The organism is Saccharopolyspora mangrovi (genome assembly GCF_035320975.1).
Taxonomy (GTDB): Bacteria; Actinomycetota; Actinomycetes; order Mycobacteriales; family Pseudonocardiaceae; genus Saccharopolyspora; species Saccharopolyspora mangrovi.
In genome coordinates, this window is record NZ_JAWLNX010000026.1 from 55,738 (window position 1) to 101,178 (window position 45,441).

The 45,441-nt window shown below is 66.4% G+C and carries 45 protein-coding genes and 1 tRNA gene (1 of these 46 only partly in view); 20 read left to right on the forward strand and 26 right to left on the reverse strand.

Going from position 1 to position 45,441, the window contains the following annotated elements; translation table 11 throughout:
* Positions 1-1,125 carry the 3' portion of an apolipoprotein N-acyltransferase gene (lnt, locus tag R4I43_RS27995; RefSeq protein ID WP_324268691.1) on the forward strand. 432 nt of this gene lie to the left of the window's left edge, so the window shows 1,125 of its 1,557 coding nt (coding positions 433-1,557); its start codon lies off the left edge, out of view; its stop codon occupies positions 1,123-1,125.
* A gap of 50 nt (positions 1,126-1,175) precedes the next feature.
* Positions 1,176-1,949 (forward strand): polyprenol monophosphomannose synthase, encoded by a 774-nt coding sequence (locus tag R4I43_RS28000; RefSeq protein WP_324268692.1) that lies wholly within the window; start codon positions 1,176-1,178, stop codon positions 1,947-1,949.
* Positions 1,950-2,233: 284 nt separating this feature from the next.
* Here the strand turns inward: R4I43_RS28000 and R4I43_RS28005 are convergent, their stop codons facing one another.
* The 3 genes from R4I43_RS28005 to R4I43_RS28015 form a co-directional block, all read right to left on the reverse strand.
* Entirely contained in the window at positions 2,234-2,572 is a 339-nt protein-coding gene (locus R4I43_RS28005) for an RNA polymerase-binding protein RbpA (protein ID WP_324268693.1), read from the reverse strand.
* A 479-nt stretch (positions 2,573-3,051) separates the two neighbouring features.
* Positions 3,052-4,458, reverse strand: a complete 1,407-nt coding sequence (locus tag R4I43_RS28010) for an MFS transporter (RefSeq protein ID WP_324268694.1) — start codon at positions 4,456-4,458, stop codon at positions 3,052-3,054.
* Between the two features lie 105 nt (positions 4,459-4,563).
* The gene (locus R4I43_RS28015) at positions 4,564-5,343 is read right to left on the reverse strand and encodes a glycerophosphodiester phosphodiesterase (protein WP_324268695.1); all 780 of its coding nucleotides are present in this window, start codon (positions 5,341-5,343) and stop codon (positions 4,564-4,566) included.
* A gap of 108 nt (positions 5,344-5,451) precedes the next feature.
* On the opposite strand from R4I43_RS28015, the gene R4I43_RS28020 reads away from it, so the two are divergent.
* Together R4I43_RS28020 and R4I43_RS28025 are read left to right on the forward strand one after the other, a co-directional pair.
* On the forward strand, positions 5,452-5,805 hold the full coding sequence (locus tag R4I43_RS28020; RefSeq protein ID WP_324268696.1) for a hypothetical protein: 354 nt from the start codon (positions 5,452-5,454) through the stop codon (positions 5,803-5,805).
* A 71-nt stretch (positions 5,806-5,876) separates the two neighbouring features.
* Positions 5,877-6,557: a VOC family protein gene (locus R4I43_RS28025; RefSeq protein ID WP_324268697.1), complete on the forward strand. Its 681-nt coding sequence runs from the start codon at positions 5,877-5,879 to the stop codon at positions 6,555-6,557.
* Here R4I43_RS28025 and R4I43_RS28030 read toward each other — a convergent pair.
* Together R4I43_RS28030 and R4I43_RS28035 are read right to left on the reverse strand one after the other, a co-directional pair.
* Positions 6,554-7,513, reverse strand: coding sequence for a tyrosine-type recombinase/integrase (locus tag R4I43_RS28030; RefSeq protein WP_324268698.1), 960 nt, complete (start codon positions 7,511-7,513; stop codon positions 6,554-6,556). The genes R4I43_RS28025 and R4I43_RS28030 overlap by 4 nt on opposite strands.
* A 58-nt stretch (positions 7,514-7,571) precedes the next feature.
* A complete protein-coding gene (locus tag R4I43_RS28035; RefSeq protein ID WP_324268699.1) occupies positions 7,572-8,924 on the reverse strand; it encodes a M20/M25/M40 family metallo-hydrolase in 1,353 nt (450 codons plus the stop codon).
* Between the two features lie 120 nt (positions 8,925-9,044).
* Here R4I43_RS28035 and R4I43_RS28040 point away from each other — a divergent pair.
* From R4I43_RS28040 to R4I43_RS28050, 3 genes are all read left to right on the forward strand, one after another.
* Positions 9,045-9,130: transfer RNA gene (locus R4I43_RS28040), tRNA-Leu, on the forward strand.
* A gap of 113 nt (positions 9,131-9,243) precedes the next feature.
* Positions 9,244-9,723, forward strand: a complete 480-nt coding sequence (locus R4I43_RS28045) for a hypothetical protein (protein ID WP_324268700.1) — start codon at positions 9,244-9,246, stop codon at positions 9,721-9,723.
* Positions 9,720-10,766: a tyrosine-type recombinase/integrase gene (locus R4I43_RS28050; RefSeq protein ID WP_324268701.1), complete on the forward strand. Its 1,047-nt coding sequence runs from the start codon at positions 9,720-9,722 to the stop codon at positions 10,764-10,766. Before R4I43_RS28045 ends, R4I43_RS28050 begins: the two co-directional genes overlap by 4 nt.
* Positions 10,767-11,108: 342 nt before the next feature.
* On the opposite strand, the gene R4I43_RS28055 is transcribed toward R4I43_RS28050, so the two are convergent.
* The 8 genes from R4I43_RS28055 to R4I43_RS28090 all read right to left on the reverse strand — a co-directional run bounded on the left by R4I43_RS28055 (position 11,109) and on the right by R4I43_RS28090 (position 18,921).
* Complete coding sequence (locus R4I43_RS28055) at positions 11,109-11,390, reverse strand: hypothetical protein (RefSeq protein WP_324268702.1); 282 nt, start codon at positions 11,388-11,390, stop codon at positions 11,109-11,111.
* A gap of 11 nt (positions 11,391-11,401) precedes the next feature.
* Positions 11,402-13,048, reverse strand: a complete 1,647-nt coding sequence (locus tag R4I43_RS28060) for a sodium:solute symporter family protein (protein WP_407691327.1) — start codon at positions 13,046-13,048, stop codon at positions 11,402-11,404.
* Between the two features lie 386 nt (positions 13,049-13,434).
* Complete coding sequence (locus R4I43_RS28065) at positions 13,435-14,286, reverse strand: sugar phosphate isomerase/epimerase family protein (RefSeq protein WP_324268704.1); 852 nt, start codon at positions 14,284-14,286, stop codon at positions 13,435-13,437.
* A gap of 23 nt (positions 14,287-14,309) precedes the next feature.
* Entirely contained in the window at positions 14,310-14,687 is a 378-nt protein-coding gene (locus R4I43_RS28070) for a nuclear transport factor 2 family protein (protein ID WP_324268705.1), read from the reverse strand.
* A 29-nt stretch (positions 14,688-14,716) separates the two neighbouring features.
* Positions 14,717-15,790 carry a maleylacetate reductase gene (locus R4I43_RS28075; RefSeq protein WP_324268706.1) on the reverse strand — a complete coding sequence of 358 codons (1,074 nt, stop codon included), beginning with the start codon at positions 15,788-15,790 and terminating at the stop codon, positions 14,717-14,719.
* Positions 15,787-16,680 (reverse strand): intradiol ring-cleavage dioxygenase, encoded by an 894-nt coding sequence (locus R4I43_RS28080; RefSeq protein ID WP_324268707.1) that lies wholly within the window; start codon positions 16,678-16,680, stop codon positions 15,787-15,789. Before R4I43_RS28080 ends, R4I43_RS28075 begins: the two co-directional genes overlap by 4 nt.
* Before the next feature lie 52 nt (positions 16,681-16,732).
* Positions 16,733-17,455, reverse strand: coding sequence for an SDR family NAD(P)-dependent oxidoreductase (locus R4I43_RS28085; RefSeq protein WP_324268708.1), 723 nt, complete (start codon positions 17,453-17,455; stop codon positions 16,733-16,735).
* A 50-nt stretch (positions 17,456-17,505) separates the two neighbouring features.
* Positions 17,506-18,921 (reverse strand): iron-containing alcohol dehydrogenase, encoded by a 1,416-nt coding sequence (locus R4I43_RS28090; RefSeq protein ID WP_324268709.1) that lies wholly within the window; start codon positions 18,919-18,921, stop codon positions 17,506-17,508.
* Between the two features lie 251 nt (positions 18,922-19,172).
* On the opposite strand from R4I43_RS28090, the gene R4I43_RS28095 reads away from it, so the two are divergent.
* From R4I43_RS28095 to R4I43_RS28120, 6 genes are all read left to right on the forward strand, one after another.
* Positions 19,173-20,096 carry a LysR family transcriptional regulator gene (locus tag R4I43_RS28095; protein WP_324268710.1) on the forward strand — a complete coding sequence of 308 codons (924 nt, stop codon included), beginning with the start codon at positions 19,173-19,175 and terminating at the stop codon, positions 20,094-20,096.
* A 456-nt stretch (positions 20,097-20,552) separates the two neighbouring features.
* Positions 20,553-21,341, forward strand: a complete 789-nt coding sequence (locus tag R4I43_RS28100; protein ID WP_324268711.1) for an SDR family NAD(P)-dependent oxidoreductase — start codon at positions 20,553-20,555, stop codon at positions 21,339-21,341.
* 41 nt (positions 21,342-21,382) lie between these two features.
* Complete coding sequence (locus tag R4I43_RS28105; protein WP_324268712.1) at positions 21,383-22,405, forward strand: zinc-dependent alcohol dehydrogenase; 1,023 nt, start codon at positions 21,383-21,385, stop codon at positions 22,403-22,405.
* Positions 22,406-22,615: 210 nt separating this feature from the next.
* Positions 22,616-23,413, forward strand: coding sequence for an SDR family NAD(P)-dependent oxidoreductase (locus R4I43_RS28110; protein WP_324268713.1), 798 nt, complete (start codon positions 22,616-22,618; stop codon positions 23,411-23,413).
* Positions 23,414-23,509: 96 nt separating this feature from the next.
* Positions 23,510-24,592, forward strand: a complete 1,083-nt coding sequence (locus R4I43_RS28115; RefSeq protein WP_324268714.1) for a Gfo/Idh/MocA family protein — start codon at positions 23,510-23,512, stop codon at positions 24,590-24,592.
* 71 nt (positions 24,593-24,663) lie between these two features.
* The gene (locus tag R4I43_RS28120; RefSeq protein ID WP_324268715.1) at positions 24,664-25,017 is read left to right on the forward strand and encodes a GNAT family N-acetyltransferase; all 354 of its coding nucleotides are present in this window, start codon (positions 24,664-24,666) and stop codon (positions 25,015-25,017) included.
* 229 nt (positions 25,018-25,246) lie between these two features.
* On the opposite strand, the gene R4I43_RS28125 is transcribed toward R4I43_RS28120, so the two are convergent.
* On the reverse strand, positions 25,247-25,561 hold the full coding sequence (locus R4I43_RS28125) for a hypothetical protein (protein WP_324268716.1): 315 nt from the start codon (positions 25,559-25,561) through the stop codon (positions 25,247-25,249).
* Between the two features lie 133 nt (positions 25,562-25,694).
* Between R4I43_RS28125 and R4I43_RS28130 the strand changes: the two genes are divergently transcribed.
* Positions 25,695-26,711 carry a hypothetical protein gene (locus R4I43_RS28130; RefSeq protein WP_324268717.1) on the forward strand — a complete coding sequence of 339 codons (1,017 nt, stop codon included), beginning with the start codon at positions 25,695-25,697 and terminating at the stop codon, positions 26,709-26,711.
* 123 nt (positions 26,712-26,834) lie between these two features.
* On the opposite strand, the gene R4I43_RS28135 is transcribed toward R4I43_RS28130, so the two are convergent.
* Positions 26,835-27,197, reverse strand: a complete 363-nt coding sequence (locus tag R4I43_RS28135; RefSeq protein ID WP_324268718.1) for a radical SAM family protein — start codon at positions 27,195-27,197, stop codon at positions 26,835-26,837.
* On the opposite strand from R4I43_RS28135, the gene R4I43_RS28140 reads away from it, so the two are divergent.
* Positions 27,196-27,351 carry a hypothetical protein gene (locus R4I43_RS28140; RefSeq protein WP_324268719.1) on the forward strand — a complete coding sequence of 52 codons (156 nt, stop codon included), beginning with the start codon at positions 27,196-27,198 and terminating at the stop codon, positions 27,349-27,351. The genes R4I43_RS28135 and R4I43_RS28140 overlap by 2 nt on opposite strands.
* A 298-nt stretch (positions 27,352-27,649) precedes the next feature.
* Here the strand turns inward: R4I43_RS28140 and R4I43_RS28145 are convergent, their stop codons facing one another.
* The 4 genes from R4I43_RS28145 to R4I43_RS28160 all read right to left on the reverse strand — a co-directional run bounded on the left by R4I43_RS28145 (position 27,650) and on the right by R4I43_RS28160 (position 30,054).
* Positions 27,650-27,982, reverse strand: coding sequence for a hypothetical protein (locus R4I43_RS28145; protein ID WP_324268720.1), 333 nt, complete (start codon positions 27,980-27,982; stop codon positions 27,650-27,652).
* A 134-nt stretch (positions 27,983-28,116) separates the two neighbouring features.
* Positions 28,117-28,563 carry a hypothetical protein gene (locus R4I43_RS28150; RefSeq protein WP_324268721.1) on the reverse strand — a complete coding sequence of 149 codons (447 nt, stop codon included), beginning with the start codon at positions 28,561-28,563 and terminating at the stop codon, positions 28,117-28,119.
* 6 nt (positions 28,564-28,569) lie between these two features.
* A complete protein-coding gene (locus R4I43_RS28155) occupies positions 28,570-29,712 on the reverse strand; it encodes a putative T7SS-secreted protein (protein WP_324268722.1) in 1,143 nt (380 codons plus the stop codon).
* Positions 29,713-29,721: 9 nt separating this feature from the next.
* A complete protein-coding gene (locus R4I43_RS28160; protein ID WP_324268723.1) occupies positions 29,722-30,054 on the reverse strand; it encodes a hypothetical protein in 333 nt (110 codons plus the stop codon).
* A gap of 1,398 nt (positions 30,055-31,452) precedes the next feature.
* Here R4I43_RS28160 and R4I43_RS28165 point away from each other — a divergent pair.
* Both R4I43_RS28165 and R4I43_RS28170 read left to right on the forward strand, forming a co-directional pair.
* Positions 31,453-32,133, forward strand: coding sequence for a ribonuclease HI (locus tag R4I43_RS28165; RefSeq protein ID WP_324268724.1), 681 nt, complete (start codon positions 31,453-31,455; stop codon positions 32,131-32,133).
* Between the two features lie 1,329 nt (positions 32,134-33,462).
* A complete protein-coding gene (locus tag R4I43_RS28170) occupies positions 33,463-34,935 on the forward strand; it encodes a helix-turn-helix transcriptional regulator (RefSeq protein ID WP_324268725.1) in 1,473 nt (490 codons plus the stop codon).
* Positions 34,936-35,955: 1,020 nt separating this feature from the next.
* Here R4I43_RS28170 and R4I43_RS28175 read toward each other — a convergent pair.
* The 4 genes from R4I43_RS28175 to R4I43_RS28190 form a co-directional block, all read right to left on the reverse strand.
* On the reverse strand, positions 35,956-36,807 hold the full coding sequence (locus R4I43_RS28175; RefSeq protein WP_324268726.1) for an aminoglycoside phosphotransferase: 852 nt from the start codon (positions 36,805-36,807) through the stop codon (positions 35,956-35,958).
* Positions 36,807-37,553, reverse strand: a complete 747-nt coding sequence (locus R4I43_RS28180) for an AAA family ATPase (protein ID WP_324268727.1) — start codon at positions 37,551-37,553, stop codon at positions 36,807-36,809. The genes R4I43_RS28175 and R4I43_RS28180 overlap by 1 nt, the downstream gene beginning before the upstream one ends.
* Positions 37,554-37,560: 7 nt before the next feature.
* A complete protein-coding gene (locus tag R4I43_RS28185) occupies positions 37,561-38,448 on the reverse strand; it encodes a radical SAM protein (protein WP_324268738.1) in 888 nt (295 codons plus the stop codon).
* Positions 38,449-38,853: 405 nt separating this feature from the next.
* Complete coding sequence (locus R4I43_RS28190) at positions 38,854-39,261, reverse strand: zinc finger protein (protein WP_324268728.1); 408 nt, start codon at positions 39,259-39,261, stop codon at positions 38,854-38,856.
* Between the two features lie 173 nt (positions 39,262-39,434).
* Between R4I43_RS28190 and R4I43_RS28195 the strand changes: the two genes are divergently transcribed.
* Positions 39,435-40,673, forward strand: a complete 1,239-nt coding sequence (locus R4I43_RS28195) for a helix-turn-helix transcriptional regulator (protein WP_324268729.1) — start codon at positions 39,435-39,437, stop codon at positions 40,671-40,673.
* Here the strand turns inward: R4I43_RS28195 and R4I43_RS28200 are convergent.
* Positions 40,645-41,256: an NUDIX hydrolase gene (locus R4I43_RS28200; RefSeq protein WP_324268730.1), complete on the reverse strand. Its 612-nt coding sequence runs from the start codon at positions 41,254-41,256 to the stop codon at positions 40,645-40,647. The two genes, R4I43_RS28195 and R4I43_RS28200, sit on opposite strands and share 29 nt — an antisense overlap.
* A 590-nt stretch (positions 41,257-41,846) precedes the next feature.
* Positions 41,847-42,332 carry a DUF6624 domain-containing protein gene (locus R4I43_RS28205; RefSeq protein WP_324268731.1) on the reverse strand — a complete coding sequence of 162 codons (486 nt, stop codon included), beginning with the start codon at positions 42,330-42,332 and terminating at the stop codon, positions 41,847-41,849.
* A 418-nt stretch (positions 42,333-42,750) separates the two neighbouring features.
* On the opposite strand from R4I43_RS28205, the gene R4I43_RS28210 reads away from it, so the two are divergent.
* Positions 42,751-43,221 (forward strand): hypothetical protein, encoded by a 471-nt coding sequence (locus R4I43_RS28210; protein WP_324268732.1) that lies wholly within the window; start codon positions 42,751-42,753, stop codon positions 43,219-43,221.
* A 124-nt stretch (positions 43,222-43,345) separates the two neighbouring features.
* A complete protein-coding gene (locus tag R4I43_RS28215; RefSeq protein WP_324268733.1) occupies positions 43,346-44,737 on the forward strand; it encodes a ParB/RepB/Spo0J family partition protein in 1,392 nt (463 codons plus the stop codon).
* Between the two features lie 120 nt (positions 44,738-44,857).
* Here the strand turns inward: R4I43_RS28215 and R4I43_RS28220 are convergent.
* Positions 44,858-45,441: transposase family protein (locus R4I43_RS28220; protein WP_324268734.1), on the reverse strand; the 584-nt coding region annotated here is incomplete at its 5' end.

Below are 45,441 nucleotides of genomic sequence, written 5' to 3' on the forward strand. Positions count from 1 at the left end.
CGCTCGGCGTTCCCGTTCGGCGGCTTCCCGTGGGGCCGGCTGGCCTTCACCCAGGACACCGGGCCGTTGCTGTCGCTGGCCGCGATCGGCGGCGCCGTGCTGGTGTCCTTCGCCGTGGCCCTGGCCGGTTCGGGCCTGGGCGCGCTGATCCGCGCTCCGCGCCGCTGGGCGGTGCCGGTGGCCGCGATCGCCGTGCCGCTGCTGGGCGGGCTGGCGTGCTGGCCGCTGGTGGGCACCGACGCCAACGCCGGCACGGCGCGGGTGGCGATCGTGCAGGGCAACGCCCCCAACGTCGGCCTGGGCCTGCTCTACGAGGACGACGTGCTGCACGACAACCACGTGCGCGCTGCCCAGAAGCTCGTCGACGACGTGCGCGCGGGGCGCGTGGCCGCACCCGACTTCGTGCTGCTGCCCGAGCAGATCGGCAGCTGGGGCCCGTCCCGCACCGATCCGGAACTGTCGGCGATCGCCTCCCAGCTCGGGGTGCCGCTGATCGTCGGCGGTCTCGGTCAGGACCGCGACGGGCAGCTGCACAACCAGATCGTGCGCTGGGACCCCGGCACCGGCTTCGGCGACCTCTACATCAAGCAGCACCTGGTGCCCTTCGCCGAGACGATCCCGATGCGGGAGGTCGCGCGGCTGGTCAGCCCCTTCGTGGACCGCTTCCAGTCCGACATGGTCCCGGGCGAGCAGCCCGGCGTGATCGACGTGGCGGGCCTGAAGCTGGGGGTGGGCGTCTGCTACGACGTCGCCTACGACGACGTCTTCGGCCCAGCCGCCGCCCAAGGCGCCACGCTGCTGGCGGTGCCCACCAACAACGCGTGGTACGGGCACTCGGAGATGAGCTACCAGCAGCTGGCGATGTCGCGGCTGCGCGCGGTGGAGACCGGCCGCTCGGTGCTGGTCGGAGCCACCAGCGGGGTCAGCGCGGTGGTGGCTCCCGACGGGTCGGTGACCGCGCGGACCGAGCTGTTCACCGAGCAGAACCTGAACGCCGAGGTTGCGCTGCGAGCGAACCGGACCCTGGCCACCGAGCTCGGCTCGGTTCCGATGTGGACACTGGCGGTGCTGGGGGTGGGCGCGGTCGCGGCCGCCGGGTGGCGGTCGCGCAAGTCCGGCGCCTGATCGACGAACGAGTGCACGGCCGGTCATGCGGACCGGCTAGGAGGATGTGAATGGCGAGGCAAGCGCCGGCCGAGAAGGTGCTGGTGGTGATCCCGACCTACAACGAGCGGGAGAACCTGGAGCCGATCGTGCGGCGGCTGTTCGACGCGCTGCCGGCGGCGAACGTGCTGGTGGTCGACGACGGCAGCCCGGACGGCACCGGCGAGGTCGCCGACCGGCTGGCCGGGCAGGACGACCGGGTGCACGTCCTGCACCGCACCGAGAAGGCCGGTCTGGGGGCCGCCTACGTCGCCGGTTTCGAGTGGGCGCTGGCCCGCCACTACACGGCGATCATGGAGATGGACGCCGACGGCTCGCACGCCCCGGAAGACCTGCCGCGCCTGGTCGGCATGCTCGGGGACAACGGAACCGGCGCCGACGTGGTGCTGGGTTCGCGCTACGTCACCGGCGGCAGCACGGTGAACTGGCCCTGGTACCGGGAGTTCCTGTCCCGGGGCGCCAACATCTACTCGAAGCTGGCCCTGGGCGTCCCGATCAACGACATCACCTCCGGCTACCGGGTCTACCGGCGGGAGGTCCTGGAGACGGTCCAGCTGCACAACATCGCCTCGCAGGGCTACTGCTTCCAGGTCGACCTGGCCCTGCGCGCGGTGGAGGCGGGCTTCACGGTCCTGGAAGCCCCGATCACCTTCGTCGAACGCGAACTCGGCGCCTCCAAGATGGACGCGGAGATCGTCCGAGAAGCCCTCATCAGGGTCACCAAGTGGGGCCTGCGCCGCAGGAGCACCCAAGCAACAGGAACCCTGAAGTCCCTCCTGCCCTGACCAACCCCACCCACGTCAGGCAACCGGCGAAGCCGGTTTCGCAGTACCCCACCCGAGCAACCGGCACCGCTGCGGGTTCTGACACGTCTTCTGGTGAGGACAGCCGCAGCGCCGCGTATTCGACATACTCAAGTCGCGGATCCCGGAGCCAGGAGGTGTGTCAGGTTCCGCTACCCGCACCGCCACGCAAAACGACCACGGAGCAGTTGATCCGTGGACCCGACCGGAAACACACGTAAGCGCCCGAGCAGTCCGCCCGGGCGCTTGCCATGTGTTGAGGAGATTTACCGCCCGCGCCGGGTGCGCAGCAGTTCGAGCCGCTCGTTGAGCAGCTCTTCCAGTTCCGGGATCGTGCGCCGTTCGAGCAGCATGTCCCAGTGGGTGCGCGGCGGCTTGACCTTCTTCTGCTCCGGCTCGTTGCCGTCGATGATCTTCGACTCGGTGCCGTGCAGGCGGCATTCCCAAGTCGGCGGGACCTCGGCGTCGTCGGAGAAGGGCACCTCGAACTCGTGGCTCTTGGGGCAGGCGTAGCGCACCGTCCGGCGCGGTGCGAGGTCGTGGTTACGGTCGGTCTCGTAGCTGACAGCTCCGAGCCGGCTGCCACGCAGAACGCGGTCGGCCATGACGGTTCCTTTCCCTTCGGCCCGGGCGCGGAGCCCGAGCGGTTGTGCTCACCGTGTGCAACGACGGAGTACCCGCCGTCTGTTCCCGGTGTCGTGCTGCTGGTCGCCGTCGGTGACATTGTTCACCCGTCAACGACGGCTGTCCTCCTAGGGACGCGGTCGAGCCACGTTCGTGACGCGTTCTCCCGACAGCAATCCATAGGTGGGTTCGAACGGGTGATAGTGCCAGATGTCCAGTCACCATCGCCAAGCAGGACCCGGGATTCTTGCTCATTGTGGGATGCAGATCACGACCAATACGGTCGATCAACCCGTTCGCTAAGTGACTGCTCGTAGTGCCATGATCCTCCCCGTGATCACAACGCAGCGTACTGGCATATTCCGTTTTCGCTGATTCCCAGGTCTACCTAGATCACCAGCATGGAGCAATGCCCGCTCGATCGCGAGACGAACACACCCGATTACTCTGCGCACGCACCTCAGAGCAGCTCCGGCGGGCGGTTGCCCACCGCCTCGATGGCCCGGCGCACCGGCACCAGCGCGACCAGCACCAAGCCGACCGCGAAGAAGATCACCAGCGAGACGATGGCCAGCCGGAACGAACCGGTCGCCTGACCGACCCCGGCGAACACCAGCGGACCCAGCCACGACGTCGAGCGCTCCCCCACCTCGTACAGCGAGAAGTACTCGGCCTCCCGACCCGGCGGGATCATCTGGCTGAACAACGAACGGGACAGCGCATTCGTGCCCCCGAGGACCATGCCGATTCCCACAGCCAGCCCGTAGAACTGCATCTCCTGGCCAGCCTGCACGAAGTAGGCGGCCACCAGCACCAGCAACCAGGTCGCCAAGCTGACCAGGATCGTCTTCTTCGCCCCGATGCGCCGGGCCAGCGCGCCGTGCAGCATGCCGCCGACGAAGGCGATGAACTGCACGATCAGCAATGTCACGATCAGCGAGTCCTGCGGCAGCTTGAGCTCCAGGCTGCCGTACTGCGCCGAGACCTGCGACACCGTCGAGATGCCGTCGGTGTAGATCCAGTACGAACCCAGGAACGCCAGGGTCAGCGGGAAGTGCTTGGCCTCGCGCAGCGTGCTCAGCAGCTGCTTGAACCCGGCGGTGACCGCCGCGGTCCCCCGCTCACCACCCTCGGGAGCCGCGTGCCGGCGCAGCGCCGTCAGCGGCAGCAGCGTGAACACCGCCCACCAGATGCCCGAGGAGAAGAAGATCAACCGCACCGCCGCGGACTCCGACAGACCCACCGCGTCGTGCCCGAGGTAGATCACCAGGTGCAGCGCCAGCGCCGTGCCGCCGCCGAGGTAACCGATGGCCCAGCCCCGAGTCGAGACCTTGTCGCGCTCGTCGGCGTCGGCGATCTCCGGCAGGAACGAGTAGTAGACGACGATCGACGCGCCGAAGCAGATGTTGCCGATGATGAACAGCACCACGCCCAGCTGCCAGTTCTGCCCGGCCACCAGCGCCAGCAGTCCCGTGGTGATCGCCCCGCCGAAGGCGAAGATCGCCAGCATCAGCCGCTTGTTCTGGGTGCGGTCGGCGACCGCACCGGTGATCGGCAGCACCACCACCTGCACCACGGTGGCCACCGACAGCAGGTATCCCCACAGCGATCCGGCCGGGAACGTCAGGCCCAGGATCGAGATGTCGCAGTTGACCAGGGAGTTGTCGCCGGCGCAGGCGTTCAGGCCGTTGCGCGCGACATCGGCCTTGGCCGCCGCGGTGGCCACCGAGGTCAGGTACAGCGAGAGGAAGACCGTGGTCACCGATGTCGGGAAGACCGAGTTCGCCCAGTCGTACCAGCACCACCCGCGTTGTTCCCGGCGACGCTGCGCGGCCCCCGATGCCGCTTCGCTGTCCATCACGCTCATTCCGTTCGGTCCTCCGCGGAGTGGATCACTCGATTGGAGGCACCATACTGGCTTCCGGATCATCCATGAGACGCACTTGCGAACCTCCGGCGAATCTTGTTCCGGTCAGCCCGGAGCCGGTTCGCCCTCCGGTTCCCGCAACAGCTGATTCAACAGGTCAGGGCGGTCGGTGACCAGTCCGTCCACACCGAGATCCAGCAACCGCCGCATCTCCGCGGGCTCGTCGACGGTCCACACGTGCACCTCCACACCCCACCGGTGCGCCAGCCCCACGAACCGCTCGTCGACGACCTCGATCCCCTTGTGCCGCGTGGGCACCTGCACCGCCGCACCCCGGATCAACGACGACGGCGGCGCCACCGGCAGCCGCGACCACGCCCGCAGGGCCGCAACACCGCGCTGACCGGTGGAGGTGAGCAGCCTGGCACCGCCGACCTTGCCGAGCAGGTCGAGGCGCCGGTCGTTGAACGAGGCCAGGCATACCCGCTCCCAGGCGTTGTGCCTGCCGATGGTGCGCAGCACCGGCCCGGCGGCGCTGTCGGCCTTGACGTCGATGTTGAACAGCAGGTCCGGGAACTCCTCCAGCGCGGCGTCCAAGCTCGCGACCGGTTCCCGCCCACCGATCCTGGCGCGGGAGACCTCCGCGAACGGCAGGTCCGCGATCTCGCCCGCGCGATCGGTGGTGCGCTGCAAGCTCGCGTCGTGGTGGACGACCACGACACCATCGCTGGTGGCGTGCACGTCGGTCTCGACGTAGCGGTAGCCCTCGGCCTCGGCGGCCCGGAAGGCGCTCAACGAGTTCTCCATCTCGGCGAGCTCGCCGAGATGCCAGCCGCGGTGGGCGAACGCGCGCGGCCACGGCCCGTCCAGGAAGGGATGCGTCACGGTCGCCCACTGTGCCGCACGCAGATGACCGTTCGGTGTCGGGCCGGTGGCCTCGGAGTCGGCGTGGCGACTCCGAGAAGATCACCGGTATTGACTAACGTGATCAGCGTGGACAACTCCGTCGAGCCCACCCGACGAGCTCGCCAGGTGCGGCACTGCGCCTGGTGCGGCAGGCGCGTACCCGATTCCGGAAGGCAGGGCAGGCCGCGCCTGTACTGCGCGCAAGCCTGCCGGCAGCGCGCCTACGAGCGCAGGACGGCGGTGCAGCGCGGCGGGCTCCCCGAGGACTCGGTGGTGCTCTCGGCCGCCGAACTCGCCGACCTGCAAGACCGCCTGTTCCAGCTGCGCTGCGCGGCCGAGGACGTGGTGACCGCCGTCGACGACGACGCCGACCACGCTGACCTGCGCAAACTCGCGTCGCAGGTGGTCGACGTGGCAGCCGAGCTCGAGCGCCTCCGCTGAGCGCCCGCACAACACCCGCGACGCACGACCAGCCCGCCCGTAACCTGGGGCAAACGGAGCATTGTGCCGAGATGACCGGGTGGCAAGATGAGTTCAACCCCGGTGGCGAGGAAACGACGGTGCCCGCACGTCACGCGGTCCGCGGCTTGCGCCGCGTCGACCTGCTCAGTCCCGACCCGATGGCTGCTGCCCTCTTCTACCGAGCCGTGCTCGACTGGTCACCGGCCTACGGCCAGACCGGGCTGGACTGCTGGGTCGGCAACCGCCGCTGCGCCTTCGTCCGCAAACCCCGCGCCGACGAGACCCCAGGCCTGCGGCTGGTGTTCGCCGGCGCCCCGATGGACTGCTCGCTGACCGGCCCGGACAACGCCCTGGCCCAGGTCACCAAGGGACGCGCCCAGCACGGGCCGCAAGCCCCGGAACCGCGCCCCGGCGAACCCTGCTGGGCCGAGCTGACCACCACCGACGCCGCTCGCGCCGACGCCTTCTGGGCCGACACGCTCGGCTGGAAGGTCGAGGACGGCACCTACCTCTCCGGTGGCCGCGCGATCGCCGGACGCACCCAGGCACCCGGGCAGCCCGGCTGGCTGTGCTACTTCGCGGTCACCGACCTCGACGAGGTCGCCGGCCACGCCGCCGAACGCGGCGGCGAGGTCGAGCGCATCACCCACCCCAAGCTGGGCAAGGCGATTCTGCTGACCGACGACAACGGCACCCGCATCGGCCTCGCCCAAACCACCACCTGGGGCTAACCGAGCTCACCCAGCACCCGCAACGTCCGGTTGGCCCTGACCGACAGGCGCTGCTCGCGGGCGGTCACGTCGATGTAGGTCTGGCTGGAGTTCATCGACGAGTGCCCGAGCAGCTTGGCGATCTCCGCGGCGCTGGCACCGTCCTCGGCGAGCCGGGTGGCGAAGGTGTGCCGCAACGCGTGCACCATCGCCCCCGACTGCACCCGGTCGGACACCCCAGCGGCCTGCAACGACCGCCGCACCAGGTACTGCAGACCCCCGCGCCGCAGCTTCTCGCCCCGATGGTCGACGAACAGCGGGTCGGCACCGGGCAGCCGATTGCCGAAGCGCTGCTTGCGGGTGCGCAGGTAGCTCTGGATGAGCTCGTCGAGGCTGTCCTCGATCGGGATGGACCGGCTCTTGCCGCCCTTGCCCTGCACGTGCAACCGCCGGTCACCAGCCCGCCCGGCCAGCGACGCCACGGTCAGCTCCAGCAGCTCAGCCGAGCGCACTCCCGTGCACAGCAAGGTCGCCAGGATCGCCAGATCCCGCTCCGGCCAGGGATTTCGCGCCTTGCGGACCCCGGAGGCGACCTGCCGCAGCAGGCGTTCCGGGGTCTCCTCCCCCTGCAGCGGCTTCGGGGAGGCCGGGGCGCTGCGCGGCTTGGGCACCACCTGCATCGGGTTGCCCTGCACCGCGCCTTCGATGACACCGAAGCCGAAGAAGCCGTTCCACGTCGACCACGCCCTGGTCACCGTCGCCGCCGAGCGCTTCGCCGCGAACCGCGCGAACGCCGACCGCAGCACGGAGGCGTCCAGCCCCTCCACCGCAAGCCGCTCGGCCGCCGTGCCGGTGAGCTCGACGAGCTCACCGGCCACCGACTCCAGGTCGCGGCGGTAGGCGCGCAACGAGTTGGCCGCCAGTTTCCGAGCCTGCAGGTGCTCCAGGTAGCTCTCCACCAAGCGCGCCAGGTCCACGCGACACCTCCCGAAACGATGATCAACTGCGGGAGATGCAACCAGACACCACCGACACTCAGCTGTTGCGGATGAAGCGGTCCAGCACCCGCACCCCGAACTTCAGCGCGTCGACCGGCACCCGCTCGTCCACGCCGTGGAACAGCGCCGAGAAGTCCAGGTCGGCCGGCAGCTGCAGCGGCGCGAAGCCGTAGCAGTTCATGCCCAGCCGCGCGAAGGACTTCGCGTCGGTGCCGCCGGACATCATGTAGGGCAGCGCCTTGGCACCGGGGTCCTCGGCCAGCAACGAGGCCTGCATCTGCTCGACCAGCCTGCCCTCGAACTTCGTCTCCACCGGCGGCAGCCCGACCCACTCGCGCTCGACGTCCGGGCCCAGCAGATCCGCCAGCTCCCGGTCGAACGCCTCCTCGCGCCCCGGCAGGATGCGGCAGTCCACGGCCGCCTCGGCCACCGAGGGGATGACGTTGTGCTTGTAACCGGCGGTGAGCATCGTCGGGTTGGCGGTGTCGCGCAGCGTCGCGCCGATGATGCGGGAGATGTTGCCGAGCTTGGCCACCGATCCCTCGAGGTCGTCCTCGGGGAAGTCCCAGCCGGTGATCTCGCTGACCCCGTCCAGGAACTCCTGCACGCTGTCGGTCATCACCAGCGGGAACCGGTGGTTGCCCAGCTTGGCCACGGCCTCGGACAGCTGCGTGACGGCGTTGTCGCCGTGCACCATCGACCCGTGGCCCGCACGCGCCCGCACGCGCAGCTTCAGCCAGCGGATGCCCTTCTCCGCGGTCTGCACCAGATAGGCGCGCACGCCGTCCTTGAGCGTCAGCGAGTAGCCGCCGACCTCGCTGATGGCCTCGGTGCAGCCCTCGAACAGCTCCGGCCGGTGGTCCACCAGCCACTGGGCGCCCTGGAACCCGCCGGCTTCCTCGTCGGAGACGAACGCGAAGACGATGTCGCGCGGCGGCACGACGCCATCGCGCTTGTAGCGGCGGGCGATGGCCAGGCTCATCGCCAGCATATCCTTCATGTCCACGGCCCCGCGCCCCCACACGTAGCCGTCCTGCACCGCCCCGGAGAAGGGGTGCACGGACCACTCGGCCGGATCCGCGGGCACGGCGTCGAGGTGCCCGTGCACCAGCAACCCACCCCGCGAGGGATCGGCCCCGGGCAGCCGCGCCACCACGTTCGCCCGGCCCACCTGGTCACCGGCCTCGACGTAGGTCACCTCGTACCCGACCTCGCCCAGCTTCTCGGCCACGTACTCGGCCGCCGCCCGCTCGGGCACGAGCGTCTCGGCGTCGCCCGTATTCGTGCTGTCGATGCGGATCAGATCGCTGGCCAGCTGAACGACCTCGTCCTGCGCCAGCGCCAACCCCGCGTCCTGATCACTACCGGAGATCCCGTTGTGCTCGCTCACCAGGCATTTCTATCACCCGCTGCGCCAACAGGGGGGTGCTTGCGAGGCCCAAATGACCATGAGCTAATCTATTAACACAACACAGCGGGAACGCCCCGGAAACGGCGGCAGACCCGAGGCGTCCGAGTGGCGGAATGGCAGACGCGCTAGCTTGAGGTGCTAGTGCCCTACTAATGGGCGTGGGGGTTCAAGTCCCCCCTCGGACACAAAAGTGCGTGCAATTTCACCCACGCACGGCAGGCACTCTAACACCGCAGCGATCCTTTGATCGCTGCGGTGTTGCTGCGTTCACCACCCTCCCGCTGGGGCGGTGGGTGCGGTGAGCGAGCAGATCATCAGCGGGCTGGTCCCGCCCCGGGTCGACTCCCCGCTTCACGCCCGCGGGGCTCGACAGGAGCGGCGGCCGTTGTCGGTGCCCTCGATCCGCACCGAACCAGAACCGCCAGCGACCCTCTACGGGATCGGCCACGTCGACCGCGCAGGCCGGGTCTCGGCCCGACCGATCCTGCGAGCACTGGACTGGCCGCCACGGCAGCCCATCGCGGTCCAGGCGACCTCCACGGCGCTGGTGATCTATCCCGATCCCACCGGTGTCCATCGCCTCCCGGCCACGGCCTCCATCGCCTTGCCCTCCCGTGCCCGGCGGTGCTGTGGCATCCGGGCCGGCGATGCGGTGCTCCTGGCCGCCGATCCCGGCAACAACGTGTTGCTCGTCGACACCCTCACCGCCCTCGACGCGGCCCTGGCTTCCCGCCACGCAGCCGCTCGAGCCGAACTCACCACGAAGGCCACACCATGACCCACAACACCACCAGCAACTCCAGTTCCAGCGACCTCGACGCCGCCCGCCTCCTACTCGAGCGCCTCGGCCTCACCCCTGAAGACCTCCTCGGCACATCCGCACCGAAGCCGCAGGCGCCGACGTTCGCCGACTACATCCCCGAGGTTGCCAAGGCCGTCTCCCCCGGCACCAAGCGTGTGTACGGCACTTATTGGAACCGCATCCTTGAACACTGGGGCGATCGGCACCTGGACGAACCCACGACGCTGGAGATCCAGCAGCTCGCCGAAACCATCCGCTCCCAAGTCGTGGTGCGCCGTAATGCCCGCGGTGGGCGGGGTGCGGCCGAGCACCTCATCGCCGCCATCCGCTGCGTCTACAACCACGCCGTCGCCGACAAGGTCATCAGCGAGGCCGACAACCCTGCGAAGAACGCCACCAAACCGCGGCGGCTGGCCAGCACCCGGCGGGGACTGCCGGATAACCGGCTCGATGAGATCAACCATGTCGCTGCCACGACCGGCGATGACCCGGCACTGGACACTCTCATCCTGCGCCTGCACATCGAGACCGCCTGCCGCCGCGGCGGAGCACTTGCTCTCACTCTCCGTGATCTCGATCCGGACCAGTGCCTGATCCGGCTCCACGAGAAAGGCGAGACCATCCGCTGGCAGCCAGTCTCCCCCACCCTCATGACCCACCTACGCGAACATGCCCAACAACGCGGCGCCACCACACCCGGCGACCAGCTCCTGCGCTACCGCAACGGCACCCCCATCACCAGACGCCGCTACGACCACCTCTGGACCCGCATCGGCACACACCTGCCCTGGGTGACCACCCAAGGAGTCAGCACCCACTGGTTGCGTCACACGACCCTCACCTGGGTCGAACGCAACCACGGCTACGCCATCGCCCGCGCCTACGCAGGCCACACCACCACCAACAGCAACACCGGAGCCACCACCACCTACACCCAAGCCAGCATCACCGAAATCGCCACCGCCCTCGCCACCCTCACCGACGAACCACACCCACTCGCCACCAACCAAGAACACTGAACGAAAATCACCCTGAGTTAGGCTCGTGTCGAGGTCTCAAGCTCAACCCGAGCCCACTCACGGGCAATCTTGCGAGCGTCTGTCTGACGCGCCTGAACTGCAAAGACTGATCAAAGCTGGGAGCCTCGGCCTCGGCAGGAAGGGGCAGCTGCGTCTATCTGCTAGTCGGTGCCCATGTGGGGCCCGCACCGGGACCCCGGCGTCCGCAACGTGTGGCCTGCTACTTCATCGAACTGCCGTCATGGTCGGCGCCTGGTCCGGCCGGGAGTTGATGCCCCGGCACGGACTGTTCGTCCGTGCCGGGGCGGGTGGTGACGAGCTCAGCACCGCGTCTGTGTCGGCTCAGTCCTTCGGGTCCACGTGCGCTGGGCGCAGGAAGGACCAGATCAGAAAGGCTGCTGAGATCAGGAGCAGGGCCAGTCCGGTTCCGAGGTTCATGTGCAGGCCTGCGGTTTGCTCAAGCTGTTGCGGCGTGGTTGCCACCATGGCGTAGCAGGTGAGGCCGACACCATATGTTCCGAGGAGCAGGCCGATGATCGAGCGGAGATCGAACAGGTAGCTCAACAGGGTGTGCGACTGCCTTGGGTGGTGAGTTTCTCTGGGCGGAGTTTCGGTGGCGGGCATTGTTGTCTCCCTTATCCGATGAACACGGTGAGTGCGACGGTGATGCTGGCGCACACGCCGGCCAGCAATGCGGGTGAGCGATACCAGCCGCGGTCGGAGCCGCTGGTCTCGTGCGCGCGGTCCTTCTTCGGGGTGAGTTTCCAGACCAGCCCGCGAAGTTCGCTGTCGGGCTTGGGTTTGGTGACCAGAGTGACTGCAACGGCAACGACTGTGCCGACGATGAGGGTGCACGTCCCGCCCCACAGTGCGGCTGCCTGATCACCCTGGAAGTGCACGAGTTCGGTCTTGTGGAGGATCACGACGGTCACTGCCGTGATGGTGCCGAGCACGAGGCTGAAAAAGCCTGCCCACGGGGTCATGCGCTTCCACAGCAGACCGATGAGGAAGGTCACGAACAGCGGTCCGTTGAAGACGCTGTTGAGCGCGAGCCAGTAGTCGAAGAGGTTGGTGTAGCCGGCCGCGATGAAGGCCGTGAGGATGGCGATGAGGACGCCGATGATCGTGACCACGCGACCGGCCTGGAGGTAGTAGTGGTCGCTTCGGCCCTTGCGGATGTACGGCTGCCAGAGGTCGTTGATGAAGACCGTGTTGAAGGAGCTGATGTTGGCGGCCATCCCGGCCATGAAGGAGGCCAGCAGTGCCGCCATGGCCACGCCCAGCAGTCCGTTCGGCATGAGTTGTCCGATGAGTGCGGGCAGGGCGTCGTTGTAGGTCATCTCGCCGGGCGTGCCGACCTGCGGAATGGTGACGGCCGCGATCATGCCCGGGACCACGACGATGACCGGCAGGCACATCTTGACGAAACCAGCGATGATCGGGGTTCGTTTGGCTGCCGACATGCTGTTGGCGGACAGGGAACGCTGTACCTCGGCGAAGTTCGTGGTGAAGTACCCGAACGAGGCCATGAAGCCCAGACCGAAGACGATGGCGATCCAGTTGCCCAGGGCGTTCGTGGTGTTCTCGAGTCCTGTGCCCTGCCATGCGTGCATCGCTTGTTCGCCGAGGCGAGAGTTCTCGACGTTGGAGACGAATCCGTCCCAGCCACCGATCTTGGTCAGGCCGATCACGGTGAGCGGCACGAGCGCGGCGATGATGACGAAGAACTGGAGTACCTCGTTGTAGATGGCTGCGTTGAGCCCGCCGAGCGTGGTGTAGGCGAGGACGACCAGGCCGGAGAACACGATGGAGATCCACAGTGGCCATCCCAGCAGCGCCTGCACCAGAACCGCTAAGGCGTAGAGGTTGACGCCGGCGATGAGCACTGTGGCGATGGAGAACATGACGGCTTGGAACAGCTGTGTTTGCTTGTTGAACCGCCGTCTCAGGAACTCGGGCACGCTGCGGACTTTTGATCCGTAGTAGAACGGCATCATGAACAGCCCGAGGAAGATCAGCGCCGGGATCGCGCCGATCCAGTAGTAGTGGGTCGTGGGCATGCCGTACTGGGCTCCGTTGGCGGCCATGCCGAGGATTTCGAGCGCGCCCATGTTGGCCGAAATGAAGGCCAGTCCAGTGACCCAGGCGGGCAGCGAGCGGCCGGACAGGAAGAAGTCCAGGCTGCTGGAAATCGAGCGCTTGCTGATCAGGCCTACACCGAGGACGAAAACGAAGTAGATGCCGAGGAACAGGTAGTCGACGGCGTTCGCGGGAAGGCGCATTGATGAGTCTGCGAGCGGAAGCACGAGGCACTCCTTTGTGCGAGGTCATTCTTCTTCAGCTTCCAAAACGTTTGACGCGAACTGTTCTAGTCGCGCCGTTCCCGCGTTCTGGAGCGACAATGCAGGGCGTGTAACCCCGCAGTGCGGCCGGACAGGAGTGGCGTCCCACTGGTTGTGGACGCGAAGGCAGTCAGTCCTCGGATGGGGTTGCGGCCGCCGAGGAGTGAAGGAAGCTGTGCAATTGGACCGATGATTGATCGGCTTGTCGCCTGGAGTTGCCCTACCAGGCAGATTTTGCCGTTACCATGAAACGGATTCCGGTGAGTGTCCATGGGGCGGGAAGCGCTGCGGCGTGGCAGCGCTTCCCCGCCACCCCGGTGGAGTCGTTATCCTTCGAGGAATTCCATGGTGGTGCGGTATGCCTTGGGGACGGCCTCCTCGAGCGGGAGCTGTCGGTACTCAGCGCCGAGGAGTTCCACGCCCCAGGGGCCGCGGAAGCCGGTCTTCTTGATGGCCTCGACGAATCCGGCCACGTCGAATTCACCTTCGCCGCAGAAGGTGCGCCCGTTGAAGGTGTCGGCGATGACGTCGCCGGCGAAGTTCAGCGGAGCGTCGTCGAGTTCGATGTGGTGGATGTACTCGCCGGGAATCTCGCTGAGCGAGGCGATGTCGACTCCGGCGCGCACGACGTGCCAGATGTCGATCAGGATCCCGCCGGCGGGGTGGTTGGCGGCTTGGACGAACTCCAGTGCCTGCTGAGGTGTCTTGACGTTGACGAAGGGCATCGGTTCGAAGACCACCCGCGTGCCCGCGTTGGCGGCATCGGTGGCGAGTGCGTGGAACTCCTCGGCCATGTGGTCGGGCTCGAAAGGGCCACCGGTGAAGTCGCCGCCGACCTTGATGTGCCGTGCTCCGACCGCTTCGGCCGCGCGGAGCATGTTCGCGCGTTTGGTATCGGCTTCTGCGCGTCGTTCGTCGGTGACGAACCAGTCCTCGAGCATCTCAATCTCGAAGTACTTGATGCCGTTGTCATCCAGCGCTGATCGAAGTCCCTTGTAGCCCACGGTCTTCTCGGCTTCGAGCAGGTCGCTGTAGCCGATCCCGAAGCCCTTGAACCCTGCCTTGGCGGCCGCTTCGATTCGTTCGCGCACGCCCAGGGGACTGCGGTCGTCGTGCTCCATCGGGCGTGCGGCTCCGGCGGTGACCCAGCACGCGGCGATCAGTTCGTTGTCGGTCATGTCCAGTCCTTCTGGGTTTAGCACTACGGTCGAACGGTCGGCTGGTAGGCGAGCAGGTTCCACTCGCCGCCGCTGCGGACCCAGACCGCCAGTGCCCGGTTGGTGAGTTGCTTGCGAGTCTCGCCCGCGGTGAGGTCGGCGTTCATCTCACCGACGACGACCGCGGTGTTTCCCACGATCGTGATCTTGTCGATCGGGTGATCGATCGTGTGGTAGACGTAGAAGCCGCTCTTGCACTTCTCCAAGTAGCTCTCGAGCGTGTCGACCGCCCCGTTGGAGTGGGTGTAGGTCAGCTCGGGGTGCGCGAGAGCCTCGAAGGTGTCGAAATCGCGCTGGACCACGGCGTCGTAGCGCTTGTCCTCCAAGGCCCGAATGGCTTCGACGTCAGATTCGGTGCTCATGTGCGACCTCCTTAACTCGGAAGGGACCGTCAGGTGGTGGGAGGCTTGCCGGCCCAGGCGGCAGACAACAGGTGCCTGAGGCCTTCGGTGGTGACAGGGCGTGGGTTGGCGTAGGGGGAGGTCATGGCGGCTTCGATGGCCGCGTCGATGGCCGACTCCGCCATTCCCAGCTCGTGCAACGAGCGTGGGGCCCCGAGGCGCCCGGCGAGCTCCCACAGGGCGGTCGCCGGGTCACTGTTGATGTCCAACGCCCGCTTGAGCGCGGCCACCGCTCGTGGCGCTTCGGGCTGGTTGTAGGCCAACGCGTGGGGAAGGACGACCGTGTGGGTGGCCGCGTGCGGGAGGTCGAACATCCCGCCGAGGGTGTGGCAGAGCTTGTGATGCAGCGACATGGTCGTAGCGCCCAGGCAGGCGCCGCACAACCACGCGCCGTAGAGCGCTTCGGTGCGCGCCTCGAGGTCGGTGCCGTCGGCGACGACGGCCGGCAAGGCCGTGTACAGAGCGCGCACGCCCTCTTCGGCCATGAGATTGATGATCGGCGAGGAGTCGGGTGCGTAGAGGGCCTCGACGGCGTGGGCCAGGGCGTTCATGCCGCTGGTGGCCGAGACCTGCGGTGGGAGGCTGATGGTGAGCTCGGGGTCGTAGAGGACGCTGACCGGCAGCACCCGGCGGTCCTTGCCCGTGCGCTTGCGGCCGTTGTCGGTCAGGCCCCACACGGTCGTCATCTCCGACCCGGCGTAGGTGGTCGGGACGGCGATGATCGGCAGGCCGTGTTCCAGCGCGATCGCCTTGCCGAGGCCGATCGCCGATCCACCACCGACGGCCACGCACCCATCGGCGCCGAGCTGCCGCGCGCGTTCTCGAGCCGCCGCGGCGACCTCGACGGGACCGTGCATGCGTGCGTGGGGGTAGACCTCGGCGGCTTGGTCACCGAGCGCGGTCGCGATGGATTCGCCGACGTCTTGCTGTTCGGGAGAGCAGAGGATCAGCACGCGTTGCAACCCGGCACCGGTGATCTCCTCAGAAAGCTGGGCGACGGCACCCGGGCCGAGCCGGACGCGCATGGGCAGTGCCTCGTAGGTGAACGGCGATGGTGTGGTCACTGGTGCACCTCCTTGCCGTTCTCGCTGAACAGCGTGATGTCGAAGTGGACGGCGCGGAACGGGTTGTCGAAACCGAGCTCGGCGGCGCGATCAGGGTCGTCAACGAGGTCGAACCGGCGGATCAGGCTCTCCTTGACGCCGAAGACGACGTCGGAGCCGATGTAGGGGCAACCGTCGACGAACAGGTGCGTGGTCAGCGGGCGGTGCTGCGGTGCGGTCACCTGGAAGTGCATGTGGGCCGGCCGGTGGGGATGGCGGTGGGTGGCCTCGAGCAGTTGCCCCACCGGGCCGTCGTCCGGAATGGGGTAATAGCGCGGGACGATGGAGCGGAACCAGAACTCTCCGGTGTCGTCGGCGGTGAACACGCCGCGCAGGTTGCGTTCTGGCTGGACTTCCGGCTGTTGGACGTCGTAGAAGCCTTCGTCGTTGGCCTGCCAGACATCGACCTGCGCGCCGGGGACGGGCTCACCGCTCTCGTTGGTGACTCGGCCGGTGACCAGGCACTGCTCGCCTTTGCCGTCGAGAGCGATGTTCTCGCCGTGCTCGCGCGGGGGTGATTCGACCATGTGGAACGGGCCGAGCACGGTGGACTCCGTGGCGACGTCGAGCGAACGGTTGTTGATGGTCTCCACGAGCATGGAGACACCGAGCACGTCGGAGAGCAGGATGAACTCCTGGCGCACCGGCGTGCAGGACTGTCCGGTTCGGGTGAGGAAGTCGATCGCTGCTTCCCACTCCGCATCGGTGAGTTCGACCTCCTTGATGAAGTCGTGCAGGTGCCGCACGAGGGAGGTCATCACCTGCTTGAGCCGGGGCTCGGTCTCCTCGCCGAAGCTCGCGGCGACGGTCTCAGCGGATCGTACCTCGCTGAACAGCAGCGGATCGTTCATCGCGGGCTCACCTTTCCAAAAACTGTGCTGTGCGCGGATGCTGGTGGGTGTCTCATGGCGCGGTGTAACCGCCGTCGACCGGTAACTCGATGCCGGTGACATAGCTTGCTTCGTCGCTTGCCAGGAACAAGGCCCCGTAGGCGATCTCGCGAGGGGCCGCGGCGCGCCGCATCGGCGTCTCGGCGATCACCTCGGCAGTGATCGCCGTGTCCTGCTCGGCGATCATCGGAGTGTCGGCGATCCCCGGGTGCAAGGAGTTCACGCGGATCCCATCAGCCACATAGGACAGCGCGGCATTCTTGGTCATCATCCGCACGGCGGCCTTGCTCGCCTGGTAGGCCGCCACACCTGGGCAACCGACCATGCCCCAGATCGACGAGACGTTGACGATGGATCCGCCGCCCTGCGCTCGCATGTGCGGGATCACGGTACGCATCCCGTAGAAGGTGCCGGTCTGGTTGACCTCCACGACACGCGTCCAGTCCTGCAGGCTGATCTCATCAATCGGCTCATAGGCACCGACCAAACCGGCGTTGTTGACCAGCACGTCGATCCGCTGGTGCTCCTCAACCACCGCATCGGTCGCGGCTTGCCAGCTGGCGAGGTCGCGCACGTCAAGGTCGCGCCACGTGATCCTTCCGCTCGCTGAACCGCCCGGGGCGTCGATGTCCCCCACGATCACCCGCGCGCCTTGTTCGGCGAACAGCTCGGCGATCGCGCGGCCGATTCCGCGTGCCCCTCCGGTGACCAGAGCGACTTTGCCCTGCAGACGCATGTGAGTCCTTTCCTCGCTCGTGGACGGCGTTGCGGACGCTGGGGTCCGACTCAGCCCTGCTCAGGCGGTGTCCCGTCGTAGGCGTTGGTGAGGAGGTCAGCCAGACCTCCGGGTTCGAACCCGCAGATGCGGTCGGTCCCTTCGGGTAGCGACTCAGTGAGGGCTTCGAGCGAGGCCAGGTCCATGCCAAGTTCCTTCAACGACAGCGGCGCCCCGACGTCGCAGGCCAGCGCCCGGACGCCCTGCACCGCGTCGTTGTGCCCCAGGGCGCCTGCGATGCGCGCCAGGTTCAGCGGTCGGGTCGTGCGCTTCGCGCCGAGTGAGTACGGCAGTAGTACCGCATGCACGTCGGCGCGCCGGAGCTCGGCGAAGTCGGCGAGCGTTGCGCACAGCCTGTGATGGGGTCCCGGTGGGACTGTGGCGAAGGCGGCCCCGGCGAGATAACCGCCGTATTGGGTTTGTGATCGGCCGATGAGGCCGTTCGGGTGCAAGATCGCGTCCGGCGAGCCGTCGGCGAGTCGTCGCAGCCCGTCTTCGGCCAGCAACGTGAACACTGGACTCACCCTGGGAGCGCACAGGGCCTCGACGCCGTTGGCCAGCGCGGTCATCACTGAGACGGCCGTGAAATCGTCCGGAAGGGAGAAGGTCAGTTGTGGGTCGTAGAGGACGACCCGTGGCACGAGCTGCGCGGCCCCAGGCGCCTGGTCGTGGAGGAACTCCTCGGGACCGGAGCTCAACTCAGCGCCTGCGTAGGTGGTCGGCACCGCCACGACGGGCACGGCCGCCAGTGCCGCCGCTTCCTTGGCGACGTGCATGACCGTCCCGCCGCCGACCGCGAACAGACAGTCCGCACCGCTGCCAGCGATGGCCTCGACGACCTGCGATCGCGCTGAGGCGTTCTCGCCTGGGCGGAGCGTCACGACACCGGCGCAACCGCGGTGGCTCTGCTGCACCAGGTCCTCGGCAACCGCAACCTGAGAGGGCGAGGTGACAGTCAGCACCGAGGTGATCGCGAGACGATCGAACTCGGAAGCGAGTTGCGTTCCGCTCACGCCGGCGCCGAAGACAGTCCGTCTCGGGAGGCAGTCATGGACGAAATCTCCGACGATCTCCGACATCGCCCCAGTCATAGGATCCTTCCTCGCCCTGGGATCGGCCGTCTGGGCACGGCTGGTCCGATCCGGCACGAGACGCCACGTGGTCACCGACCGGTTGAGCACCGGTCTGTGCAGTCCTGAGCGTTGCCCGATCTGACGCCTGCGGCAGCGTCCCGCCGCTGCGTGGAGGCCACCGCGGGCACTGTGCTGCCGGATGTCGATCGCGGCCCCGCCGCTGTTGGCGGCCTTAGCCCGCCCGTTCGGTCCAGCACCTGCCCTGGCCACCGAGCTTCGGCTGGTGATCGGGGACGGACCTGTGCCGGGGAGCCACGCAGGCTGACTGCGCGCAGTGAGGACGTCGTCGGCCATGGCCCCTCCACTCGTTCGTGATCGAAGACGCTGCGGTGCTCACGCCGCGTCGGTGCACTGTGGATCCATGGTTGACCGCAGGATTCACACTGTCCAATACTTGTTTTTGCCTCGATTTAGAGGGCAAACATATAGCTGGCGTTGGTGGTCACCTGTCGTCGAGCAAGCGCCGAGGCCGTGCGCAGGCAGGCCGCTGTGCGCAGTCGGCCTCGAAGGCCGCGCGTCGTGGCCGATGAGGAAGAGGATGAGCGATGGAACTGCGACAGCTGCAGTACTTCTTGGTCGTCGCTGAGGAGCTGAACTTCAGCAGGGCCGCGGACCGGCTCAACATGACCCAACCACCGTTGAGCGCCCAGGTCCGGCAACTGGAGGACGAGCTGGCGGTCACCCTCTTCGAGCGGTCGACCCGCAAGGTCACGCTCACCCCGGCCGGCGAGGTCTTTCAAAGGTCAACGAAAAGGCTCTTGAGCGAACTCGACAGCAACGTCGTTGAGGCGCAGCGAGTCGCCAAAGGTGAGATCGGTCAGCTTTCTCTCGGATTCGTCCCCTCCGCGACGGCGGAAATTCTGCCACCGATTCTCAGGGAATTCCGCAAGAGGTTTCCCGACGTTCGTCTCGTCCTGCACGAACTCACGCCGGAACTGCAGGTACGTGGTTTGCGTGAGGGATCGCTGGATTGCGCCTGCTTCTACCTGCCCTTCAACGACTCGCCTCCCTTCGGTGACCGGAACCTGGAGTCCGCCCCGATCTCGCGCGAGCCGCTGGTGGCAGCCTTGCCGGTGGACCACCCCCTGACAGCACAGCGGAAGATCGCCATGGAATCGCTCGCTGAGGAACCATTCGTGGCGGTCGTAGGGCACAGCGGCCAGGGTCTGCGCGAGGTCATCCTCGAGCAATGCCGCAGAGCCGACTTCAAGCCGCACATCGTCCAAGAGGCCGCCCTCATCGGAACGATCGCTGGACTGGTCGCTAGCGGTGTCGGTGTTTCGCTGCTGCCCGCCTCGGTCCGGAGACTGCAAAGGATGGGGGTCAGTTACCGCCCGCTGCAGGACGACCCGATTCACGTGAAAATGGGTCTCATCTGGGCGAGGGAATGGTTTCGCCCTACCTTGGAAGGGTTCATTAACGTGGCTGAAGAAATCCACGCAAATTCCACTCGACGCGGACGGTCCTAACCCAGCGACACGGTCCAGCGGCGCGATAGCGGCTCCACACGCCCCCCAGATCTGAGGAGCGCAGCCTCTCCAGGCACGACGCCTGGCCTCCAACTCTCGAATCATGTGGGAGGCCTGCTCGTGGCCCGCACCCTCGGATGGCAGGGGCTCAGCCCCCTGCGCCGTTGCGTCCCGCCGCAGCGGCGCTGCAACGCTCGCGTCACCCGCCTGAGCTTATCTATATGCGTGGCGAATCAATGGTGCGAACGATCGGTATTGGACACCGCCATCGCCGAGACCGCACTATCTGGCGAGACCGGCGCCACACCCGATCGGCCGCCCGCAGTCAGCACCTGACTGACCGGGGCGTGTCCTGCTCCGCGCCCGAAACGACAGAGGCGTGGGGTCCAACGGACCTCTCAGACTCATCGAGTCACTCGCTTCCGCACCACTGACCACCGTGATCAGGAGAACATCATGGACCTCGAGCTGACCCGCCGACGCGTGATCGTCACCGGTGCCGGCACCGGCATCGGGCGGGTCACCGCGGAAGCATTCGCCGCGGAAGGCGGCCACGTCGCCGCCCTCGACATCGATGAGACAGCACTTGGCGAGCTCTCCACGGGCACCGGCTCGATCGTCCCGGTGACGGCGGATCTGTCGACCGAGGACGGGTGCCGGGAGGCGGCGGCCGCTGCGATCGACGACCTCGGTGGTGTCGATGTACTGGTCAACAACGTCGGGGCCGGCGCCGTGCGCACCTTCGACGAACTCACCGATGCCGACTGGCAGCGCACCATGGACCTCAACTTCATGAGCTATGTGCGCATGAGCCGCTCCTGCCTGCCGCAGCTGCGTCGATCCGAGGGCACGAGCATCATCAACAACGCCTCCGACCTCGGTCGCCAGCCCGAGGCAGTGCCGATGGACTACTCGGCCAGCAAGGCCGCAGTCCTGGCCGTGACCAAGGGGCTGGCCCGTGCTGAGGGCCCGAAGATCCGGGTCAACGCCGTGGCCCCGGGGCCGATCTGGACACCGTTTTGGACCAAGCCCGGCGGGTTCGCCGACACGATGGCCGAGTTCCACAACATGCCTCCCGAACAGGCCGTCGAGCACGAGATGAGCCTGCGCCAGCTACCGATGGGCCGCCTCGGCACCCCTGAAGAGGTCGCCAAGGTCATCGTCTTCCTCGCCAGCCCCGCAGCCGGTTTCGTCACCGGCTCGGTGTGGGGCGTCGACGGTGGAAGCGTCCGCGGCCTTCTCTGATCCACCCGTTCGAGCCCACGCACATTCGAGGAGCCAGCACCATGAAGGCCGTGATCCTCTCCGAGGACCGCAATATCGATCTCCAGGACCGCGACATCACCGAGCCGGGACCTGGTGAAGTCCTTCTCCGCTCGGAGTACTGCGGCATCTGCGGCACCGACCTGCACGCGCCCGACCTCGACCTGTTCAAGCCACCCGTGGTCATGGGACACGAGTTCTCCGCCGAGATCATCGCCACGGGACCCGGCGTCGCAGGATGGGCACCTGGGATGCGCGTCGTGGCGAACCCGAACGGCAACGCATGTCAAAACTGCGATCAGTGCCGCGGCGGACGAGTCAACTTGTGTCGGGTTGCGACCATGGCAGAGGCCCTCGGGGTGTGCCGTGACGGCGGCATGGCCGAACAGGTCGTCGTGCCCGCGGTGCACCTGCACCGGCTGCCCGACACCCTCGACAGCCTCCGAGGAGCATGGACCGAACCCCTCGCCGTGGCCGTGCGGGCCGTGGCCCACTCCGGATTGCGACTCGGCGAGGAGGTCCTCGTGATCGGTGGCGGGCCGATAGGGCAGCTCGTCGTGCAGCTGGCCCGCCGGGCCGGAGCGCGGAAGGTGACGTTGATCGAACCCTCGCCGATGCGCCGCGGGATCGCCCACCGGCTCGGTGCTGACCACGTCTTCGAACCAGGCGAGCACGCCGGCGCGGTCTCCGGGGGCCAACTGCGGCCGGTCGAGCGGGTCTTCGAGTGCTCGGGGCACCCCACGGCAGTGCAGACCGCCATCGACGCCATCGCGCCCGGAGGTTCCATTCAGCTCGTCGCCATCTCGCCGCAGCCGGTGACCTTCGACGCGATGTCCGCCCTGACCAAGGAGATCCAGCTGAACTCCAAGTTCATCTACGTCGAAGAGTTCGACCTGGCCATCGATCTGCTCGCCCGGGATCTCGTCGACGTGATGTCGCTGACGTCCTCAGTGGTCGAACTCGACGACTACGCCACCGCATTCGACGCCTTGAACCATCCCGACTCCACGGTCAAAGCTCTGCTGCGCACCGGAGCCACCGGCTGAGGAATCAAGCCGCCCGGACGCATCAACGTGGAACTGCTGCCACCTGCCGTTCGAGCGGACCCGATGGCGCTGCGCGCGAGGATCCCGCACGAAGGCACGTCCATCGAGCCACCAAGCACGTGGGCGCGATGAGCCCCGCCGTCGAAGAGTGCCGCCATTACCCACATCCTCATTGCGAAACCACGGTCGGTAAGACTCAAAGGAGAGACAGTGATCGACTGGACGATCAGCCTTCCCGATCACGTCGTCGTTACTGGAACCGCAAGCGGCCTCGGTTCGGAAACAGCACGCCTGCTCGTCAGCAGCGGTGTCCACGTCTACGGCGTGGACACCGCCGAACCCGAAGCCGAACTGGCCCGATCCGAACGTTTCACCGAGATCCGCGGGAGTGTCACCGAACCCGCAGTGTGGGATCGAGTAGTGCATGCACTTCGGACAGCTGGACCAGGAGATCGTGAGCTACCGTCCTCTGTCGGCTTCGTCGGTGCCGCAGCCGTGCTCGACGTGGGCGTGCTCGACCAAGAGGACGTGACTATCTGGCGCAAGGCGTGGGAAATCAACGTCCTCGGCAACGTCATCGCCTTGCAGGCGCTCCTCCCCCTGCTTACAGCGTGCGAGTACGGCGCAGTGGTGGCCGTCAGCAGCATCAACGCCTCTTTCGGGGAACAACAGCTCGCAGCCTACAACTCATCGAAAGCGGCGCTGACCGGTGCGATCCGCACGATCGCCCTCGACTACGCCCGACGTGGCGTGCACATCAACGTTCTCGCACCAGGCCCCATGCGAGCCGGACTGTTCGAGCGCCACCTCGCCTCGGCTGACGACCCCGCCGCCTTCCTGGCTGACCGCCAGCGACGCCAACCCATGGGCCGAGTGCCTGGAGCCGATGAAGTCGCTCAAGCCGCCGCGTTCTTGCTGTCACCGGCCGCATCAGCCGTGTTCAACACAACCCTGACCGCCGACGGCGGTCTCACCTCAAGTTTCGACTTCCGCGAATGGGCAGGTTGACATCGCGCAACACCGCTCACAACTCGGCTCGACACCGATCACCCGTTCGCATCTCGCCCAAGCGGGACGCAACTCTGAACTACAGGAGGGCAACTGTTGGAACCGATCACCGTAGGATTGCTGGGAATCACCCACCCGCACGCTTCAGCCCGAGTTCGAGCCCTGCGCGCGATCGAATGCGTCGAGGTGGTAGCAGCCGCCGACGACGACCCCCGACTCAACTACTTCACCAACAAATACGATCTCGAAGCACGCACAACCGATGGCGTGCTCCAGGACGAGCGCATCAACGCCATCATGATCCACTCCAAGAGCCGCGACATGGTCCCGCACGCCCTCCGAGCAATCGACGCCGGCAAATCGGTAGTCGTCGAGAAGCCTGGCGGCGCAACGGCCGACGACCTGATGCGTCTCCGACAGGCAGAAGCACAAGCAGCGGCCGGCCAGGTCGTGCAGATCGGCTACAACGTACGACTAGCCCCGTCCATCAGCCGCGCCAAAGAACTGATCGAACACGGCTTGATCGGTGAGGTCGTCACCGTCTCCGCCCGAGGCGCCGCACTGGCCGGCGAACATCTCTCGCAGCACCTCAATCAACCCGCCGACATGGGTGGCGTGCTGTGGGTGCTCGGTTGCCACATGCTCGACGCGCTGGTGCGCATGTTCGGTGCCCCCGAGTCGGTCAACGCCCGGGTACACAAGTCGCCCCGGCTCTCCGACGAATCGAGCCGGGAAGACTCCGCCGCTGTGCTTCTCAACTACTCCGACATGTCGATGACCTACAGCTTCGACGGACACGACCACCTCGAGTGGTTCGAAAGCTCCCGCATCACCATCAACGGCACCCACGGAATGATCGAAGTCGGCATCCTGCCCCAAAAGCTGCGCGTCTACGTCGACGAGGACCGCGCCGGATGGCCGGCCGGCTGGACCGAGTGGACCCAGAGCCACTTCACCCCGCCCTTCGCCCGCACCGAAGCCAACAAGTTCTCCGAACTTCCCGAACTCGAAAACCTCAGCAACTTCCACACCGAGATGCGCGGATGGGTGGACAGCATCCGCACCAGTGCCCCCGTCGTCGCGCCCGTGTCCGACGCTCTCACAGTGGCCCGGATCGTCGACGCCTGCTACCGCTCCGAGAAAGAACGCGGAGCCCCGATTGACCTGGCGACCGCATGAGGCAGAACGGGTTTGTCAGTTGATCGATAAGCGGTTAGACACGCCGAGTAGGTACGGCAGGGCGAACCGTGATGACCGAGGGCATCAAGTCGATGGACTCGGCTGAGCAGATGCCGTCTCAAGAGGGTTGCCAAGAGTATTTCGGGGAGTTTGCAGAGCTTCCACCGCCGCATTGCAAACTCGACCGGATCTGCGTTGCCGATGATGTGCGGCGTAGAGGCGTTGGCCGCAGGCTCTTGCACCGGTTCGCGGCAGAAGCTCGGAATTCCGGGTGCTCGCACATCGCTCTCAAGGTTGACGAATCCACGGACACCGCGGGGCGCATCTCCTTCTTCACTGGCTTCGGGTTCTACCCGCTTGACCCGAAGCAGCCGGACCACTTGCTGGGCACTGAGCTGGCCTCATTGATCGAACTGGCCGGATAGCCCGAAGCCATCTTGCCGTGGTCGACTCGCCGTTGGTCGTCGACGATCCGACCACGCCTCTAGCACGGCTGATCACCGAGTCTGCCCCTCGCCGCCGAGCAGAACGGCAGTAGGCCGATCGCGACGACGCCGAGCACAGCCGCTGGCTATGCCCCATCTCCGCCGCACGTGGGCGTACGGGGCGGCCGAAACCGTCGGTCGTCGCCGCCCCGCCGCCACAAGCCCGCGTCTACTCGAGGATTTTGTGCAGTGCAGCGGCGACACCCGCTGCCAAGAGGATCGCGGCGGATAGGCCGGCAGTGGCGTATACCGTCGCGGCGGCGAGCGCCGCGACGGTGCCGATCATCAGCCAGCGCAGCGGCAGCTTCTGGTCGGAGTCGGCTCCTACTGGAGTCTCCTGCGAACTGTCCGGAGGCCGTACTGTTGTCATGAGCCCTACTTCCTGTTGCGGGTCGTGGTGTTCGTCCGGTCGGGTCTCCGGGGTACGAGCCGGAGACCCGACCATTTCCTTGAGACCGGCTCGACGCTGGGTCTCGAGCACCATCTTGCACAGGTTTGGGAGCGCGCGGGTGTAGAGTGAAGATACGTCTTGACCCGCCAGTGAACAGCTATGAACGTTCGACGGGTACGAGCCCCCTTTGGCGGCTCAAGACGTTCATTTCAGCAAGGAGAATGTCGTGGAAGATTTTTCTCTTCTCACGCCACGTAATCCGAATAGCACGGAACGTATCCAGCTTCGCCGGCGCCTGGGACGGCTCCAGACCATGGACACGTCAATCGCCAAGGCCACCAGCAACATGGCAAGGCTCGCGGCGGAAAAGCCGAAGCTGGCGAACGTGCTCATCCGACGCCGATTCGTACGTAGGACCGAACGTGCCCCTGGTGATCACTCAGACCGATCGCTGCCTCCCCGGCCACTCCGGCCGCCCTCCACAAGGATCATGAGCCCCCGTGGCGCTGCGCTCCGGTTCTACCTGACCGCCCTGTTCGAAGCCCAGGTATCAGAAGCCAGAGCGGACACAAGGCCGGTGAACAACCGTTCGTTGCGGGGTACTCACGACGACACAGGCTGGGCCGACTTGCTCGCCTCACCCGCACGGAACGCCAGCGGCAACGTCTACATGAACGTGGCAGCGAAGAAGCGGCGCCAGATCCACGAGGCTCTTGGCCGACTCCACCGAGAGGAGCTAGTCGCGTTGCCCAACATCAACGCCGGCTCGAACAAGTACGAGGGTTTTCGGCTGATGGACGAGGGTGGCGCGCGCGAACAAGGCCCCAACGAGCTGTACCGGCTGCCCAAAGCGAAAGACAAGGACGCCTTCGAGCTCCCCATCACCTTCTTCACGCAGGGCTGGGTCCACTGCTTCGAGGACACCGAGCTGGCATTCGTCCTGATGATGGCTTCCCTCGGCGCTACGACCAAGGAAGTGACCATCGAGGGCGCGATTCGGCTTCTTTGCTACGGACTGGGCCGCGACGCCTACGAAGCCCATGTCATGCTCAACCGCCTCGGCCTACTGGAGGTCCGGCCAGCCCCCAATCGGTACGCCGACGGCAAAATCCAGAACTACGGGGGGCCGAGCGACGCACACCTACATAGCTTCAAGCTGCTGCCAGAGGGGTTCGAGACACCCGCCTACCACGCGGTTCTGGCCGCGATCGACAAGGCGCTCGATCAGGACGGCGACAACTGAGGCTCTGCACCCAGACGAGCGCTCGACAGGCACCTCTCACAGATCGCGCGGCCTCTGGTACAGGTGTTCGTCGACATCGCCCCGTCGGTAGCTCGGTGCTCGCAGAGCTGCCGGCAACCAAATTCAAAGCAGAGTGAGCTGGCGCATCTGGTCCCGGTCAACATCGGACTCTGAGATGTTAAGCCGGTTCTCCGGTCGCTGCGGAGGCGTCAGCCCGTGCCGACGCTTGGCATGCTCGACCAGATCAACGACCTGTCGCTGGTAGGACTTAGGCGCATACGCACCGTGGCGATACAGCCGCTCGTAGAGCGGCAGCAGGCCCGGCCGCCGAGCAGTCAACCACTGGTGGAACCACTCTCTGGCACCCGAGCGCAGGTGCAGCACGATGGGCGTCAGGCTCACCGCGCCGGCCTCAGCGACCGCGGCCACCGTGGCGTCGATCTGCTCCGGGCTGTCGCCGAGGCCGGACAGGATCGGCGCCATCATGACCGAACACGCAATGCCCGCTTCCGCGAAGCGGCGCACCACATCCAGCCTGCGCAGCGGCGACGGTGTCCCCGGCTCCACCTCCCGCCACTACGCCTCATCGATCGACCCGATCGACGTCGCGATCGACACCCGCGCCCGCTGCGCTGCCTGAGCGATCAACTTCAGGTCACGCAGGATAAGCGTGCCCTTAGTCAAAGCTCAATCCTGCGTCGTTTTTCGTTGATGACCTTGAGGTGGTCGGCGAAGGATGCAGTGAGGCTCTCGAGCCCGCCTGACCCGTGGCTGCTGTGGCTTGGGAGGGACGGCCGATGATGCCGTTGGTGGTGTAGCCGCGCATTCCGATCACCAGCAGGTGTGGCCTGCTGCTCGCGTCGTGGTCCGCCTCGGTGTAGGTCTCACCGACCAGCTCGGGATGGGTGCACAGGAGGATGGCGGTTTACGGGCGAGTATCACGGCTCCTTTGCCAGGCGGTCCGTACCGACGCGGAAGGCTGGTACGGCGGAGCAGAGTTCGGACAGATCACGGCCGGCGCGCATCACGGTCCCGTCAGGTCGGACCACCGCGGCGCGGGCATGCGCGCGGCGCAGCCAGCGTTGCAGGGCGGAACCGGCGTCAACCGTCACCAGTTGCGCGCCGCGTCGCTCCAGATCGACCCGCGTGTTCGCGTCCGGGTTGTCCTCGGTGACCACAGCAAACCGTCCGCCGGCGACGTCGTCGAACCTGCGGCCATCTTCGAGCAAGGCGTTCGGGCAGAGCCGCCCGGCCAAACCGCGCCGCTCCAATCGCACACCGCAGTCAAGCTCTCCGGAGCGCCCTTGACTTCAGTATCCAGCGTGTCGAGCCGACCTCGCGTGCAAACCAGGGATTCACCCGTCCTGAACGCTGGTCTGTTTACGTTCCAGGTCGAATCTGGGTCTCAACGGTGTGTGTTGGGGTCGTACTGCTCGATCTCGCATCGGTCGAGGTTTCCCTGCCGGAGAACCTCGAGAGCGGCGTCGGAGACGACCAGGCGTCCTCGGGGCGTGAGTCCCACATCGTCTTGACCTGCTGTTCCGGTCACGTAGAGCCAGCGGAAATCGGGGAACTCGGTCAGTCCGTGGCGCTCAAGACGTTCTTGGGCGTCTTCGCCGTAGGTGATCTCGACTCCGCGGATCTCGAAGGTGCCGAGTCCGGAGCCAGCCAGGGCTGCCGCCGTTTTCTCGGTGACGAGGAAACAGGGGTGGGAGGTGATCAGGTCGTCGCCGAACCAGTTGTCGATCTCGTAGTGGAGGGTCCCCTCCACGCGGGGTGGGCGGACGGAGGTGTCCAGGACGGTCTCGTCCGCCAGGGCGCCCGGGACGTCGGGTCGCAACCGATAGAACATGATCACCTACCGTACTGGTGGGTTGAACTGGTGGCCGTATTTGTCGTCGATCTCGGTGGCCTTGTCCAACAGGTCTTGCTTGCTGGGGTTCGGGTTGTCGATGTAGAACTCGTCCCACTCCGAGCGGATCTTGCTCAGGTGCACATCGCCGTTGATCTCTTTCGGGATCCCCCGGAGGTTATCAAGCGAGTGCATCTCGTTCGGGGTGATGTCCAGGTCCGGGTACTGCTTCTTCATCGCCTGCTGCTCGACGGCGTGGTGGACCCAGACCTTGCCCTTGAGGTCAGGGTTGGCGTCGAAGAAGTTCGCCCGATAGGCGTCTCTCCCGATGCGGTCCGACCAGCCGAAGCGGGCCTTCTCCCCAATCCCGAGGGCTTCGCCGATCTTCGTGCCCGCCTTGCCGAGCTTGGTGCCGCCCGCTGCCCAGCCGGCGAAGGGGACCGCGGCCGCAGCGGTCAGCGCGGCTTCCGTCCCCCGGCCTTGCAGGGCATAGACCCCGGCGTGGGCGATGTCGACAGCGTCGCCGATGACGGGAATGAACCCGGCCGCATCGGTGGCGGCGTGCGCGATGGTTTCGGCGGTGGACTCCTCGTCCTCCGTGGGCACCGCCTCGGCCATCTCGTTGAGGGCCTTCGCCGACTCCTCGGCTACGGCCTCGAGCTGTGCGCGGGCACGCTCCAGCAGTTCGCGCGCAGCCTGCCGGTACTCCTCCCCCGGGTCCTGAAACACCGGGGGCACGGCGCCGGGCTCCCCGGCACCGGAGTCGTAGTCCGCGACCGCCTTGTCGTGGGCTTGCCTGGCCTGTTGGGACAGCTGCTGGCCGCGGCGGTAGAGCTCCGCTGCGTTGTTGGCCTGCATCTGGGCCCAGCCCAGGCAGTTCGCGTAGCTCTCGATGGCCTGGGCACCGTAGGCCATCGCATCGCCGAGCTTGAGCCACTTCGGCCACTGGTTGGCGTTGTCGGCGGCATAAGCCTCATACGCCGGGCCCGTCCACGCGCCGGTGTCGATGCGCTTGAGAGCTTCGGCGTCAGCGATCACATCGGTCGCGCGGTCCCGCAGCACCTGCGCATACCGGTACAGGGCCTCCATCTTGCCGGGAACGAGTTCGTCGCCACGCTCGGTCTCGCCCAGTTCCTTACGGTCGACCATGCCCGCGCCCTAGAAGTGCTCGTCCATCGCGGCAGCGGCTGGATCGCCGCCGAGGTGTTGCATCGCGGCGTGATCGGCCTCGCGATAGGTCCGAGCCGCCTCACGCAGGCCCTCACCGGTGTTCTCAGCCTTGTCCACCAGGTAGTCGATGCCCTCGCTCATCGTTTCGCAGAACGACACCAACGCCTCGCACAGCACGTCGCTGCCGATCGCCTGCGCATCGCCATCACATAGCTCGGCGAGCTCTGAGGCGTTCTGATCAGCTGCGATCTCCCCCATCGCCCTCGCCGCGGTCTCCAGAATCTCGACATCGACGTGAAACCCCGGCCCATCCATCGCCATGCCCCCATAACCACACGCCCCATGCCTCATGATCTTCAACGAGGCCACGCGGCACCGTAACTTCTGGCGTTTAGCCAGCGCGGCAGGGTTCACCGCACATCGCCCAAATGGAGCAGACACGGGGCAAGCACACTGCCGCCCCAGAAGGCACCCAGGACGGATGACCAGCTCAATAAGTTCGCCGCCTTACCCCGCAGCGGGGTAGCGCGAATGGGGTCGATTTCAGAAACGAGCGCCAGCAGCGCAGAGCAAGCAGCGCAGCTGGGGGTGGATCACTCCCCCGTGCGAGACTCAGCCCGCCCCTGGGTGCCGCTCGGATTCCCGGACTGGGCAGCCGCGGGGATCATGACGACCCGCCAATCAGCCAGCCCGCCATGCTGGGCCGCGTAGTGCTCAGCCGTCGCGCGATCCCCAAACCGAACCTGGTGACCATGCGTCTCGTGCACGATCTTGACCGCCACAACAACCTCCACCTCTTACCCGTTCACCGTCAGGCGAGACAGTATCGAACGCGAGTTCGTATCAAGTGGATACTGCGCGGGCGTGTCGTGAGTCCCCTCGCCACTCCAGTGCGGCACGTTCGCGAGTCACCACGGGGAACCCGCGTGACCCCCTCGAAACCTGGAGATCGAGTCGACGATCGAGACTCGGTGAAGATCACGTGCCGACGCCAGCTGAGGTCATCAGCGCGGCGGGAAGGCCCGTGCCGGAGGCGCGTGATGAGCCCCGCGATCCTCCTTCCCCAAGGGAATCCCAATTGGTTCGGCTCGGCACACCGACGGGATCTGTTCGGCGAGCGCGCGGTTCACACGGCTGGCGCCACGGTCCTCACCAGTCGACGACCAGACGACTGTGGGGTTTGTCGATGACGAACCGGGGATCAGCGGCTTCGAGGAGGTCGCGGTGGGCGTCGGTAGCCTCCGGAAACCAGGCTCGGGGGCGTCGGTGCCTCGTTTGCGTGCCCAGGTGGCGTCTTCGCCGGTGTACTTGTACTTCCCGACGGCCGCCCACCGGAGCGGACGGACCCAGCAGCGCCAGGACATCGTCGACCACGCCCGAACAATCGCACGCGCGGCTGATCAGCAGATAACGCAAACCACACCCGCCTCGCATGAACGGGGCGGCGTCCGCGGTCGGTCAGGCGTGTCTGTTCGGGTGGATCTCCGGTGGAATCCCGCCGAGTCGCTACTCGGCTGATGAGCTCCTAGGTTCCAGCGCACCCATCGAAGTACTCCTCGCGGTCGGTGTGGGCGGGAGATTTCTCGACGGCTCGACTTCTGTGTGATTTGGCGCACAGTACTAAGGTGCGAGCCCGCACGGGCGTGAACACTTCTCGCACCTTCACCTGCCAGTGCGCTGGTAGAAACCCGTGCACGGGCGGGTTTAGCGTGCCGGGCTATGACCGAACGCGTGATCGCCGCAACGGACGGCTCGGCCCAGCCCAATCCCGGACCGACGGGGTGGGCGTGGGTACTGGGAGACGCTCAAGGCAGCCCCATCCGCGGGGAGTCCGGGTTTCTGGGACATGCCACAAACAACGTCGGCGAACTCACCGCGGTAGCCGAACTGCTGGCCTCAACAGATCCGGCCGTGCCGCTGGAAATCCGCATCGATTCCCAATACGCGATGAACGTCGCGACCGGGAAGAACCGGGCGTCCAAGAACCTCGAACTGATCGCACGCATCAAGCAAACGCTCTCCGACCGGGACGTGACGTTTACGTGGGTCGCCGCACACCAGGCCGACGGCGACCTCCTCAACGCCCATGCCGATCACGCAGCCCAAGACGCCGTCCGCAACCGCCAAGGACGGCACTGGACGGCAACCGACTTTCAGGCGCTCGACCTCCGCCACGAGCCAGTTCAGCCTGATCACTCCCGCGCACCCATGCCCAAGCCTGGCGGATGCAAGGCGACGACCAAGGCCGGGAAACCCTGCCCCATTGACCCGCGCCCCTCGGGGCTGTGCCATGTGCACGACCCTGCGGTGCAATGCCAAGCGATCACCAGCAAGGGACGCCGGTGTTCGGTGGCCACCGGAGGCGGCCGGTGCGACAAACACCGCGACCGGCTCCTCTAGTCGAGACGCGAGGACGAAATCCCGTTGTGGCCATGAGCCGTCGATTGTCGATCGGGCGGCGGGATCTGGGAATCAAAGCACCTGCGAATCGCGTGGAGAACGGCACGTAGGGCGTGGGGGTCTTTCGCTCGTTCCACTGGATCATCTGGCATAGCAAAATCTGGAAGGGGTAACAGCATCGTGGGCATGTCTGGTGGCAGGTCCCAGCCGAGATCTCCAGACCAAGCGGTGACGTAGCCTTCTTGTCCTCGGTGTGCGGAGTTCCTGCCCACGGGGGGCTCGCAGGTCATCGCGGCGTTGACGCCGGCCCGACGGAAGAAGCCCGACCGAGCTCATCGGCGAGGGCGTCGATGTTGCGTGCGGTGAGATGAAGCACGGATGCTGCGGCTCTGGCCGGCACCAAGACCGCGACGCCGCGCATTGAGGGCTTGATTCGCACAGTCGTGGGGTTTCCGAGGCTGTCTTCAACAGTGATTTCTCTCCAGTGCATCACTGGCTCCCTCTGGGTAACGCCGAGTTGCGGGCAGCGGTGGGCAAGAGTTGTGGGGGTGGCCGACCGGGGACGAGTTGCAGGCGCCAAGCGCTACACACGGGCTGGTGATGTGTTGGCTTGCCGGTCCCCGGTCGGCACCTTTCCCGGGCGCCCCGTCCGACGAGCGGAACGGGTGCCCGGAAATCAAGGGCTCTCGCGAGCGATCGGTCGATCGGCTGCTCGAGGCGGCGTGTCGTCGACGAAGTGCACCGGCCACAGAACCTGGTCCACTCTGTCTCTTCCGTCGTGGACGGGGCTGGAGCGTGTTCTGCGGGTGTGCGCGGCCGCGGCGTGCCAACCCTCGGCCACCTTCTCGGGTGAGGTGCTATCGAGGAGAGCGAGAAAGAAGCGGTCGGTTCGGGGTTCGTGTCTGACCGGCATCAACGCCAGATCCCGAACGGGGCCCGTCGGGTGGTATTCTGGGCCTTCAGGATGGGCGGATACCTGGCACGCCTCAGAACCAGCAGGAGTCGGGACTTTCGTTTTCCTCACCCAGCGCATGCGGAGGGCGTCGGTAATCGTGGAGACAAACGAGGGCACGACGGGACTCCTTTCCCTCGGTGTGGTGCAGTGCGCCGGGGTCAGCGCACCGCCCGGCTCGTTAGACACGACGCGCCCCGTGAACGTGCTCGTTCATCAGTGACGCGTTCCTCGTGACCTGACGTGATGACGTCTCTAAGTTCACCAGCGGACCCGGGCGCAAAACGACCACGAGTAAGTCCCACCGATAGCCCATTTCGAGGACATCGAGGGGACATTCCTGAGCTTTGGGGATAGCACGGCTTACGGTGGCTTCCGTGTCCTCCCCGGAGCCCCGCATACCGAACACCGTGCTCGTACGTCTCCGTGAGAACGCTGGTTTGTCACAGCAGGACCTCGCCGACGAACTGACCACTCTCGCCGCCACCCGCTACGACAAGTACCCGCAGATCACAAAGAAAACGGTCGGTCGATGGGAACGTGGCGAGGTCGTCTGGCCCCAGCCGTTCTACCGGCGGCTACTCGCTGATCTGTTCCAGTGCGCAGGTGACGAGCTCGGGTTCCGTCGGCCGCGCCGTACCCACACCGGCGAGGACAATGTGGAGCCCGTGCGGACTTGGACGTTGGAACCCACGTCCGCCTCGTCAGAACCGCTGGTAGACGACAGCCAGACTGATTGGTGGCAGGTACGTGCTGCGCTGGGACGACACAGGCGGGGTCTGGCGGTGCTCGCTGAATCCCTGCATCGCGCTCATCGGATCCCCGGTCTGGCACACACTGGTGCGATCAGTGTGCCAAGCTGGCTGCCCGCCGTGCCCATACCGCTCAACGAGGTCCGCCTGACGTTGGATCCTTCCGCAGCGGAACCCGAAATCACCGGCGACGAGCCCGAAAGCACCGGCGTCCGACCACTCGCCACTATCGATACCCGGTACCATCGCTATCACGCTGCCGTCCGAGACCTCGCTGCTCCGCGGCTGTTTGAGAATCGGCTCTGCTTCCGATTGATGGAAGTCGACTGGAGCGTTCCTGGCTTGCGGTTCGGCCAGATGGGCTTTTTCGACGCGGTCGACACCAACGAAGCCTTGGCCCACGAATTCGCTCTACACCATCTGGCGATCGACGGGGACCACGAAACAATCGTGGGCCGTGCCTCCCTGCGGCGACTTGCGTTCCGCAAACGTCTCGCCGACCCGTTCGACCTGTCCCGGCGTCCGCTGATGGGCGCCATCGGCACACTCACGATCAGGGGCGGCACGAGCCCCAGCATTGTCCTCCACCAGCGCGACACCACCAAGGTCGCCGGTGGTGGCGGTATGGCACACCTACTGCCCGCCGGCATCTTCCAGCCTTCCTCGGTCATCCCGGCCGCCGTCGCCGCGGACTTCTCGATCTGGCGAAATATCCAGCGCGAGTACGCTGAAGAGCTCCTTGGCCACGGTGAATATGACGGCTCAGGCAAACCCATCCAGTACGAAAAGTTGGAACCGTTCGCCACCATGGACCAGGCAGTGCACGAAGGCCGCATCCAGGTGTTCTGCCTCGGCATCACCCTCGACGCACTCACCTTCGCCGGCGACATCCTCACCACCGCCGTGATCGAACCCGACACCTACGACGAACTGTTCGCTCACACCGTCGATACCAACGCCGAGGGATCCGTACCACGACAGATGTTCCCCTTCGAAGAAAACACCCTCACCTGGCTCGCGAACTCCCAACAGCTCTCACCCGGCGCGGCCGCCGCCCTCCACCTCGCATGGACCCACCGCCAACACCTCCTCACCTGACCCCGACTACCCCCGATAACCGCTCGTCAGAGACCTCGCCGACGGCCATCGCACGGAATACGGGGTGAACTCGAAGTAGGTCCTCGCCACCGCCTCGAGGACCGGTACCGGTTCCTCGAACCACCCGTCGGCGGCCCGTTCAGTCCGGTCACACGGCGGTTCTTGACGATCTGCAATGCGCTGTTCGACAAAGTCGGGCAAACGCGACTCAAAGCGGACACGATCACAGTTACTTACGGGCGAAGCCTTGACGAAGACACCAGTGACGCAGAGTATTCACCCCGCGCATGCCCTCTGACCTGCGATGACGAGGCATGTGTGACTGGTGGGACGTCGGGGTCCTGCCGAGTCGGGGCGGGCGGCAGTCGGGGGGTCGCCCGCCCCGCCACTACCGCTCCACGACTTAGTCTGAGCTGAACGAGGAGCTGAGCCAAGGTGTGATGAACGACCTCCCGTGACGCGACCCCAAGACGAGGGACCGGACCGCGCGCCGGCCCTCTCGTCAAGGCCGCGCCGGGAGCAGGAAGCAGCCGAGCTCCAGCCGTGCTGATGCCAGCACCTCTGGCACCTGCCCCGGTCGCCGACCGTCACGCAGCGCCAGCCCGTGCGTTCGGGAACCACAACCGCCATACTAGAACTCGAGTTCGATCGGGTGCACCCGGAGCCGTCGTGGAAGCGGGGCGATGATCGCCGGTTCACGCCGGCGCGTCCGGTGTGGGTGAACTTGGCTCGCCTCTACCCACGCCCGACGGAGGTACGCCCATTCCCCGAGGGCTGGGACCTGCAGGCAGGGGTGCCCGGTGAGCAGACCGCGTGGTTGAAGACCACGACGGGCGGATGGGTTGCCGAAGTCCGCTACAGCGTCCGCCGTGGCGATGGCGGTCGCGGCGTACCGCATACCGCGTGGGTGCCCGCTGAGGCCGTACGCCTCCGCCAAGACGCCCCGGCCCGCGAGGATCGCAAAAACTGAACCGACCTGGGTCGACGCGCACACCGGATCCACGCGGGCTGTTTTGTCGATCAGGCGGGTCGGTTGAGAAGTGCGCGGGCGTGGGCCCACAGGGCATCGGCGAAGTCGTGGCGCTGGTCCATCTCGACCCGGTGCAGCAGCCGGGCCGTGGCGTAGAGCTGCGCGACCCGTCCAGTCGGCGAGTCGAGGATGTCGGCGAACGCCGAGCGGACATCGCGGTATGTGTCGGGGTTGAGCAGGCTGCAACACAGCAGGGTTGCCGCGTCGATGCCGGCCGGGCCGCGTCCCCAGCCTTCCCAGTCCAGCAGCCCGAATTCGGGCTGCATGAGGTTGTTCCAGTGCAGATCGCTGTGCACGGTCTCCCACCGCTCCACGTGGGTGTCGAGCTGGTCGCCGAAGGCACCACGGATGCGACGGGTGACCCGTTCCTGATCGGCATGGGTGCGGCGGGTAGGAGTGGCCGCCAGCGTGGCCAGCGTGTAGCGCAGGGCGGCCCACCACGCCGGATCAAGCCGCAGCGGTTGCACGGGCGCGTCGTCGGTCGAGCACGGCCGCCCCGGCAGTCGGGTCGCAAGCTCGGCGCGCTGGTGACGTCCGTCGGCCCATTCGGTCGTCCCCAGGACCCGGGGGCGCGGGATGCTCGCCGGAAGCATGTTCGCCTCGGCGTTGCCGGTCCAGAACTCGCCCGAAGCCCACTCCGGGAACTCCGAGACCACGCGCAGCCATCGAGGCGCGCCGTCGGCGTTACGGGCAGGGGCGCCGATCGAGCGCAGCCGCCACCCGAAGGCAGGTTCACCCTCGATCTCGACAGCGAAGTGCGCGGCGGCGCGCGTGAGGTTTGCGCGCATCCACTCGGTGAATCGACGGTCGGCCTCGGCGACCTCGGCAGCGCTCGGGCTCATCAGTCGACGATGTGGCGTAGGTAGTGGTCCGGATTGGCCAGGTAGCGGCGCCAGTGGTCGACGAGTTCGAGTTCGTCCCACTTGATCCGCCGGAACCCGTGCTCGCCCACTTCGATGACGTCGGCACCCGGCGTGGCCGCCAGGATCGGCGAGTGCGTCGCGCACACCACCTGCGCCCCGGACTGGCCGAGCTCGTGCATCAGCGCCACCAGCCGCAGGCAAGAGGTGAACGACAACGCGGCTTCCGGTTCGTCCATGACGTAGAACCCGGGCTTGTTGAACATCTCCTGGAACACCGTCAGGAAGCCCTCGCCGTGCGACATCTCGGCGGTGTTGTCCTCCCAGTAGCCCGGCACTCCACCGAGGTTCTCGGTCATCTGAAACGCCGTCTCCGCGCGCAGGAAGAACCCCTGCTTCCGAGACCTGGGGCCGCCGAGCATCCGAGACCCGGCCGCCGTAGTTTCCAGCGTCAGCACCTCACCGAGCGGCGTCTTCACGGCATCGGGTCGACCGCGTTTCGCCGCCAGCCGGCCACCGTAGGAATCGAGCTTGAACCCCTCGGCAATGGCCTCGACCAGCGTGGATTTGCCGGACCCGTTGTCGCCCACGAAGAAGGTCACCGGAGCCTGAAAAGTCAGGCCCTCCTCGGCGAGCTCGGCCACGCACGGCACGGTGAACGGCCACCGGCCGCGCTCAGCGCGGCCGGGGCGGTTCGCCTCACGAATGTAGGCGCGACGGACGTACACCGGTCTCCTAGGCGTCGTAGTTCGGTTGACACCCGCCGTTGGGCCCGCACGGTCCGGCCCCAGTCGGCCAGCACGACGGGTTGCAGGCAGGTCCACAGTTCGGCCCGCACTGAGGATCGCACGCAGACCGCGGCCGGGTGGCGAAGTGGGTGCGCAGTGTCGCGCCCGTCTCGGCCATCCGTGGGCCGGCCAGGATGTCGGCAAGCGCACGCTCGCGCGCGTTGCCCACGGGCATCCAGCGGGAGAACACGCACGGCCATACCTCCCCGGTCCGCGAGATCGCGATCTTGTCGTGGCCGCAGTGCCCGCACAGCTGATCGAGGCCGGCCTGGCCAGTGCGGACTCCGCGGCCAACCTCGCGGAGCCGGTCGGTGCCGATCTCGGTCACCCCGAGCTCATGCAGCTCGGCGACCGCAGGGTCGCTGCGCTGGCCGTCCCACAGGTTGACCACGCCAGCCCGCACGGGAATCGACCGCCGAACGGCCTCGGCGATGTTGGCCTTCGTGCGCGGGTAGGTCGGCCGCTTCGTGATCTGCGCGTGCTCGGCAGCATCAGTCGAGTAGTACGAGGTCGCCAGCCGCACGCCCGATTGCGCGAGGACTTCCCATAACCCCGGCGTGACGTGCACGAGGTTCGAGAACACCTCGACCTCGACTCCGCGCGTACGTGCGTGGTCGATCAGGGCGGGTAGCGACGGGTGCAGCGTCGGTTCGCCGCCGATGAACTGCACCATCCGCGCCCCGACCTCGGCCGCTTCGTCGATCACCCTGCGCCAGTCGGTATCGGCCATTCCGCCGTGGTCGCCCGCAGGGCCGGATTCGGCGTAGCAGTGCCGACATTCGAGTTGGCACCTGCCCGTGATTTCCAACCACACGAACGAAACAGTTGCATCCACAGGAACCTCCGATTTCGGTGGATTGACTGGCCCGGCCGGGATTGTCGGGGTGTCGGGGCCCTGCCCCGGCCGGTTGGAGACCGGTGTTGGTACCGAACGAGGATTACGGCACCAACACCGGCGACTGTTCACGAGCGAAGTGCTCCGCGACGCAATTCGGGCAGGCGCGCGGAGATCACCGAGTTCGATTTCCCGGCATTCAGACCGCACAGAGAGAGGCCGAATTGTTCGGGCTCACGCTCGTGCACTTGCCCTTGTCATCGGTCCACACATCGGCGACACTCGCCATCGTCGGATCCCCTTGACGTTGTGCGTGTCCGGTGCAGCCCGTGCCGCTCCTCACCGGCCCCGCCGGGAAGCCGCGCGCCAGCACAGAACCATCCTGTGTCGCGTCGTGGCTTGTGCTCATGGGCGGGCCGCCGTCTCCTCGATCACCGTCGGCCGCCAAGCGATGCCGAGCAGCTTGCGCACGGCCTGGTCACAGCCGGGACAGGTTTCCCACAGCCACGCCATCTCGCCGCGGGCTGACGTCACCGTCTCGCCACACAGCGTCGTGATCTCAACTCCGTTCGGGTAAATCGAGCAGCCTGGTGGGTACGGGTCGACGCTCGCGTGCCGCCGACCAGCTGCAGGTGCCCAGTGAAAAGGGTGCGGCTGAAAAGCCATGGCCGTGTCCTCCATGACCAGGAAGATGTCTGTCGCACTCACTTTCACCGTTTCCAGCGGGATGGAAAACGACGAAACCGCATGCGATATACATGCCGCGAATATCTGCACGTGACCGGGAGGCGTGGTCCATATACTGATCGTCACGTTGGACTGATGGGGTGAGGATGGGCGCAAAGGACACCAGGGCATGCCGCACCTGTGGCAGTCTCCTGGGACGCGACCAGAACGACGTGCTGTGCAGCCCGTGTCGGCGGAAAGCTGCGCCCGATGCCCCTGGCCCCGAACCGAAGCAAGCGGGGTTTTGGCAGCGTCCCGCGTTGGCCGAAGCGCTCCGCTCCCGACATTTCGGACGCATCTTCTACGCGTATCGCTACGAGCACCGACCGGTGATCACTCAAGCGGCATTGGCACGGTGGCTCCACATGACGCAAGCCCAGGTCAGCAGATTGGAACGCGTGACGAAGGCTCCTACCGACCTCGACAAGCTCGCGTTGTGGGCTTCCACGCTCCACATCCCCGAATCTGAGCTGTGGTTCAGACTCCCGCCGCGCACGGAAGCGCCACACAGGCGCGCTCACAAAACCGCTTTTGGGTGGTTCCGCGGCACTACGCTGCCGACTCTCATGCAGAAGACCGAGCGCGCGCCTGTCACCATTGAGTCAGTCAAGGATACGACGGCGATGTTCCGCGGTCTCGACAATCGTTTTGGCGGCGGACATGCTCGTGGCCTGGTTGGCGCCTACCTCGCCGACGAAGTCGCCCCCGCGATGCACATCTATCGTCAAGGCCAGGACCACATCGAGTTCGTCGTCGCCGTCGCCGAGCTCAATCAGCTGGCAGGCTGGATGGCGTACGACGTCGGCGACAACCTGGCGGGGCGCCGGCACCTGCAGCAAGCTCTGCAGCTCTGCCAGAGGGCGAGTGACGACGCGCTGTCAGCGGAAATGCTCGCGGGCATGAGCCACCAAGCCGCACACGCCCGAAACGGTGCGGTCTCTGTCGGCCTCGCACAGGCTGCCCGAGATACGGCCGCTGGCACTGGGTTGGCCGCCCTCGAATCTGAAACCGCCGTCATGGAAGCTCACGGACTGGCACTGCTACGTGACAAACGAGGCAGTATCGCAGCCCTCAAGGACGCAGAAGACGCCTTCAGCCGAGCCGACCGACAAGATCATCCGCACTGGCTCAGCTACTACGACGCCGCATACCTCGCCGCGAAGATGGCCCACTGCATGCGTGAGTTCGGCGAGCTGCGCGCCGCCGAGCGGTTCGCCCGCCGCTCGTTGGAGATGAGCGCCGGCTATGAACGCGGCAAGCTCTTCAACACAGCGCTGCTCGCCTCCATCCTGGCCGAACTGCGGGAAATAGATGAGGCGTGCGCTGTTGGTCGTGACGCGCTGCAGCTCGGGCGCAAGCTGCAGTCAGCACGCACCGTTGTGTACCTGCAAGATTTCGCCACCCGGCTCCGTCGGCACCAGGCCGCACCTGCAGTCGCCGAGCTCGCCAGCGAGCTCGCCGCGATCGGAATCAGCCTCGATGCTGAGCCAACAGCTTGAACAAGGCGACCTGCGCTGCCGCGCCGGGAATCTCGCCCTTCTCGATACGCTCGGGGATCTCGGCGAGCGGCACCCACTGAACACGTGCCGTCTCGTTGATGTCAGCAGGCTTACCGGTGTCTTCAGCTCCTTCTGCCAGGAAGAGCAAGTTCTCGAAGTCAGCCGTCCCGGTCAGCGGCTGAAACCTACCGAACGGACGAATCGACCGAGGGCGCCAGCCGGTTTCTTCCTCGACCTCGCGGGCCGCGGTCAACGCGGGGTCCTCATTCGGGTCGACGTAGCCCCCTGGCAATTCCCACACCCACTGGTCGAGGACGAACCGGTGCCGATAGATCATCAGTACGTGATCCGAGTCGACGACGAGGGTCATCGCTGCCTTGGGCATGCGCAGGACGTACTGCTCGAACGTGACGCCGTCCGGGAGCTCGACAGACGCGATACTGAGTTTGAGCCGTCGAGTGTCATCGATAATTCGTTCGCCATGGATGGTCCAAGTCGCCAGCGCGGGCGCGTTCGTCTCGTTCGCCACGGAGCGAAACGCTACCGGAACGCCGCGTACGGCCTCCACAACGACATTGGTCACAGCAAACTACTCCCGGTACCAAGCTCGGGACTGAGATCAGACGTTGCCTTACCATCTCGGACGGGGTCGCAAGCTGCAGTTGATCTACTGCGAAGTCCTCAGGAGCATGGTCAATGCAGCGGCTCCAGAGATCTGCACGGTCAGGCTAGCGCCGAGGTCGTCACAGATCGTGAAGATCGAACCAGGCCGCCCACCATCGCCTCCAGGGACAGTCACGGTGACCCGGGCCTCGGGCTCGCGGCGCGACCAGGTCCTACCTGCTGTAGAGGCCAGGCGCCGACATCGTCCTGCTCATGGGCCCCGGCACCATCACCAAGGAGAGCGCACCAGTGGATGCGCGCCATCGTCTCGGCGTCCCAATCCTGCTCGACAGCCCCACCAATACGACCAGCTAATGGGGCATCAACATGGAGCGTCCGGGGGCAACCGTTTCGGCCATCACCACCAAATCGATGTCTGTATCAAAAGCGCGACCGTTTCCGCGATACAGCCCACACGGGTTCGAGATTCGCTATCCAGGGTTGCCGCCGATGCCGGAGATGCGACCAGGCAAATCTGTCCGGTCAGTCGGTCCACAGGTCCTCGGCGCATCACGCGACTTCGACGTCCGCCCCGCTGACCGGTGGTAGACCGAACTCGGCGCGCCAGGTGTTCACCTGCGCAGGATCGACGAGCGGGAAAAGCCGATACCCGCGACCGTCACCTGTATCGACCCACTGCGTCCCGAACCTCTGCGGCCTGCGCTGACGGGTTTCCACCCGGTCCGCCAGGTAAGCCCAGTCTCGGGCCTGCGCCTCACCCCGATCGACCGCCGCACGCAGCAGTCCAACCCACTGCTGTTGATGTTCGGCGTCGGCGTGCTGCGCCAGCAACCACGCCGCGTGCGCCGCCTCGGTGCCGACCAGCGCGTGACCCGGCCACCCGTGCTCATCGATCACCAGGTCCAACCAGGCGGTGTTGTCGTGATCGATACGACGAACCTCGCACCACCCGCTCGATCCCGGCTGGTGCTGGGCGCGCGCCTGCTGATCCCGCTCAGCCCGACGTAGAAGCTCCTCGCGGAGTCCGGTGTCCACGCGCGGAAGCCTAGGCGGGACGCTGCAGCCGGCATGAGCTGACCAGGGAACTCGCCTCGGATGTGGGGTATAGGGCACGGCTTTGTCAGTGGCTCCCGCTACGGTGACGCGCCCTGCTGATCCCGCTCCTGGTGCATCGCGGCTGTGCTCCTGCGCCTGTAGTCCGGTTGTGCCAAGTCGCCCGGGAGCGGGTGGCGCGTTTCGGTGTTTCTGCCTGCCCGGCAGTGTGCTGGACGCCGGGCCTCTCCACGCAACACGGGCACCCCGAAGGGGACCCCGCCCGTGTTGCGTTCCGGGCCCGCCGCCCAGCCGTAGGGCCGCAGGCAGAACACCCAAGCGCCACCGCCCCGTCTGCTCGGCTGGGCGGTGTTTGTGGGTTCTGCCCTTTTCTGGTTCCTACGGAAAAGGACTAATAGCTATGGATTTGCCGAACATCACGGTGTTTCGGTATGGCCCCGACGAATCCCGCGTCTTCCTCAATGACGCCCATCTCATCGGCGTTCTGGAACACTCCAGCGGCGAGGAACAGGTGCGGGTGAGCTTCTACGGCCCGTCGGGTCAACGCTTCGCCCTCCCGCAGGCTCGGGGGATCACCGATGCGGTGACGTCGATCATCATCGCAGCACTGCACTACGACTACCGCCCCCACGAGATCGCCGTCGGCTACTTCACCCCGTGCGGCTACGGGATCTGGTGCCCGACCTGCCACGTGGCCGGCACCGCACTGTCGCGCTACTACAACGACCGCGTCGAGGCCGAGGAACGCGCCGTGGGCGACCACGAGGACCTCTATGGACAACCGGCTGTGCTGGTGCCCAAGCCGGGCCGCCTCGCCCCGGATTCTGCTCCGCCGAATGCGTGGCCGACCACCGACCACGACCGGACCTGACCACCCGCGAGCACCGACTCGCGCACCCTCACATCAGAAGAACACCTGCGAACGCAGCGGCGGGGTTGGGCCTGTGCCCGGCCCCGCCGCTGAGTGTTTCGACCCCGCTGAATGGAGATCTCCCATGGCAACGACCGAGAAGAAGCTGCCTTATCTCGACGATCTCGATCCGAAGGATCTGGTGCTTCGGAACAATCCGCGCACGATCTCGGACCTGGAATCCGAGGACCCGGAGATGCTGGCCAGTATCGGCACCCACGGCGTCCGCTTTCCCGTCCTCGCCACCCCTACCGACGACGGTCCTGCGGTGATCGATGGTTTCACCCGCGTCCTCGGCGCCCTGCACCACCAGCAGAATCAGGTGCCGGTGTTGCTGGTCGACGAGGCCGAGGCAGCGGCATGGCAGCGGCTGGTGGATCAGTGGATCGCCAACGAGCATCGCCGCGGGCTCGGTGAGGCCGACAAGGCCGTGATGATCGAGCAGATGGCCCTGTACGGGTTTGACTCGGATGACATCGCCGAGCAGCTCACGACCGATGTCACGGTCGTCAAGGCAGCGCTGAAGGTCCGCGGCAGCGCGAAGACCACGTCCCTGGCACGCCAGCATGATCAGTTGGACATGTTGCAGCTCGCCGCGATCAGCGAGTTCGAAGACGATGAGGACGCCTATACCGAGATCGTCGACACCCTGCACCACCAGCCCGCCCAGCTGGGTCACGTGATGGCCCGGCGCCGCCAAGAGCGTGAGACCCGGCAGGCCCGCGACGCCGAGATTCAGCGCCTCACCAGCGCCGGTGTCACCGTCCTCGACGCCTCCGAGTTGCCGGAGGCCTCGCGGCCGTTGTCGGCGTTGAAGGACGCCCAGGGCGAAGCCCTGGGCGACAAGGTCGAGGAGCACCAGTCCTGCCCCGGGCATGCGGCAAGCGTGCGGACGATCTACACCGGTGAGGCTCGTGTGTCCTGGCATTGCCTGGCCTGGAAAAAGCACGGCCACTACCCACGCTCCGATGCGTCTGGCCCCGGTGGGGAGCAGGGTTTGTCCGAGGAGCAGAAGGCCGAGCGGGCGCGGGCACGCAAGTACCACCCGCAGTGGCGCGCCGCGCTCGAGGAGCGCCGGTCGAAACTGCAGGAACTCCTGCAGCGCAAGACGCCCCCGAAGCAGGCCCGCCAGTTCCTCGCCTCCGCCCTCGCCGCTGGCGACGAACGGGTGGCGAAGGCGATCAGTCGCGGGAACCGCTACGCCCGCACCGTGCTGGGAGACAAACGCATCGACCGGCTTGCCACGGGTGGACGTCGGATGACCGAGGACCAGGTCACCATGCTCGAACTCGGGCTCGTGCTCTGCGCCTACGAGGAGGCCTACGACGCCGAGCACACCGTGAGCACCTGGCGCTCCCCCACTGCAGCTGATCAACGTTACTTCGCCGCGCTCGAGAGCTGGGGCTACACGCTGTCCCCAGTGGAACAACTCGTTCTCAACCCCGACAGCGGCAGCTCGAGCAGTCAGGCCGCCTGAACCTCGACTGATTCGCGCATCTCGCGGCGGGTTCGGCTCCCCCACGCTTCACCGTCGGGGACCGGGCCCGCCGCGCCTCGTTTGGAGGGGAGGTTTTCAGTGAGGTGATCTCAGTAGGGGTTAGGTCAGGCGGCCGTGTTCGTGGTGGGTGAGTACGAGTGCTGCTTGGACGATGCGGCCGATTTTGCGGGGGCTGGTGGTGAAGTGGCGTAGTGCTTGCCAGCGTCCGGTCAGGAGGGCGAAGGCGCGTTCGCCGGGAGCGCGCAGGCTGCGCAGGAGCTGGTTGTAGGTGTGGTTGTCGGTGGTGAGTGGGCTGCCGGGGTGTTTTTTGGAGCGTTTGACCGGGGTGTGGATTCCGGCGCCGGCGCCCTGGTAGCCGGCGTCGGCCAGGGTGGGCAGGTCGAGCTGGGAGGCGGCCCAGTGCAGGGTGCCGAGGAGGTGTGTGTCGGCGGCGGTGATGTCGTGGACCGAGCCTGGTTCGACGTCGCTGACCCAGATCGGGAACCCGTCTGGGAGGGCGAGAGCTTGAATGTTGCCGCCCTGCTGGCGGGTTTTCCCGGAGTACCACCGGTCAATGACGGTGTTTTTGGCGCTGATGGTCTTCTCGTTGACCCGGTCGCAGGAGAAGATCTTGCCGTCGCAGATCACCGAGGCCCAGCCGTCGTCTTTGGCCTGCCGGAGAGCTTCGTGCAGGTCAGGGTGCT

Bases quoted from the DNA above. Each gene is read 5' to 3' on its own strand.
- R4I43_RS28080 (WP_324268707.1), bottom strand. From the start codon at position 16,680: ATGAACGATCCGCTGCTGTTCAGCGAGGTACGATCCGCTGAGACCGTC.
- R4I43_RS28125 (WP_324268716.1), bottom strand. From the start codon at position 25,561: ATGGTGCTCGAGACCCAGCGTCGAGCCGGTCTCAAGGAAATGGTCGGG.
- R4I43_RS28165 (WP_324268724.1), top strand. From the start codon at position 31,453: ATGACCGAACGCGTGATCGCCGCAACGGACGGCTCGGCCCAGCCCAAT.
- R4I43_RS28210 (WP_324268732.1), top strand. From the start codon at position 42,751: ATGGATTTGCCGAACATCACGGTGTTTCGGTATGGCCCCGACGAATCC.
- R4I43_RS28090 (WP_324268709.1), bottom strand. From the start codon at position 18,921: ATGGCCGACGACGTCCTCACTGCGCGCAGTCAGCCTGCGTGGCTCCCC.
- R4I43_RS28215 (WP_324268733.1), top strand. From the start codon at position 43,346: ATGGCAACGACCGAGAAGAAGCTGCCTTATCTCGACGATCTCGATCCG.
- R4I43_RS28050 (WP_324268701.1), top strand. From the start codon at position 9,720: ATGACCCACAACACCACCAGCAACTCCAGTTCCAGCGACCTCGACGCC.
- R4I43_RS28105 (WP_324268712.1), top strand. From the start codon at position 21,383: ATGAAGGCCGTGATCCTCTCCGAGGACCGCAATATCGATCTCCAGGAC.
- R4I43_RS28085 (WP_324268708.1), bottom strand. From the start codon at position 17,455: ATGCGTCTGCAGGGCAAAGTCGCTCTGGTCACCGGAGGGGCACGCGGA.
- R4I43_RS28175 (WP_324268726.1), bottom strand. From the start codon at position 36,807: ATGAGCCCGAGCGCTGCCGAGGTCGCCGAGGCCGACCGTCGATTCACC.
- R4I43_RS28025 (WP_324268697.1), top strand. From the start codon at position 5,877: ATGACCGGGTGGCAAGATGAGTTCAACCCCGGTGGCGAGGAAACGACG.
- R4I43_RS28070 (WP_324268705.1), bottom strand. From the start codon at position 14,687: ATGAGCACCGAATCTGACGTCGAAGCCATTCGGGCCTTGGAGGACAAG.
- R4I43_RS28155 (WP_324268722.1), bottom strand. From the start codon at position 29,712: ATGGTCGACCGTAAGGAACTGGGCGAGACCGAGCGTGGCGACGAACTC.
- R4I43_RS28140 (WP_324268719.1), top strand. From the start codon at position 27,196: ATGACCGAACACGCAATGCCCGCTTCCGCGAAGCGGCGCACCACATCC.
- R4I43_RS28010 (WP_324268694.1), bottom strand. From the start codon at position 4,458: ATGAGCGTGATGGACAGCGAAGCGGCATCGGGGGCCGCGCAGCGTCGC.
- R4I43_RS28150 (WP_324268721.1), bottom strand. From the start codon at position 28,563: ATGTTCTATCGGTTGCGACCCGACGTCCCGGGCGCCCTGGCGGACGAG.
- R4I43_RS28120 (WP_324268715.1), top strand. From the start codon at position 24,664: ATGACCGAGGGCATCAAGTCGATGGACTCGGCTGAGCAGATGCCGTCT.
- R4I43_RS28060 (WP_407691327.1), bottom strand. From the start codon at position 13,048: ATGCGCCTTCCCGCGAACGCCGTCGACTACCTGTTCCTCGGCATCTAC.
- R4I43_RS28055 (WP_324268702.1), bottom strand. From the start codon at position 11,390: ATGCCCGCCACCGAAACTCCGCCCAGAGAAACTCACCACCCAAGGCAG.
- R4I43_RS28100 (WP_324268711.1), top strand. From the start codon at position 20,553: ATGGACCTCGAGCTGACCCGCCGACGCGTGATCGTCACCGGTGCCGGC.
- R4I43_RS28065 (WP_324268704.1), bottom strand. From the start codon at position 14,286: ATGACCGACAACGAACTGATCGCCGCGTGCTGGGTCACCGCCGGAGCC.
- R4I43_RS28135 (WP_324268718.1), bottom strand. From the start codon at position 27,197: ATGATGGCGCCGATCCTGTCCGGCCTCGGCGACAGCCCGGAGCAGATC.
- R4I43_RS28000 (WP_324268692.1), top strand. From the start codon at position 1,176: ATGGCGAGGCAAGCGCCGGCCGAGAAGGTGCTGGTGGTGATCCCGACC.
- R4I43_RS28095 (WP_324268710.1), top strand. From the start codon at position 19,173: ATGGAACTGCGACAGCTGCAGTACTTCTTGGTCGTCGCTGAGGAGCTG.
- R4I43_RS28160 (WP_324268723.1), bottom strand. From the start codon at position 30,054: ATGGCGATGGATGGGCCGGGGTTTCACGTCGATGTCGAGATTCTGGAG.
- R4I43_RS28005 (WP_324268693.1), bottom strand. From the start codon at position 2,572: ATGGCCGACCGCGTTCTGCGTGGCAGCCGGCTCGGAGCTGTCAGCTAC.